This is a genomic window from Shewanella sp. S1-49-MNA-CIBAN-0167 (genome assembly GCF_040310145.1).
In the GTDB taxonomy this organism is placed as follows: Bacteria; Pseudomonadota; Gammaproteobacteria; order Enterobacterales; family Shewanellaceae; genus Shewanella; species Shewanella psychromarinicola.
Genome location: NZ_JBEOPO010000022.1, coordinates 1 through 57,671, shown reverse-complemented (window position 1 = coordinate 57,671; position 57,671 = coordinate 1). Strand labels below are relative to the sequence as shown.

Annotated in this window: 51 protein-coding genes and 1 pseudogene; 10 read left to right on the top strand and 42 right to left on the bottom strand. The window is 42.3% G+C overall.

The window, feature by feature from the left end; translation table 11 throughout:
• Positions 1-14: 14 nt before the first annotated feature.
• The 4 genes from glmM to rlmE form a co-directional block, all read right to left on the bottom strand.
• On the bottom strand, positions 15-1,352 hold the full coding sequence (gene glmM / locus AAEZ00_RS11925) for a phosphoglucosamine mutase (RefSeq protein ID WP_124012078.1): 1,338 nt from the start codon (positions 1,350-1,352) through the stop codon (positions 15-17).
• 249 nt (positions 1,353-1,601) lie between these two features.
• The gene (gene folP / locus AAEZ00_RS11920) at positions 1,602-2,381 is read right to left on the bottom strand and encodes a dihydropteroate synthase (protein ID WP_283107413.1); all 780 of its coding nucleotides are present in this window, start codon (positions 2,379-2,381) and stop codon (positions 1,602-1,604) included.
• A gap of 123 nt (positions 2,382-2,504) precedes the next feature.
• On the bottom strand, positions 2,505-4,475 hold the full coding sequence (ftsH, locus tag AAEZ00_RS11915; RefSeq protein ID WP_101032522.1) for an ATP-dependent zinc metalloprotease FtsH: 1,971 nt from the start codon (positions 4,473-4,475) through the stop codon (positions 2,505-2,507).
• A gap of 45 nt (positions 4,476-4,520) precedes the next feature.
• The gene (gene rlmE / locus AAEZ00_RS11910; RefSeq protein ID WP_101032523.1) at positions 4,521-5,150 is read right to left on the bottom strand and encodes a 23S rRNA (uridine(2552)-2'-O)-methyltransferase RlmE; all 630 of its coding nucleotides are present in this window, start codon (positions 5,148-5,150) and stop codon (positions 4,521-4,523) included.
• A 90-nt stretch (positions 5,151-5,240) separates the two neighbouring features.
• Between rlmE and yhbY the strand changes: the two genes are divergently transcribed.
• Positions 5,241-5,540, top strand: coding sequence for a ribosome assembly RNA-binding protein YhbY (gene yhbY / locus AAEZ00_RS11905; protein WP_101032524.1), 300 nt, complete (start codon positions 5,241-5,243; stop codon positions 5,538-5,540).
• A 94-nt stretch (positions 5,541-5,634) separates the two neighbouring features.
• Here the strand turns inward: yhbY and AAEZ00_RS11900 are convergent.
• The 16 genes and pseudogenes from AAEZ00_RS11900 to AAEZ00_RS11825 all read right to left on the bottom strand — a co-directional run.
• A pseudogene (locus AAEZ00_RS11900) lies at positions 5,635-6,138 on the bottom strand (protein translocase subunit SecF); the annotation flags it as partial.
• A gap of 223 nt (positions 6,139-6,361) precedes the next feature.
• The gene (locus tag AAEZ00_RS11895; RefSeq protein WP_351077038.1) at positions 6,362-6,433 is read right to left on the bottom strand and encodes a hypothetical protein; all 72 of its coding nucleotides are present in this window, start codon (positions 6,431-6,433) and stop codon (positions 6,362-6,364) included.
• 253 nt (positions 6,434-6,686) lie between these two features.
• The gene (locus AAEZ00_RS11890; RefSeq protein ID WP_351077015.1) at positions 6,687-6,953 is read right to left on the bottom strand and encodes a hypothetical protein; all 267 of its coding nucleotides are present in this window, start codon (positions 6,951-6,953) and stop codon (positions 6,687-6,689) included.
• A 441-nt stretch (positions 6,954-7,394) separates the two neighbouring features.
• Positions 7,395-7,871: a transcription elongation factor GreA gene (gene greA / locus AAEZ00_RS11885; protein WP_101032525.1), complete on the bottom strand. Its 477-nt coding sequence runs from the start codon at positions 7,869-7,871 to the stop codon at positions 7,395-7,397.
• 228 nt (positions 7,872-8,099) lie between these two features.
• Positions 8,100-11,321: a carbamoyl-phosphate synthase large subunit gene (gene carB, locus AAEZ00_RS11880; RefSeq protein WP_124012081.1), complete on the bottom strand. Its 3,222-nt coding sequence runs from the start codon at positions 11,319-11,321 to the stop codon at positions 8,100-8,102.
• Between the two features lie 22 nt (positions 11,322-11,343).
• Positions 11,344-12,501, bottom strand: a complete 1,158-nt coding sequence (carA, locus tag AAEZ00_RS11875; protein WP_124012082.1) for a glutamine-hydrolyzing carbamoyl-phosphate synthase small subunit — start codon at positions 12,499-12,501, stop codon at positions 11,344-11,346.
• A gap of 189 nt (positions 12,502-12,690) precedes the next feature.
• Positions 12,691-13,503 (bottom strand): 4-hydroxy-tetrahydrodipicolinate reductase, encoded by an 813-nt coding sequence (dapB, locus tag AAEZ00_RS11870; RefSeq protein WP_124012083.1) that lies wholly within the window; start codon positions 13,501-13,503, stop codon positions 12,691-12,693.
• Positions 13,504-13,586: 83 nt separating this feature from the next.
• The gene (gene bamJ / locus AAEZ00_RS11865; protein WP_101032529.1) at positions 13,587-14,204 is read right to left on the bottom strand and encodes a BamJ family beta-barrel-assembly machinery protein; all 618 of its coding nucleotides are present in this window, start codon (positions 14,202-14,204) and stop codon (positions 13,587-13,589) included.
• 79 nt (positions 14,205-14,283) lie between these two features.
• On the bottom strand, positions 14,284-15,090 hold the full coding sequence (locus tag AAEZ00_RS11860) for a M48 family metallopeptidase (RefSeq protein ID WP_351088673.1): 807 nt from the start codon (positions 15,088-15,090) through the stop codon (positions 14,284-14,286).
• A 169-nt stretch (positions 15,091-15,259) separates the two neighbouring features.
• Positions 15,260-16,498: a DEAD/DEAH box helicase gene (locus tag AAEZ00_RS11855; RefSeq protein ID WP_124012085.1), complete on the bottom strand. Its 1,239-nt coding sequence runs from the start codon at positions 16,496-16,498 to the stop codon at positions 15,260-15,262.
• 136 nt (positions 16,499-16,634) lie between these two features.
• Positions 16,635-17,762, bottom strand: coding sequence for a molecular chaperone DnaJ (gene dnaJ / locus AAEZ00_RS11850; protein ID WP_101032532.1), 1,128 nt, complete (start codon positions 17,760-17,762; stop codon positions 16,635-16,637).
• A 111-nt stretch (positions 17,763-17,873) separates the two neighbouring features.
• Complete coding sequence (dnaK, locus tag AAEZ00_RS11845) at positions 17,874-19,790, bottom strand: molecular chaperone DnaK (RefSeq protein ID WP_124012086.1); 1,917 nt, start codon at positions 19,788-19,790, stop codon at positions 17,874-17,876.
• A gap of 815 nt (positions 19,791-20,605) precedes the next feature.
• Positions 20,606-21,880: a glutamate-5-semialdehyde dehydrogenase gene (locus AAEZ00_RS11840; protein WP_124012087.1), complete on the bottom strand. Its 1,275-nt coding sequence runs from the start codon at positions 21,878-21,880 to the stop codon at positions 20,606-20,608.
• Positions 21,881-21,890: 10 nt separating this feature from the next.
• Positions 21,891-23,000 (bottom strand): glutamate 5-kinase, encoded by a 1,110-nt coding sequence (proB, locus tag AAEZ00_RS11835; RefSeq protein ID WP_101032535.1) that lies wholly within the window; start codon positions 22,998-23,000, stop codon positions 21,891-21,893.
• 293 nt (positions 23,001-23,293) lie between these two features.
• A complete protein-coding gene (locus AAEZ00_RS11830) occupies positions 23,294-24,583 on the bottom strand; it encodes an NCS2 family permease (protein WP_101032536.1) in 1,290 nt (429 codons plus the stop codon).
• A 948-nt stretch (positions 24,584-25,531) separates the two neighbouring features.
• Positions 25,532-27,076 (bottom strand): M17 family metallopeptidase, encoded by a 1,545-nt coding sequence (locus AAEZ00_RS11825; RefSeq protein ID WP_351077000.1) that lies wholly within the window; start codon positions 27,074-27,076, stop codon positions 25,532-25,534.
• Positions 27,077-27,258: 182 nt separating this feature from the next.
• On the opposite strand from AAEZ00_RS11825, the gene AAEZ00_RS11820 reads away from it, so the two are divergent.
• Complete coding sequence (locus AAEZ00_RS11820; RefSeq protein ID WP_124012089.1) at positions 27,259-28,722, top strand: aminoacyl-histidine dipeptidase; 1,464 nt, start codon at positions 27,259-27,261, stop codon at positions 28,720-28,722.
• A gap of 87 nt (positions 28,723-28,809) precedes the next feature.
• Here the strand turns inward: AAEZ00_RS11820 and dinB are convergent, their stop codons facing one another.
• From dinB to AAEZ00_RS11725, 19 genes are all read right to left on the bottom strand, one after another.
• Complete coding sequence (gene dinB / locus AAEZ00_RS11815; protein ID WP_124012090.1) at positions 28,810-29,889, bottom strand: DNA polymerase IV; 1,080 nt, start codon at positions 29,887-29,889, stop codon at positions 28,810-28,812.
• A 137-nt stretch (positions 29,890-30,026) separates the two neighbouring features.
• Entirely contained in the window at positions 30,027-30,494 is a 468-nt protein-coding gene (bfr, locus tag AAEZ00_RS11810) for a bacterioferritin (RefSeq protein ID WP_124012091.1), read from the bottom strand.
• A 12-nt stretch (positions 30,495-30,506) separates the two neighbouring features.
• Positions 30,507-30,977 carry a bacterioferritin gene (bfr, locus tag AAEZ00_RS11805; protein WP_101032541.1) on the bottom strand — a complete coding sequence of 157 codons (471 nt, stop codon included), beginning with the start codon at positions 30,975-30,977 and terminating at the stop codon, positions 30,507-30,509.
• A gap of 232 nt (positions 30,978-31,209) precedes the next feature.
• Positions 31,210-31,434: a (Na+)-NQR maturation NqrM gene (gene nqrM / locus AAEZ00_RS11800; protein ID WP_101032542.1), complete on the bottom strand. Its 225-nt coding sequence runs from the start codon at positions 31,432-31,434 to the stop codon at positions 31,210-31,212.
• 86 nt (positions 31,435-31,520) lie between these two features.
• On the bottom strand, positions 31,521-32,543 hold the full coding sequence (locus AAEZ00_RS11795) for an FAD:protein FMN transferase (protein WP_124012092.1): 1,023 nt from the start codon (positions 32,541-32,543) through the stop codon (positions 31,521-31,523).
• Positions 32,544-32,665: 122 nt separating this feature from the next.
• Positions 32,666-33,913 (bottom strand): NADH:ubiquinone reductase (Na(+)-transporting) subunit F, encoded by a 1,248-nt coding sequence (nqrF, locus tag AAEZ00_RS11790; protein ID WP_124012093.1) that lies wholly within the window; start codon positions 33,911-33,913, stop codon positions 32,666-32,668.
• Positions 33,914-33,959: 46 nt separating this feature from the next.
• Positions 33,960-34,568, bottom strand: a complete 609-nt coding sequence (gene nqrE, locus AAEZ00_RS11785) for an NADH:ubiquinone reductase (Na(+)-transporting) subunit E (protein WP_101032545.1) — start codon at positions 34,566-34,568, stop codon at positions 33,960-33,962.
• A gap of 5 nt (positions 34,569-34,573) precedes the next feature.
• Positions 34,574-35,206 carry an NADH:ubiquinone reductase (Na(+)-transporting) subunit D gene (locus AAEZ00_RS11780; RefSeq protein WP_101032546.1) on the bottom strand — a complete coding sequence of 211 codons (633 nt, stop codon included), beginning with the start codon at positions 35,204-35,206 and terminating at the stop codon, positions 34,574-34,576.
• Complete coding sequence (locus tag AAEZ00_RS11775; RefSeq protein WP_124012094.1) at positions 35,206-35,991, bottom strand: Na(+)-translocating NADH-quinone reductase subunit C; 786 nt, start codon at positions 35,989-35,991, stop codon at positions 35,206-35,208. The genes AAEZ00_RS11780 and AAEZ00_RS11775 overlap by 1 nt, the downstream gene beginning before the upstream one ends.
• The gene (locus tag AAEZ00_RS11770; RefSeq protein ID WP_101032548.1) at positions 35,984-37,183 is read right to left on the bottom strand and encodes an NADH:ubiquinone reductase (Na(+)-transporting) subunit B; all 1,200 of its coding nucleotides are present in this window, start codon (positions 37,181-37,183) and stop codon (positions 35,984-35,986) included. Before AAEZ00_RS11770 ends, AAEZ00_RS11775 begins: the two co-directional genes overlap by 8 nt.
• Positions 37,183-38,517 carry a Na(+)-translocating NADH-quinone reductase subunit A gene (locus AAEZ00_RS11765; RefSeq protein WP_124012152.1) on the bottom strand — a complete coding sequence of 445 codons (1,335 nt, stop codon included), beginning with the start codon at positions 38,515-38,517 and terminating at the stop codon, positions 37,183-37,185. The genes AAEZ00_RS11770 and AAEZ00_RS11765 overlap by 1 nt, the downstream gene beginning before the upstream one ends.
• A gap of 456 nt (positions 38,518-38,973) precedes the next feature.
• Complete coding sequence (locus AAEZ00_RS11760) at positions 38,974-41,049, bottom strand: TonB-dependent receptor domain-containing protein (RefSeq protein ID WP_351076988.1); 2,076 nt, start codon at positions 41,047-41,049, stop codon at positions 38,974-38,976.
• Between the two features lie 201 nt (positions 41,050-41,250).
• Positions 41,251-41,760, bottom strand: a complete 510-nt coding sequence (gene luxS / locus AAEZ00_RS11755; RefSeq protein WP_101032551.1) for an S-ribosylhomocysteine lyase — start codon at positions 41,758-41,760, stop codon at positions 41,251-41,253.
• A gap of 90 nt (positions 41,761-41,850) precedes the next feature.
• On the bottom strand, positions 41,851-42,975 hold the full coding sequence (locus AAEZ00_RS11750) for a TRAP transporter substrate-binding protein (RefSeq protein WP_351088672.1): 1,125 nt from the start codon (positions 42,973-42,975) through the stop codon (positions 41,851-41,853).
• Positions 42,976-43,125: 150 nt separating this feature from the next.
• The gene (locus tag AAEZ00_RS11745; protein WP_124012098.1) at positions 43,126-43,425 is read right to left on the bottom strand and encodes a BolA family protein; all 300 of its coding nucleotides are present in this window, start codon (positions 43,423-43,425) and stop codon (positions 43,126-43,128) included.
• A 142-nt stretch (positions 43,426-43,567) separates the two neighbouring features.
• Entirely contained in the window at positions 43,568-44,950 is a 1,383-nt protein-coding gene (locus AAEZ00_RS11740) for a DASH family cryptochrome (protein ID WP_502959326.1), read from the bottom strand.
• Positions 44,951-45,374: 424 nt separating this feature from the next.
• Entirely contained in the window at positions 45,375-46,034 is a 660-nt protein-coding gene (locus tag AAEZ00_RS11735; protein ID WP_351088671.1) for an alpha-ketoglutarate-dependent dioxygenase AlkB family protein, read from the bottom strand.
• A gap of 31 nt (positions 46,035-46,065) precedes the next feature.
• A complete protein-coding gene (locus AAEZ00_RS11730; RefSeq protein ID WP_351088670.1) occupies positions 46,066-47,034 on the bottom strand; it encodes a magnesium transporter CorA family protein in 969 nt (322 codons plus the stop codon).
• A 41-nt stretch (positions 47,035-47,075) separates the two neighbouring features.
• Complete coding sequence (locus tag AAEZ00_RS11725) at positions 47,076-47,402, bottom strand: winged helix-turn-helix domain-containing protein (RefSeq protein WP_124012102.1); 327 nt, start codon at positions 47,400-47,402, stop codon at positions 47,076-47,078.
• Between the two features lie 228 nt (positions 47,403-47,630).
• Here AAEZ00_RS11725 and AAEZ00_RS11720 point away from each other — a divergent pair, with 228 nt between their 5' ends.
• Genes AAEZ00_RS11720 through AAEZ00_RS11710 form a run of 3 tightly spaced genes read left to right on the top strand, consistent with a single transcriptional unit; the run spans position 47,631 to position 50,530 of the window.
• Positions 47,631-48,356, top strand: coding sequence for a PH domain-containing protein (locus tag AAEZ00_RS11720; protein ID WP_351088669.1), 726 nt, complete (start codon positions 47,631-47,633; stop codon positions 48,354-48,356).
• Positions 48,349-49,965 (top strand): PH domain-containing protein, encoded by a 1,617-nt coding sequence (locus AAEZ00_RS11715; protein ID WP_351088668.1) that lies wholly within the window; start codon positions 48,349-48,351, stop codon positions 49,963-49,965. The genes AAEZ00_RS11720 and AAEZ00_RS11715 overlap by 8 nt, the downstream gene beginning before the upstream one ends.
• Before the next feature lie 4 nt (positions 49,966-49,969).
• A complete protein-coding gene (locus AAEZ00_RS11710) occupies positions 49,970-50,530 on the top strand; it encodes a DUF924 family protein (RefSeq protein WP_351088667.1) in 561 nt (186 codons plus the stop codon).
• Between the two features lie 37 nt (positions 50,531-50,567).
• On the opposite strand, the gene AAEZ00_RS11705 is transcribed toward AAEZ00_RS11710, so the two are convergent.
• The gene (locus AAEZ00_RS11705) at positions 50,568-50,999 is read right to left on the bottom strand and encodes a universal stress protein (protein ID WP_101032560.1); all 432 of its coding nucleotides are present in this window, start codon (positions 50,997-50,999) and stop codon (positions 50,568-50,570) included.
• A 328-nt stretch (positions 51,000-51,327) separates the two neighbouring features.
• Between AAEZ00_RS11705 and AAEZ00_RS11700 the strand changes: the two genes are divergently transcribed.
• Both AAEZ00_RS11700 and AAEZ00_RS11695 read left to right on the top strand, forming a co-directional pair.
• The gene (locus AAEZ00_RS11700; protein WP_101032561.1) at positions 51,328-52,749 is read left to right on the top strand and encodes a coniferyl aldehyde dehydrogenase; all 1,422 of its coding nucleotides are present in this window, start codon (positions 51,328-51,330) and stop codon (positions 52,747-52,749) included.
• A gap of 141 nt (positions 52,750-52,890) precedes the next feature.
• Positions 52,891-53,493, top strand: coding sequence for a TetR/AcrR family transcriptional regulator (locus AAEZ00_RS11695; RefSeq protein WP_101032562.1), 603 nt, complete (start codon positions 52,891-52,893; stop codon positions 53,491-53,493).
• Between the two features lie 309 nt (positions 53,494-53,802).
• On the opposite strand, the gene AAEZ00_RS11690 is transcribed toward AAEZ00_RS11695, so the two are convergent.
• On the bottom strand, positions 53,803-54,120 hold the full coding sequence (locus AAEZ00_RS11690) for a DUF1289 domain-containing protein (protein WP_101034727.1): 318 nt from the start codon (positions 54,118-54,120) through the stop codon (positions 53,803-53,805).
• Between the two features lie 234 nt (positions 54,121-54,354).
• Between AAEZ00_RS11690 and AAEZ00_RS11685 the strand changes: the two genes are divergently transcribed.
• The 3 genes from AAEZ00_RS11685 to AAEZ00_RS11675 all read left to right on the top strand — a co-directional run bounded on the left by AAEZ00_RS11685 (position 54,355) and on the right by AAEZ00_RS11675 (position 56,488).
• Positions 54,355-54,891 carry a DUF4136 domain-containing protein gene (locus AAEZ00_RS11685; protein ID WP_124014047.1) on the top strand — a complete coding sequence of 179 codons (537 nt, stop codon included), beginning with the start codon at positions 54,355-54,357 and terminating at the stop codon, positions 54,889-54,891.
• Between the two features lie 157 nt (positions 54,892-55,048).
• Positions 55,049-55,693: a DUF2913 family protein gene (locus AAEZ00_RS11680; RefSeq protein WP_124014044.1), complete on the top strand. Its 645-nt coding sequence runs from the start codon at positions 55,049-55,051 to the stop codon at positions 55,691-55,693.
• Positions 55,694-55,744: 51 nt separating this feature from the next.
• Complete coding sequence (locus AAEZ00_RS11675) at positions 55,745-56,488, top strand: substrate-binding periplasmic protein (RefSeq protein WP_351088666.1); 744 nt, start codon at positions 55,745-55,747, stop codon at positions 56,486-56,488.
• 7 nt (positions 56,489-56,495) lie between these two features.
• Here AAEZ00_RS11675 and AAEZ00_RS11670 read toward each other — a convergent pair whose 3' ends face one another.
• Positions 56,496-57,068 carry a DsrE family protein gene (locus tag AAEZ00_RS11670; RefSeq protein WP_351076961.1) on the bottom strand — a complete coding sequence of 191 codons (573 nt, stop codon included), beginning with the start codon at positions 57,066-57,068 and terminating at the stop codon, positions 56,496-56,498.
• Positions 57,069-57,671 lie beyond the last annotated feature (603 nt).

The window sequence follows — 57,671 nt, the reverse complement described above, 5'->3', positions numbered from 1 at the left end:
GAATATTCAAATAATTAACATGCTGCCTTTACCGCGTCAGCAATACGGTTTGCATGTGCAAGCACTTGCGGATGGTCATCCCCCTCAACCATAACCCTGATTAACGGTTCTGTTCCCGACTTTCGCAATAATACTCGCCCACGAATACCTAATTGTTGCTCAACATCAGCTTGCGCTGATCTCACAGCATCAGTATCCAGCGGGTTTGAGTTTCCTTCAAAACGGACATTTACCAATACCTGCGGCAACATCTTTATTGATTCAGTCAATTGTTCAAGTGATGCTTTTTGACGTCGCATTGCAGCTAACACTAGAATACCTGCAACAATGCCATCACCGGTGGTGCCATGATCGAGATTAAGAATATGGCCAGAGTTTTCACCTCCGATACGCCACTGTTTCTCTTTGAGTATTTCCATGACATAGCGGTCACCGACCTTTGAGCGAACAAAAGGAATATCAAGCGCTTGTAATGCTAAATCTAACCCTAGGTTAGACATTAACGTGCCCACTACACCGCCTTTTAAAATACCACGTTTTTGAGCATCTACCGCTAAAATATATAAGATTTGATCACCATCAATCACGTCACCGCGGCTATTTACCATCATAATGCGATCGCCATCACCATCTAATGCGATACCTAAATCCGCTTTTTCGGCTAATACCGTTTCACAAATTTTAGCCATAGAGGTTGCGCCGACTTTGTCATTGATGTTTATGCCGTTTGGCTTATCGCCAATAGTAATCACATCAGCACCCAATTCACGAAATACATTAGGAGCTATGTGGTAGGTTGCACCATGTGCACAATCAACAACAATTTTCAAACCTTCAAGTGTTTGATCCGCTGGAAAATTCCCTTTGCAATATTCAATATAACGCCCTGCAGCATCTTCAACTCTTCGAGCCTTGCCTAATAAATGAGATTCAACACACACTAACGGCTTTTCAAGTTCAGCCTCTATTTCTAGCTCAATGGCATCATCTAGTTTACTGCCATTGTTTGAGAAAAACTTGATACCGTTATCATAATATGGATTATGTGACGCACTGATCACCACGCCAGCTTCCGCGCGAAATGTGCGAGTTAAATAAGCAACCGCGGGGGTAGGCATTGGACCAAGTAACAAAACGTTGAGTCCCGCAGCTGACAATCCAGCCTCTAAAGCCGATTCAAACAAGTAGCCGGAAATGCGGGTGTCTTTACCAATAATCACTTTTTGGGTGCCATTGCGAGACAATACCCGCCCTGCAGCCCAACCGAGCTTCAATGCCAGCTCAGGGGTCATTTTACCCGCCCCTACTCTGCCGCGAATACCATCGGTTCCAAAAAACTTTCTTTGCTTCACAGGTCCCCACTTAAGTGATTTGACTCTACTTAACCTTATCTCACGTTAAGAGATAGGGTAAGTAAGTTTCAATAAGACTATTCACCAATTTAATATCAAACTTGCCATTTTTTGCTCACAAGACACATTGACTTGCAATAGCTAGCCTATTGCCAGTCAATGCAACACAGATAGCAGAACAAACAGCGGTTTGATAACCATTGATTATCCCATTCTGTGGTTACTTATAACGTTATCATGCCGATGTCGCTATATATTGGCCATTGTTTCTGACATCACCTTAAGTACATCGGCAGTTTCTGGAACATCATGGACTCGTATAATATGCGCACCTTGTTGAGCAGCAATTAATGCCCCAGCAAGACTACCAGCAAGGCGTTGATCGATATCGCGCGCTAACAGGTCACCAATCATGCTTTTTCGCGACAGACCAACCAATAAAGGTAAGTGAAACTCATGTAATCTTGGTAATGTCGCTAATAGGCGGTAATTATGCGCTAAAGTTTTGCCAAAGCCAAAACCTGGATCGAGAATTAAGCGTTCTCGCTCAATTCCGGCGGCTTCGCAGTAAGCAATACGCAATTCGAAAAAAGCAACCACCTCATCAATCACATCCTGATACTCAGGTTCATCTTGCATGGTTTGCGGCTCGCCTTGCATGTGCATCAAGCAAATAGGCACATCTAACGTAGCGGCCATGGCTAATGCACCAGGCATTTGTAATGCGCGCACATCATTGATCATATTGGCACCGGCATCCACAGCCTGCTCCATCACTTCAGGTTTGCTAGTATCGATTGAAATCCATACATTGTGTGTTTTAGCCGTGTATTCGATGATAGGAATAACACGAGCGATCTCTTGCTCAAGAGTGACTTCAGCAGCACCAGGTCGAGTTGACTCTCCACCCACGTCAATAATTAATGCACCTTGTTCCACCATATCGTCGACATGGCGACAGGCTTGTTCAAATCCGATATATTCGCCGCCATCAGAAAAAGAATCAGGGGTCACGTTTACAATGCCCATCACTACAGGTGCTGATAAGTCGAGGGTTTTATTGGCATGAGTTAATTGAAACACAGGTATTGTCCTACATAAGGTTAAAAAAAAGAAAACCCCTTGCGGGGTTTTCTTTATTCACTAAATTATTTATTTAGCTGGTGATTCATCCGTTTCACTCGTGTCGGTTTTAGCGTCACTAGTATCGGCTTTAACCTCATCGACAGGTGTTTCAACTTCAGATTTAGGCGTGCTATTGCCATTATCTTTATCGTCAGATGATTCATCTTTTTGCCATTCAGCAGGCATACGCACTTCACGTCGCTTCATCAAATCATCAATTTGCAACGAATCAATCGTTTCATATTTCATCAGCGCATCTTTCATCGCATGTAAAATATCCAAATTGTCGTTTAGTAACGTTTGTGCCCGTTGATAGTTTTTATCAATAAACACTTTAGTTTCTGAATCAATTAGTGTCGCAGTCTCACCCGACATAGCCTTAGATTTACCCATACTGCGGCCTAAGAAAACTTCGTTTTCTTCTTCTGCATAGAGTAAAGGACCCAGTTTATCGGAGAAGCCCCATTGGGTAACCATGTTACGGGCAATCGACGTCGCGTATTTGATATCTTGCGACGCTCCAGTAGACACTTTTTCAGTGCCGTAAATAATCTCTTCAGCTAAACGTCCACCATAGGCAACTGAAATCTGTGATTCAAGTTTGCGACGGCTTTGGCTGACAGCATCGGCTTCCGGTAGGAAGAAAGTTACCCCTAATGCACGTCCACGCGGAATAATAGTCACTTTATGCACAGGATCATGCTCTGGTACTAAGCAGCCTACAATCGCATGTCCAGCTTCATGATAAGCAGTCATCTCTTTGTCCGCTTCAGACATCACCATAGAACGGCGCTCAGCACCCATCATGATTTTATCTTTAGCACGCTCGAACTCTTCCATACCAACAACACGACGATTACCACGAGCAGCAAACAACGCAGCTTCGTTAACAAGGTTGGCTAAGTCTGCACCAGAGAATCCTGGCGTACCACGAGCAATAACACTTGCTTTAACATCGTCTGACAAAGGCACTTTACGCATATGCACTTTAAGGATTTGTTCACGACCACGCACATCAGGCAAGCCGACAACCACTTGACGGTCAAATCGACCTGGGCGAAGCAATGCAGCATCAAGAACATCAGGGCGGTTAGTTGCCGCGATAACGATAACACCTTCATTACCTTCGAAACCATCCATCTCAACCAGCAGTTGGTTTAACGTCTGCTCACGCTCATCGTGACCACCACCAACACCAGCACCACGTTGGCGACCTACAGCATCGATTTCATCGATAAAAATGATACAAGGCGAAGATTTTTTAGCTTGTTCGAACATGTCACGCACACGGGATGCGCCAACACCAACAAACATTTCCACAAAATCAGAACCTGATATGGTAAAGAATGGCACCTTAGATTCACCGGCAATCGCCTTAGCTAGCAAGGTTTTACCCGTACCTGGTTGCCCTACCATCAACACGCCAGTAGGAATCCGACCGCCTAGCTTTTGGAACTTGGTTGGGTCACGTAAATAATCAACCAGTTCTTTTACTTCTTCTTTTGCTTCATCACAGCCAGCAACATCAGCAAAGGTGGTTTTAATTTGGTCTTCGCTCATCAGTTTGGCTTTACTTTTGCCAAACGACATTGCGCCTTTTCCACCACCGCCTTGCATTTGACGCATGAAGAATATCCAAACCCCAATCAACAGTAACATCGGGAACCATGAAATAAAGATTTGGGTTAAAAAACCTGACTCTTCAGCCTCTTGGCCTTTCATGGTGATACCTTTGCGATCAAGATCATTAATTAAATCTTGGTCAACAATAGGCATAATAGTGGTGAACTTTTCGCCGGTACGTTTAGTCCCTTCAATTGTTCGTTGGTCGCTTTTTATTTCGACCGTGTTAATTTGACCATTTCGAACATTGTCCAAAAAGGCGGAATAATCCATCTTCTGCGTATTCGAAGAAGAGGGGGAATAACCCTGAAACACTGACATCAGTACAACAGCGATGACAACCCAGAGAATTAAATTTTTTGCCATGTCACTCAATTTACTAGACCTCTTAACAGTCCTGCGATTATTAACGTTAGACTACTACAACTTGTAACCAGTCGCCACTAAGTAGACTTCTCGAGAGCGTGCTCTAGAGGAGTCTGGTTTACGGGTTTTTACTACTTTGAATGCCTGTTTAACTGTTTTTATGTAGTCGTCAAAGCCCTCCCCCTGAAAGACTTTAACAGCAAAACAGCCGTTGGGCGTCAACACTTGATGACACATATCTAACGCTAATTCAACTAAATACATACCTTTAGGTTGATCAACAGCATCCGAACCACTCATGTTCGGGGCCATATCTGATAGTACCACATCCACTTTATCTTGACCTACACGCTCAAGCAATGCTTCGAGTACTTTGTTTTCTCTAAAATCACCTTGAAGGAAATCAACACCAACAATCGGATCCATTGGTAAAATATCACAAGCAATGACTTTACCTTTGTCGCCAGCAAGTTTAACGGCCACTTGCGACCAGCCACCCGGTGCTGCACCTAAATCAACAACTGTCATCCCCTGTTTTATCAAGTGATCTTTTTGTTGGATCTCTTCTAACTTAAATGCTGCTCGTGAACGTAAACCGCGTTTCTGGGCTAATTTCACATAGTGATCATCAAAGTGTTCTTGCATCCAGCGACTTGAGCTCGCCGTACGTTTTTTTGTTGTCATTAAAATTCCGCAACGATTCAGAGTTACATAAGGTGTATATAAGGGTAGAATACCCGTTTTTCAACAGTAACTCAGCAAAAGTTGGTACAAATGAACTTAACAACCAAACAAAAACAGCATTTAAAAGGTCTGGCGCACAGTTTAAAACCAGTGGTGCTGCTTGGTGGCAATGGACTAACTGAAGGTGTTCTGGCTGAAATTGATAGCGCGCTTACACATCATGAATTGATTAAAGTAAAAGTAGCCTCTGCCGACAGAGAGCTCAAAAATGCCATCGTTGACGCCATTGTACGTGAAACCCAGTCTGCGAAAGTGCAACTTATCGGTCATGTCTTAGTCATTTTCCGTCAGTCTGCCGAAATGAAGATTGCTTTGCCTAAAGCCAAATAATCTCGCATTCTTTTATAAAAAGCCGCTGAATTCAGCGGCTTTTTTATTAGAGATGAATTATCATTAATCAAGGATGGTTGGGTAAAGGAACGACTTAATAATGTTGTGCCTTTAATCCTAAAAATTCAGGCAAGGTAGCATCAATTGAAAAAAATGACCAAGTACCTGTAACGATCCCAATAAATAATGCGATTAAATTCCCTCCAATAGTGCTCCACCCATTATCCGTAATCCATAATCCATAATCAATAATGCGTATACAGTTTATAATGTAGTCTCTGATGTCACCATTGAGCTCAAAAAAGTCGACTTAATAGCGCCATTATTAATGTCCGGCACATCCCACAAAGGCTTTGTAATAAGTTGTTTACCCATCTTATTTTCGATAATAGAGTCATTAAACGAGTAAGCTAAAATAGCCGCCAGTACGGTTAAATTTGATTCCATTTGGCTTACCGCAAAAAACCAACACAAACACCACATCATATACCAGAGCCAATAACGCACCAGAAGCTGTACGCCACTCAAAGCGAAAACTTGAATATTCCATAATACACGGCATAGCCATTAGACAACACAAGCCACCTTTGACGACCAATTATTGATCGACTTAAGACCCCCCCGTTGCTGCATAATACGTTAATACATTATTTAATACGGCTAATACCATTTTGAGATCAAAACGTTTATTTTTAATAAGAATATCGGCACCATTTATTGCCACAAACAAATTATCTTGTTGCTGTTCGATGCGTAACCTGTTGATCCCCGCTTAATATAGCAGATGATGGAATTGCTCTACTGTCAGTGATTGGGCCGGGTTAATTGTGAGTGTACCGCGACTCTTCACCATACCAAGACGCTAATGCACTCATAAACAAGATGATTAATATGCTAATTAATAACCAGTATTTCCACTGAGAATAATGATTTAATTAATGCGTTTTCGATTTGGATTTCATAATATTTGATCTCACTAAATCGAGGTGAGTTAAGCCTGGATAAAAAATGTATAGCCAGTAATGAGCGGTTTTAACCAACTCATCTATCTACAGTAAAGCTCATTAGTAAAGCTAATGACGTTTTCAATCAATGCAGAAAATCGTTAGCTGATGTGAGCGTGTCACTTAAGGCTGTTGGTTTATGTCAACGCACATCACTATCAATTGAACTATCAATTGAACCATCGACTAACTGAACTGAAGACAGCATTATATCAAGAGAGGTTAAACTTATTGGCTGTTGACAAATACGATCATCTGTCACCGTATCCACATCATATGGGTAAGAGTATCCAGGAGACGTAGCAAATGGCACCGACGCTAACACCAACACGTGGCTATTGATGAGAAAGATTGAACACAACCCCACAATTACCAGCATGAGTAGTATACGAGCCCATGGAAACGTCATAATGACCTTATTTTATCAAACGACATAGTTGCTAGTATTTGAAATCAAAATGTCGAAATATAATTTAAATAGAAGATAGAAGATAGAACATAATTTCAAAGCAATGTTTCAACGGGATCTGTCAACGGAATGTTTCAAAAAATGTTGTATTTTGCCCGATAAAATGTAACAGCAATGTAAATCCAGGCGATAATATCTGTTGCACCTTTAATGTGCAAATGAATTTTTTTACATTTATTTTGGTCTATATGGAATGCACTCTGTTTGTAATAGATATAAAAAAGCACTAAATAGTATTCTATTTAGTGCTAGGTCAGGCTAGTGATCATTTATATCGATAATGGATTTAGCATAAAATAAAATAAATACTTAACCGGCTTTTTTAATTTAACAATTAAAACATATTGTTAGAAAATATTTACCCTAGCTGACTCACATCGCTTAAATATATTTAACCGCAACGATCTCATAATCAGTCAAGCCACCGGGTGTGGTAATCGATACTTCATCGCCTTCACTTTTACCAATTAATCCACGTGCAATCGGTGAATTAACAGAAATTAAATTTTGTTTAATTTCTGCCTCGTCATCACCCACAATACGATAGGTCACTTCGGCATCCGTATCCAAGTTCAAAATAGTCACTGTAGTACCAAAAATGATCCGGCCGGTATTGTCTAATGTGGTGACATCAATAATTTGAGCATTAGATAATTTACCTTCAATGTCACGAATACGCGCTTCACAAATCCCCTGATCTTCACGGGCAGCATGGTATTCTGCATTTTCTTTTAAATCACCTAATTCACGCGCAGAAGCAATCGCTTCGGTAATTTTTGGACGGCGATCGAACTTTAATATTACCAGTTCTTTACGTAGTTGATCTGCGCCAATTACAGTCATTGGGACCTTACTCATAATGTCTTTGTCTCCTTTAAAAACAAAAGCATCCCGTGCTGACAAAATCAACACAGTCAAAATTCAGTTGGAAGTACGCATTCTAGTTAGCATGCGTCTCTTGGATGCATCTTTTAGATGATGGCAGACAGCTTACCTAAGCTTTTACCGACTTGCTAGTCATGCTTCACCAAAATGTCATAAAAAAGGTCGCCTAATGGCGACCTTAATCATTAGCACACAATAAAGTTAACCTTTAATGCGTTTGTGTAACTCTTGCACTGAGGTCACTTTGATACGATCATCTGCAGCATGCGCTAAACACGTCGCAAAAGCGGCATTTAATGTCGTAGTGTAATTTACCTTATAGCGCAATGCTCCACGGCGGATCTGGCGAGAGTCTTCAATGGCTTGACGACCTTCTGTGGTGTTAACAATGTAGGTATATTCACCATTCTTAATACGATCAAGAATGTGTGGACGACCTTCATGTACCTTGTTAACTAAACGAGGATTAATCCCAGCTTCACCCAAGATAATGGCGGTACCATGAGTGGCATCAATTTGATAACCTAGCTCAATTAACTTAGAGGCTAAATCAGCAACACGTTTTTTATCACTATTACGCACAGATAATAACGCACGACCAGACTTAGGTACTTCAGATGTGGCACCCAGTTGTGCTTTTGCATACGCTTCAGCAAAAGTATCGCCAACGCCCATCACTTCACCAGTTGATCGCATTTCAGGACCTAACAGTGGATCAACACCTGGGAACTTGTTAAATGGCAATACCACTTCTTTGACAGAGAAATAAGGTGGGATCACTTCTTTGGTAAAGTTTTGTGAAATCAGGCTTTGGCCAACCATGACACGCGCGGCAATTTTAGCTAAAGGAACACCTGTCGCTTTAGACACAAACGGGACGGTACGGGCTGCACGTGGATTAACTTCAATCATATAGATTTCGTTATCTTTTACCGCAAACTGCACGTTCATTAAGCCGATTACGCCTAACTCAAAAGCCAATTTAGAGACTTGGTCACGCATTCTCGCCTGAACATCAGCACTTAAGGTATAAGGTGGTAATGAACAACCTGAGTCACCAGAGTGAACCCCTGCTTGTTCAATGTGCTCCATAATGGCGCCAACCACCACAGTTTCACCGTCACATACAGCATCTATATCCACTTCAATGGCATCATCTAAGAAGTGATCAAGTAATACTGGTGATGCATTAGAGACTTTAACCGCTTCATTAAAGTAGCGCAGTAAATCTTGCTTGTCGTAGACGATTTCCATCGCACGGCCGCCCAACACATAAGATGGACGAACTACCAGTGGATAACCGATAATTTCAGCTTCAATCACCGCACTTTCAACCGTCGTCACGGTAGCATTTTCAGGCTGCTTCATGTTTAAACGTTGAATCGCTTGTTGGAAGCGTTCACGGTCTTCTGCACGGTCAATCGCATCAGGACTGGTACCGATAATCGGTACGCCTGCGGCTTCTAATTCTCGCGCGAGTTTAAGCGGGGTTTGACCACCGTATTGTACGATTACGCCTTTTGGCTTTTCGATACGCACGATTTCGAGCACATCTTCTAACGTTACAGGCTCAAAGTACAAGCGATCAGATGTGTCGTAGTCGGTTGATACCGTTTCAGGGTTACAGTTAACCATGATGGTTTCATAACCGTCTTCGCGTAATGCTAATGCCGCATGGACACAACAGTAATCGAACTCAATACCTTGTCCGATACGATTCGGTCCACCACCCAGAATCATGATTTTTTCACGGTTCGATGGGTTAGCTTCACACTCTTCTTCATAGGTTGAATACATGTAAGCTGTATCAGTTGAAAATTCAGCAGCACAAGTATCTACACGCTTATAAACTGGGTGAATTTCATGGCGATGACGTAGTTTACGAATTTCACTTTCATTGACACCTAACACATCGGCTAAACGCGCATCAGAGAAACCTTTACGCTTTAATTGGCGTAAGTAGTTTTTCTCTAAACCTGACATACCCAGTTCAGCGACTTTCGCTTCTTGGTTAATCAAATCTTCGATTTGAACCAAGAACCAATGGTCAATATTAGTCAATGTGAAAATATCGTCACGACTTAACCCTGCACGGAATGCATCAGCGATGTACCAAATACGATCACAACCCGGCTCTTTTAATTCATGACGAATACGTTGCATAGCTTCGGGTGATTGTAAATCAACAACCGAATCAAAACCGTTACGACCCACTTCAAGGCCGCGTAAGGCTTTTTGCAATGACTCTTGGAAAGTACGGCCAATAGCCATTACTTCACCCACAGACTTCATTTGCGTCGTTAAGCGGTCATTTGCACCAGCAAACTTTTCAAAATTAAAACGCGGTATTTTGGTGACAACGTAGTCGATAGCAGGCTCGAACGATGCGGGTGTTTTACCACCAGTAATGTCGTTACTTAGCTCGTCTAATGTGTAACCGACAGCCAGTTTTGCGGCGATTTTAGCAATCGGAAAACCAGTCGCTTTAGAGGCTAATGCAGATGAACGAGATACGCGTGGATTCATCTCAATAATGACCATACGGCCCGTATCAGGACAAATACCAAACTGTACGTTTGAACCACCGGTTTCAACACCAATTTCACGCAATACGGCTAAAGAAGCGTTTCGCATTAATTGATATTCTTTGTCGGTAAGGGTTTGTGCTGGCGCAACGGTAATTGAGTCACCGGTGTGAACACCCATTGGGTCAAAGTTTTCGATAGCACAGACGATAATACAGTTATCGTTGCGGTCACGAACCACTTCCATCTCATATTCTTTCCAACCAATTAATGATTCATCAATCAATAATTCGTTAGTTGGCGACAAGTCTAAGCCTTGAGAACAAATCTCTTCAAACTCTTCTTTGTTGTAAGCAATCCCCCCGCCGCTACCACCCATGGTGAAAGACGGACGAATGATACAGGGAAAGCCCACCATATCTAATACGCCATAAGCTTCATCCATGTTATGCGCAATTCCAGCACGAGGACAATCTAACCCAATAGATTTCATCGCTTTGTCGAAACGACTGCGGTCTTCAGCTTTATCAATCGCATCCGCTGTCGCACCAATCATTTCAACATTAAACTCTTTTAGCACTCCTTTTGCTTCAAGCTGAAGGGCGCAGTTCAGTGCAGTTTGTCCACCCATAGTCGGTAGAATTGCATCAGGACGCTCCTTGGCAATGATGTTGCGTACCACTTCCCAATGTATTGGTTCGATATACGTTGCATCGGCCATTTCAGGGTCGGTCATAATGGTCGCAGGATTAGAGTTGACCAAAATGACACGATAGCCTTCTTCACGAAGCGCTTTACAGGCTTGCGCACCTGAATAATCAAACTCACACGCCTGACCAATAACAATTGGACCGGCACCTAGGATAAGAATACTTTTTATATCTGTACGTTTTGGCATTGCGTCGTCTTCTCCCAGATAACTACTTAGCGTGCTGACGGTATTGTTCAATGAGCTCGATAAAATGATCGAACAGTGGCGCGGCATCGGTTGGGCCTGGACTCGCTTCAGGGTGACCCTGAAAACTAAATGCAGGCTTGTCAGATAGATGAATACCTTGTAATGAACCATCAAATAATGACTTGTGAGTCACCTTAATGTTAGCCGGTAACGTGGTTTCATCGGCAGCAAAACCGTGGTTTTGACTGGTGATCATCACGCTGCCATTTTTAAGATTGCTCACTGGATGGTTTGCACCATGGTGACCAAATTTCATTTTTAAGGTTTTAGCACCAGAGGCAAGCGCTAATAATTGGTGACCTAGACAAATGCCAAATACAGGGATCTCTGTTGTTAATATTTGTTGAATCGCTGTAATGGCGTAGTCGCATGGCTCAGGATCGCCAGGTCCGTTTGATAGGAACACCCCATCTGGGTTCATCGCAAGTACATCGGCAGCAGAGGTTTGCGCGGGTACTACAGTCACATCACAACCACGATCAACCAACATACGCAAAATATTACGTTTTACACCGTAATCGTACGCGACAATTTTATATTTGAGTTCCGCTTCTGGTGTTTCAGACGGTAAACCACCGACTAATTTCCAGCTACCCATGCGCCATGTATACGCTTTATCGGTGGTCACTTCTTTGGCTAAATCCATGCCTTTTAGCCCTGGGAACGCTTTCGCGGCTGCCAGAGCTTTCGCTTCATCTAGGTCGCCGACCATAATACAACCGGCTTGAGCGCCTTTTTCACGCAAAATTCGAGTGAGTTTGCGAGTATCAATATCAGCAATACCAACCACATTATTCGCTTTTAAATAATCGCTTAATGATTGTTGGTTGCGGAAATTACTCGCCATAAGCGGTAAGTCACGAATAATTAAGCCACATGCATGAACCGAATCCGATTCTGTGTCTTCATCATTAGTACCTGTGTTACCGATGTGAGGATAGGTTAATGTTACTATTTGGCGTGAATATGAAGGATCCGTAAGGATCTCTTGGTAACCTGTCATTGAAGTATTAAATACCACTTCACCAACAGATATACCTGTAGCACCAATTGCGGTGCCAGAGAATACGGTTCCATCTTCGAGTACGAGTAAGGCAGACTGTGTCAACGCGACCTCCAGAAAAGAGCCAAGCCACTTAAATTAGGTGTTTTTATTTTGCACTATTTTTATTTTGCATTAAGATATCAATTTTCGTTACATTACGAAATTTTGACAAATTCTAGCGAGTCTATAAGAAATTAACTTTTACGTCTATATTTTGTCGGATTGTTTTCAAAAAAAAACACCAACGAGTGGTGTTTTTATTATCTAGTTCAATCCTAATACTTGCTGCATGTCATACAGACCTGCATTTTGATCTGAGAGCCAAAAAGCCGCCCTCATCGCCCCATTAGCAAAGGTCATCCTGCTCGTTGCTTTATGGGTTATTTCCAACCGTTCGCCCATATCAGCGAACATAGCGGTGTGTTCACCCACAATGTCACCAGCACGAACCGTTGCAAAACCAATGGTATTACGTTCGCGTTCACCGGTAATACCTTCACGTCCAAATACCGCACATTGCTCTAAATCACGACCCAATGTTTGGGCTATAATTTCACCCATTTTAAGCGCGGTACCTGACGGGGCATCTTTTTTATGCCGATGATGGGCTTCGATTATTTCGATATCGGTATAATCACCCATGACTTCTGTCGTCAGTGCGAGCAATTTCCACATCACATTCACACCAACAGACATATTAGGCGCTAACACCACGGGTACTTGTTCTGAATAGGCACCAATTAGCGTTTTTTGAGCATGATTAAAGCCTGTGGTACCGATCACGATTGCTTTGTGATTTTTCGCACACCAATCAAGATAAATAATTGAAGATTCTGGTGAGGTAAAATCGATCAGTACGTCAAAGTCATTAACAACACTATCAAGTGAATCGGTAATAGCAACATTCATTGCGCCGACACCAGCGAGTTCACCAGCATCAACACCAATTAGACTTGACCCGGTACGATCAATAGCAGCGCCAAGTACTATGACTTCTTGCTGTTTAGCAGATTCAATCAGTGTACGGCCCATACGGCCACTGGCACCAACTACAGCAATTCTCACTTTTGCAGTCATTTATTTCTCCCAGTTTTAACTAAAGGTAAACACAAAAACAGCATATACAAAAACGCCTAAGTTAACTTAGGCGTTTTTAATAACTAGATAATTTCTAACAACTCAATTTCGAATACCAAAGCTGAGTAAGGCGGGATTGATGCACCCGCGCCGCGCTCACCGTAAGCTAAGTGATGCGGGACATATAATTTAAGCTTAGTGCCAATAGGCATTAACTGTAATGCTTCAGTCCAACCGGCAATCACGCCAGATACTGGAAACTCAGCAGGCTGGTCACGAGCAACAGAGCTGTCGAATACATCACCACTGATAAAAGTACCATGGTAGTGAGTACGTACAGTTGAATCGTAAGTTGGTTTTTCGCCGTCACCTTGTACAAGCACTTCGTATTGAAGGCCAGACTCAGTTACCGTAATATCATCACGATTTGCGTTTTCTGTTAAGAATGCCTCACCTTCAGCAGCAGCTTCTTCTGCAGCAGCTTCTTGCTCTTCTTGTAAACGACGACTAATTTCAGTAAATGCAACTTGAAGCTCTTCCATTGATACTGCGCTTTCTTTACCGGCAAATGCATCAGCAAGACCAGCCTGAACGGCAGGGATATCAATACCTTCAAAAGAGTTTGCTGCTAGTTGCTCGCCCATTTGACGACCTACACCGTAGCTAGCATGCTGTTCCATTGTGCTGAACAAATCTGACATAATAATTTTCTCTCAATAAACATAAAAAATTCGCACCAGAGTTTATCACAATTAACTGCGTCAATGTTGGCAAAAAACGCTATTTAACGTGAGCCATTTTACACTCAGTCAAAGACTGTTTCCTTGCCTGTGTATAAAGCGGCATCACTTGATTTTGTGCCGCTTGCAAGTCTTCAATGCGATGACTGTGTGACGGATGCGTCGACAACAGCTCTGGCCCTTGCGCACCACCCGCTTTGGCCATGTTTTGCCACAAGGTAATACTTTGGTTAGGATTAAAGCCCGCTTTAGCCATTAACTCAAGACCGACGATATCAGCTTCTGATTCTTGGCTGCGACCAAAGGGTAAAATAATCCCCACTTTAGCCCCTAACCCAAGTCCGGCCATATACAGATCTTTATTGGCAACTCCCGATGCCCCAATAGCAGCATCCGCAGCCTGCATACCCAGCCCTGTTAGCTGGGCACGAGACACTTGCTCGTTACTATGTTGGGCTAATACATGGGCCACTTCATGTCCCATTACAGTAGCAAGCTGATCTTGGTTAACCGCGACGTTTAATAATCCACTATATACGCCAATGTGACCGCCGGGCAATGCAAATGCATTCACTTGATCTGATTCAAATAATACTACGTCCCATTGTTGCGACTGAACGGGTAATACTGCCGTAATACGCTTGGCAACACAGTTTACATAGTAGGTTTGCGCTTGGTTTTGACTTATTTTTTCAGTTTTCTTCATGGTCTCAAACGACTGAGCGCCCATCTGCTGCATCTGCGTATCAGAAAAAAGCAAGGTTTGCCCTCGACCTGTCGGCGATTGATTATTCACACAGCCAACTAATAAAGAAGTCAACAACATACTGAGTACTAACGGTTTCATCTGGTAAATCCTTATACTATTCACTTGCCATAGCGGTCAGTAAAATAATTATAGTCATTGATTATGGATAAGCGATGACTCATTTTACTGGGCAAACGTGTTATTGCCAAATGACAATGTCATTATGAGTGGCAGTCGAGACTAGATTACTGAGTATCAATTAAATCAATTAGGTCTTTTTATGGGGTGTAAAGTCACGAATACTGCGTTTGTTGGTTGTGCGTCGATTAGCTTGTTTGTCGCGAGGCGGACGTTTACTGCTTGAGTCGCTCGGTTTATCTGTCACCGGAAAACCCACTAATGCTTGCAAAGGTAATGCCTTTTGTGTCAACGCACGAATGGCATTTAAGCTTTCCATTTCACTATGACTCACCAAAGATATTGCAACACCTTGCAACCCAGCTCGGGCAGTACGGCCTATTCGATGGACATATACAGGAGCACTATTGGGTAAGTTAGCGTTTATCACCACAGGTAACGCTTCAATATCGATCCCACGAGCGAGTAAATCCGTTGCCACTAATACACTCACTTTTTGGGCTTTAAAATCAGCCAATGTCTGTCGGCGTAATGTTTGATCTTTATCGCCGTGAAGCGCGGCAGATGAAATTCCGGCTTTGAGTAGCTTTTTGGTTAATGAATCAGCATCATCTTTAGCATTAATAAACACTAAAACTTGCGACCATTGATGTTGATTAATCAAATTAATCAAGGCTTGTGCCTTGCTGCCTTTATTGACTAAATACAATTGTTGCTCAATTTCATCCACGGCGCTATTCAGGACGTTTGCTTCAATTCTTTGGCAGTTTTTGGACAAGACTTGCTGGGTTAATTGCACTAATGGCTCTGGAAATGTTGCTGAAAATAATAATGTCTGTCTGTTTGGCATTAGCGCTAATAGCTTGGTGATATCGGCTATAAATCCCATATCGAGTAAACGATCGGCTTCATCAAGCACTAATCGTTTTACTGAGCTCAAATCCACTATTTTCTGCTGGGTCAATTCCAATAACCGCCCCGGTGTAGCCACTATAATGTCTGCAGGCTTGTGTAAACGATCAACTTGTAACGATTGTAATTCTCCTCCGCAAAGCAAATCCATTGTGATATCAAGCGCCATTGCTATAGGGTTAAGAGTATCATGCACCTGTGAAGCCAGCTCTCTGGTTGGCACAATGACTAAAGCCTGTATTGCCGTTATATCGGCATTAACCTGGGCATTAACAGTCTGCAGTAAAGGGAGACCATAAGCATAGGTTTTGCCACTGCCAGTCTGCGCCAAGGCTAGTACATCTTTTCCGGCCAAAATAGCTGGAATAGCCAGAGTTTGAATACGAGTCGGCTCGTGGAGCCTTGCCGGTAATGCAGACAGTAAAGCAGGAGATAACGCTAAGGTTGAAAAAGGCATGGGATTATCACTAAGTGAACAATGGACGAAGTCTACTGAGGACGGTTGCAGAAGTAAAATAACTCACTATAAATAAAAAGGTTGCTTACCCTTGAGGTAAACAACCTTAATCGTCGTACGAGATAAAATAGGGCTATTAGCTATTTAAGTCTTGAAAAAAACTTTTAACCCCATCAAAAAAACCTTCTGCTTTTGGGCTATGTTTTTTTGATTCACCGGTTAATGTCGCTTCAAACTCCCGCAGTAACTCTTTTTGCGTGTCATTCAGATTAACAGGTGTTTCCATTACGACTTTGCACAACAAGTCGCCTACTGCATGGCTGCGAACTGACTTGACCCCTTTACCGCGTAAACGGAACATACGCCCAGTTTGAGTTTCTGTTGGGATCTTAAGGCTAACTTTGCCATCTAAGGTTGGTACTTCAATCTCGCCGCCTAATGCCGCTTTACTAAATGAAATAGGCACTTCACAGTATAGATTGTTGGCATCACGGGTAAAGATAGCGTGTTCACGCACACTGACCTGAACATATAAATCACCAGGAGGAGCGCCAAACTCGCCCGCTTCACCTTCACTGGTCAAACGAATGCGGTCACCCGTATCAACACCGGCTGGAATTTTAACTGACAGTGTTTTACTTTGTTCAACACGGCCTTCACCATGACATTTGCCACAAGGATCTTTAATGATTTTACCGCGACCATGACAAGTAGGACAGGCTTGCTGAACAGCAAAAAAGCCTTGGCGCATTTGTACTTGGCCTTGGCCATGACAAGTACCACAGGTGCTTGCCGAGGTACCTTTTTTAGCACCACTACCGTCACATAAATCACACGCGGCTAATGTCGGAATTCGCAGCTCTTTGGTCAATCCTCGTACGGCTTCTTCCAAAGACAATTCAAGGTTGTAACGTAAATCACTGCCTCGTGCAGCTTGACGTTGACCACCTCGGCGGCCACCACCAAAAATATCGCCGAAAACATCACCGAAGATGTCGCCAAAATCACCTTGGCCACCGCCGTGTCCACCACGATTAGGATCGACACCTGCATGACCAAATTGATCATAAGCCGCTTTCTTGTCGCTGTCGGTTAAAATTTCGTACGCTTCTTTAATTTCTTTAAAGCTGGCTTCTGCGGCTTTGTCACCCGGATTACGGTCAGGGTGAAATTTCATCGCTAAGCGTTTGTACGCTTTTTTAATTTCGCGTTCACTGGTGTCTCGTCCAACACCTAGAACTTCGTAATAATCACGCTTTGACATAGTGTTCAGTTTCTCGAAGGTGTGAGTAATTTGATAAACTTAATTTATACAAACGGGCGTTTGAGGATAACCCCAACGCCCGCTTTAATAGTAACTAACTGAAATTGCTAATTACTTTTTGTCTTCTTTAACTTCTTCGAACTCAGCATCAACAACATCATCAGCAGGCTTATCTTGGCCAGCATCTTGCGCTTGACCTTCTGCATCACCTTGAGCTTTAGCTTGAGCAATTTCCATTAGCTTAGCAGACGCTTCGATCAGACCTTGAGTCGCGGTATCAATGGCTTCTTTATCTTTGCCTTTAATGGCCGTTTCTAAAGTGGCGATTGCCGCTTCAATCTTTTCTTTTTCGTCGCTAGCTAACGCATCACCGGCTTCTTCAACTTGTTTTTTAGTTGAATGAGCTAAGCCATCGGCTTGGTTACGTGCATGAACTAACTCTTCAAATTTCGCATCTTCATCAGCATGAGCTTCTGCGTCACGTACCATTTGTTCAACTTCTTCATCAGACAAACCTGAAGAGGCTTTAATGGTGATGTTTTGTTTCTTACCTGTTTTCTTGTCTGTTGCAGACACATGTAAGATACCATCAGCATCGATGTCGAACATCACTTCTACTTGTGGTTGGCCACGTGGTGCTGGCTCAATACCTTCAAGGTTGAATTGACCTAATGACTTGTTCGCACTTGCTTGCTTACGCTCACCTTGAAGTACATGGATAGTCACGGCACTTTGGTTGTCGTCAGCGGTTGAGAATACTTGCTGAGCTTTAGTCGGGATAGTGGTGTTCTTCTCGATAAGCTTAGTCATCACACTGCCCATGGTTTCAATACCAAGAGATAGTGGTGTAACGTCAAGTAGAAGTACGTCTTTCACTTCACCAGAAAGTACGCCAGCTTGAATGGCTGCGCCAACGGCAACCGCTTCATCTGGGTTAACGTCTTTACGTGGCTCTTTGCCGAAGAAGTTAGTGACCGCTTCTTGTACTTTAGGCATACGAGTCTGACCACCAACAAGAATCACTTCATTGATGTCTGAAATTGATAAATCAGCATCAGCTAAGGCAACTTTTAACGGCTCTAGAGTACGTTGAATTAAGTCTTCAACCAATGACTCTAACTTGGCACGGGTAATTTTAACCACTAAGTGCTTAGGACCTGTTGCATCGGCTGTGATGTAAGGTAAGTTGACTTCAGTGTGGTTAGTGCTTGAAAGTTCGATTTTTGCTTTTTCAGCGGCTTCTTTCAAACGTTGCATAGCCAATGGATCGCGACGTAGATCTAAACCTTGGTCTTTTTTGAACTCATCGGCTAAATAGTTGATCAAACGGTTATCAAAGTCTTCACCACCTAAGTGAGTGTCACCATTGGTTGCTAACACTTCAAATGTTTGATCGCCATCATTGCTGTCGATTTCGATGATAGAGATATCGAATGTACCACCACCTAAGTCGTATACTGCAACAACGTTATCGCCTTGCTTCTTATCGATACCGTATGCAAGAGCAGCAGCAGTAGGCTCGTTGATGATACGCTTAACATCAAGACCTGCGATACGACCGGCATCTTTCGTTGCTTGACGTTGTGAATCGTTAAAGTAAGCAGGAACAGTAATAACCGCTTCGGTTACTTCTTCACCTAAAAAGTCTTCTGCTGTTTTCTTCATCTTTTTCAAGATTTCAGCAGAAACTTGTGGTGGTGCCATTTTATTTCCACGTGACTCAACCCATGCATCACCATTATCAGCTCCGATAATTTTGAATGGCATGATGTTCACATCACGTTGAACTTCGTCATCTTTAAAACGACGTCCAATTAAACGCTTAATGGCGAAAAAGGTGTTTGTTGGGTTGGTTACCGCTTGACGCTTGGCAGGTTGGCCAACAATAATTTCATCTTCGGTATAAGCGATGATTGATGGGGTTGTACGCTCACCCTCTGCGTTTTCGATTACGCGTGCTTTGCCGCCATCAAGGACTGCAACACACGAGTTTGTTGTGCCTAAATCGATACCAATAATTTTGCCCATGGGGTCCTCCGGAATTGACGTTATTCGTCGCTAATATGTTATTTGATGTTGATATGGGGATGATCAGCAAGTATTTCAAGCATTTTGTTACTTAACTTGAGATTCATAATTGACCACTCATATCAGCCTTGATACCTATATTGGGACAACAAAGTGAATTACAAGGGGATAAGTAAAATTTATCATCTAAAATTTATCATCAATTGCAGATATCGTTATAGCGCCAAGCTAAGTAAGTAAAGGGATATTATTTATCAATGCCATTGGCGGCTTAAGTGACCATAATAGTGAAAGCAACAACCGTGAGGTCAGCCCAATCGGGTACTGATATGATTTAGGCGCGGTATTATTATGGGCGACAGTGGCGACCGCCTTTTAAGTGCATTCGTTTTTTTAGCTCGTTACAACGGAGGTTGGTCGCAGTATTAACCTTAATAATGGCGTTGTTAATTATTCTGCCGTTTTAGCAATTTAATCCTCAACCGACAATATTAGCGCTAGGGTACTTTTAACACCGGTATTATTGATTGGTATTATTAATTGGAGGTTGAATTAGATACTAGGTTCTAGTGTCGCTGCTATAGCGGACTACGTCCTGCTAGTTCGCTACGCGGATAGAGCGCTGCGCTTCTAGAGCGGACTGCGTCCTGCTAGGGACAGCTTCGCTGCTAAGATCCTAGGCCGCTATGCGGATAGGCTGTTGATTTTATAGAATCTAGCAGCGAAGCGCTCTAGCCTCTAGGCCTATTACTTTTAGCTTATATAAAATCTAGCTGCTAGGCCTTTATTGTCATAAGCAACGCAAACAACACCGGTTATTGTCTACTGGTATAATCCCCCCAAGCTAGCCACTTATACGTGGTCAGTGCATCTAACCCCATCGGACCTCGGGCATGCAGCTTCTGCGTACTCACGGCCACTTCGGCGCCAAGGCCAAACTGTGAACCATCAGTAAAACGAGTACTGGCATTAACATACACAGCCGCTGAATCAACTCGGTTCAAAAAGTCACTCGCCGTATGAATGTTATCCGTTAAAATGGCCTCAGAATGCCCAGTAGAATATTGACGAATATGCGCCACAGCTTCGTCAATATGATTGACGATTTTGATCCCTAATGTGAGCGATAACCACTCGGTTGAGAATGACTCATCATGTGCCGGTGTCACCTCAAAACCTAACCCCTCAAGATAAGGTAAGGAGCTTGCACAAGCATGGAAGCGAACGCCCAACGAGTGCAAATGTGATGCTATATTGGGAATAAACTCGGCAGCAACGTGTTGATGTACTAACAAAGTATCCAGTGCATTACACACAGTAGGGCGCTGAACCTTAGCGTTGGCAATCACCTCGATTGCGCGCACTAAATCGGCTTGCTTATCGACAAATAAATGACAAATACCAATGCCACCTAAAATCACCGGAATACTCGACTGCTCAGCACACAATCGCTGCAGATTATGGCCACCGCGAGGAATAATCATATCCACATATTTGTCGAGTCTAAGTAAGCCGCTAACAAGACTACGCTCTGGTGAATCGATTAGCTGTACAGCATCTTTAGGCAAGTCTTCGCTAACAAGCGCATCACGGATCACGTCACTTAATACTTTATTTGTGGTTAAGGTTTCTTTACCGCCACGCAAAATCACTGCATTACCGGTTTTTAATGCTAACACGGCTATATCCACAGTGACATTTGGGCGAGCCTCATAAATAACCCCCACCACACCTACTGGCACACTGCGACGAGTTAATCGTAAGCCGTTATCTAATACCCGACTTTCAGCTTCTTTGCCGATAGGATCAGCCAGTGCGATAACATTATCAATGTCGGTAATAATAGCGCCCAAGCGCCCCTCATCAAGCATCAATCTGTCTATCATAGCTTCAGTTAAACCATTTTGTTTCGCCGCGGCAACATCTTGCGCATTCGCTTGTAAAATATCATTTTTACGCAGTGCTAAGCGATCGGCAATTGTCATTAATAATACCGATTTTTGTTTAGCGGTTAAACTCGCTAAGATAAAACTTGCTGCCTTAGCGCGTTGCCCTAATTGGGTTAAATATTCTGTTTCTGAGGCTGACATCTGCTTATCCTTAATTATCAAGTATGACCATATCATTGCGATGAACCACTGCATCACCGTAGTTATAGCCTAGTAAACTTTCTATCTCATCAGAGTGTTTACCGCTAATTTTGGTTAGATCATTGGCACAATATCGACTAATTCCTTTAGCCAAAATCTTGCCTGTTTGATTAACAATGAGTAAGGTCGCACCACGCTCAAAATGACCTTCAATATCAACAATACCTTTTGATAATAAGCTGCGACCATTAGCAACCACCGCGACAGAGGCGCCGGCATCAACAATTAATTTCCCTTGTGATGCGGGGCCAGCAAGGATCCATTGTTTACGACTCTCTAATGGGTTTTCTATCGCACTAAAATGAGTGCCAACCGACTCCCTAGCAGCCACTTTGGCAATCACATCAGGGTGATGTCCAGACGCTATCACGACTTCGATGCCTGCACGGCGCGCCACATCGGCCGCTTCTAGTTTAGTTGCCATCCCGCCGGTGCCAAGTCCGGAAACAGAGCCGCCAGCCAGTAAACGTAAACTGTCATCAATATTGACGACTTGTTTAATCAATTGCGCATTAGGATGAGTGCGAGGATCGGCATCAAATAAGCCTTTTTGATCAGTGAGTAAGATGAGTAAGTCAGCATCACAGAGCAGTGCGGCCCGCGCAGACAAATTATCATTATCACCGACTTTAATCTCATTGGTTGCGACGGCATCATTTTCGTTAATAATAGGGATAATATTATGCGCTAATAATGCATTTAAGGTGTCGCGGGCATTAAGGTAACGTTCGCGATCTTGTAAATCTGCACGCGTTAATAATAGTTGGCCAACTTGTAAACCATAAATACTGAATAATTGTGACCACGCCAAAATTAACTGACCTTGACCCACAGCAGCAAGTAACTGTTTGTTCGCCATAGTATCGGGCAACACCGGATAATGTAAATGCTCTCGCCCAGCAGCAATAGCACCCGATGTACACAAAACCACCTCAATGCCTGAACGCATAAGCGAAGCCATTTGCCTGGCTAATTCAACCATATGTGCTCTATCAAGCTTCTTACTGCCAGATGTCAGCACACTGGTACCCAACTTAACTACTACGCGGCGATAACCCATTTGTTTTACTCAATTTACCAAAACATTCAGTCCATTTTTATACCTAATTCACTCGATAATTCATAGTAAAAGCCGCTAATAGTAGATTATTTATCTAGATTAACCTCGGCTCGGGATAATAAACGGTTATCAAACAGTTCTTTGCCCCGCTAACTGCATTGCATTGACTTGCAATAGGCCGGCTATTGATGCGTCAATACGCCTTATTAGAAAAACAAAAAAAGGGCTATTAGCCCTTTTTTTATTGGCCTTCGCCAATTTATTACCGTTTGCCCATATTCATGGGATGCCCGTTAACCATAAATAAACTTGGCAATAAACAATGCCGCCACCACTAGAATACCTGAATTTAAATCTTTAAAACGCCCTGTCAGCAATTTGATCACCGCATAAGAAATAAACCCAAGACCAATAGCATTGGCAATAGAAAAAGTTAACGGCATTAATAAGCAAGTGACTACTACAGGAGCCGCTTCAGTTATATCGTCCCAATCAACATTCACTAACCCCGACATCATTAAGATAGCAACATAAAACAATGTCCCTGTTGTCGCATAAGCTGGCACCATAGCGGCTAAGGGCGAGAAAAATAATGACGCTATAAATAACAATCCAACGACTACTGCGGTTAAACCAGTACGACCGCCGGCACTCACCCCAGCAATACTTTCAATGTAGCTCGTGGTGGTTGATGTACCCAATGCTGCACCGGTAATGGTGGCAACGCTATCGGCGGTTAAAGCACGTTTTACACGAGGTAAACGCCCTTTTTCATCAAGTAATCCACCGCGTTGTGCAACAGCAATTAGGGTGCCTGATGTGTCAAATAGATCGACAAACAAAAAGGCAAACACCACAGATAGCATGCTCACTTCTAATACACTCGACAGGTCCATTTTCATAAATGTCGGTGCGATAGACGGTGGCATAGCCATTAACCCTTGATACTGCACATCACCAAAAAAGATGCCTAAAATCGTCACGATCAGAATACTGAAAATAACCGCGGCCTTTAGACCGCGATGAACCATGGCAATAATCAAGAAAAAACTTAACGCAGCCATCACAGCAGGAAACGAAGTAATATCCCCCATGGTCACTAACGTAGCCGGACTTGCTATCACAATCCCAGCATTTTTTAAGCCTATTAACGCTAAAAACAACCCAATACCGGCCGCAATACCAAAACGCAACGACATAGGAATACTATTGACAATCCATTCACGAATTCTGACTAAGGATAAAATCAAGAAGCACACCCCAGACATAAACACAGCGCCAAGTGCGGTTTCCCAGCTATAACCCATTTCCCCTACAACCGTGTAAGTAAAAAAGGCATTCAGTCCCATACCGGGGGCTAATGCAATAGGATAATTTGCCAATAACCCCATGACTAAACAACCAATCGCTGCGGCTAAACATGTTGCAACAAATACCGCACCATGGTCCATCCCGGCATCAGCAAGCATCATAGGGTTGACAAAAATGATGTAGGCCATTGTTAAAAAGGTAGTAAGTCCGGCCACAGCCTCTTGCTTAAGACTTGTGTTGTTCTGTTTAAGTTTAAATAATTTTTCTAACATGGAACGCGGTTCCTTGGGCAAAGGTTAAAATTGAATTAATAGCGTTAATAGTTTTGACAGTGTTATTAGCTACAGATGAGGATGCGGTAAGCCATATACCGCTTAACATTGTCACTACGTCGACATCTTTACAGAGGGCTTACTTTAATGCGGGGGAATTATAAGTACTTACGACCTTGATAGCTATAAATAGCCTTTTTCCTGAAAGATTTCAGTTTTTTATATAGCGCACGAAACTGCGACAATTCAGCTAATAACATCCTAAATCAATGCCGCTAACACTAAAACGATCCCAAATCACTACAACTAAATTATCACACCAAAATTGGGACAAAAAAAAGCCTACTCAATAGAGTAGGCAGACATGTTACAAGCATCCCATATGGGGAGAGGAAAACTAGCATCACTTAACATGATGAGGCGATAAATTAATTTACCACCCTGTCTAAAAACGTCAAACAAGACGAACAAAAGGTTGATGAATATTAAAACGACGTAAAGAGGGTCAATTCTTAACGTTTCATGGCGAATATACCGCCACGTAAAACGGTTACATCAGCAAACCAAGTGTTTTGCCAATAAAATTTGCTGTTACCTGTATAAGACATGGTCTTCTCCTGAATAATGTAAAGTTGCATAAACCTAGTAAAGCTTGGCTCGATTCCCTGGAACGTACATTTCTCAAATCCATTGAGACAACTTGTCACTCAGATCCTTGGAGGCTATATCCATCCTGGATTAACTAGAGCCGACAACCACAATGCTTGTCGACCCGATGAATTATACCGAACTGTAATTAAATTACAAGTATTATCGGCTTTAATTCACAAAAAACGCATTAAAAGTGACTTTATTACATTAAACCCGGATTATAATTATGTAATTATATTGTAAATAGCATGTTTTATTTATATTAAAATCTATAATATCATGCACTTAATAAGGTATTTACCACAACTTAGACAAGTGTAATAAAGCAACCAAAGGGCTTGCCGTTGGCTTACCATAGAGAGGATCGCCCTCAACAGCACTGCCAGCAATATCAATATGAGTGAATGCCAGTGTTGTTTGCATTAGTCCAGAGGCTTTTATTAAGAATGCTGCAGGATATTGATGTCCGCGAGCCGTAATTGAAGACGGTCCATTATTAGAAGACACCACATCGGCAACGCCATTTTTATCGGCAACCTTGTCAAAATCCTCAGTGCGTAAGCGAGAGACCTCGAACGGCTCACCCCATAATTCACCCACGTCTGCTAATAATGCGGCGACGCCTTGCTGTTTAGCGGCGCTATTTTCAACTAATGCTGGATAACCACCGTACGCGCGCACGACGTGACCGGTTAATGTTGCCAACGAAAATAATTGTGGATTCACAGCTGTTTGTGCCTGTATACGCAAATGTGATAACAAGTCAGCTAACACTAAACGACCTTCGGCATCAGTATTACCTATGCGAACTCGTACACCCGCATGGCTAGTAATAATTTCATCGGTGACAAACGCATCACTGCCGATACTATTTCTAACCAACCCAAGCTCTGCAACCACTTTGATACCTTTAGGTTTAAGTATCGACAATGCTTTCATTAATCCGGCGACAGCAGCTGCACCGCCTTTATCACGACTCATACCTGCCATAGAACCGGCCACTTTAATGTCAGCCCCGCCAGTATCGTAAATCACCCCTTTGCCCGCAAAGAATAACGTTTTTGTTATTGTTCCTTCGCCAACATATTCAAGCTTTACCACTCGAGGATGATGACGTTCAACCCCAAATGAGCTTCTGCCAACCGCACTCAATAGGGGATATTGCGCCTTCAACTGCTCCACTTGATCAATCACAGACACAGCTAAACCGCTATCAGCAAAAGCATCAATACAATATTGTGCAAACCCAATAGCGGACATCCGCTCAGGCTCTGTACCGCAGAGATCGCGTGCCAACACTCGCCCGGACTCCGCAGCATTAAGTAACATACTGTGTGCCGATGTATTCAATAATCCGATAGCCTCTAAACTTGGTAGTAATGACTTTGCTTCTCGCGCCTCTAAGGGTTGCCATAGCTCTTGCCCACACGCCAATGCTGCAACTTGTTCTGCATAGACAAAACGTTTATCGCTCACGGCGGGGACCACTAACAAAGGTTTAATGGCTCCCGCTGCTTTGGCAATGGCAATACCTTCTCGGGCGGCTTTAGCAAAAATTCTGACATCGCTGTACTCGTTAACGCTATCGGTCACGGGCGAGATAATCAAGCGACCGCCGGCTAAGCCAGGTGCAAATAATAGTGTTGCACTTTTACCGACACGCATATCGATTTGACTGGCGTGCGCCGCCAGTAAACTGATTTCATCTTGCTTAATCTCAGCCAAACTTGTCGCGACGACGACTACCGCATCCCAACCTTCACCTTCAAAAATGGCTTCATCACTGGCGACATCAATAATGGGCACTTGAAATGCAGTAACAGCTTTGTTTGCTTGGTTCATAAAAAATCCTTAATCAATGGGTATACCGGTAGATTGATGGGTTCATAATTATTTACAGGTTTTGTGGACTAAACCTTGGCAAATTGATGTCGCAATATCAAGTAACCGCGCAGAATATGTTAAAATAAATGACATTATATTTTGTGTCGTATATCGACTAAATTCATCTTAGAGGGCGTTTCGTGACTGCATTAACTCAATTATATCCTCAGCCTCTTTGGCAATGGTTCGAACAAATTTGCGCTATTCCACATCCATCAAAACATGAACATGCGTTGTCGCAACACATTCAACAGTGGGCAAAAGCCCAAGGCCTTGAGGTTGTTGAAGACAAAGTAGGTAATTTAATCATCCGTAAGCCTGCCACTGCTGGAATGGAAAACTGTAAAATAGTGGTATTGCAAGCACACATTGATATGGTGCCACAAAAAAATACTGACAAAGTACATAACTTTGAAACGGACCCAATTGAAGCCTATGTTGATGGTGATTGGGTTAAAGCCAGAGGGACAACGTTAGGATCAGATAACGGCATTGGTATGTCTTCAGCGCTTGCGGTATTAGGCAGTAAAGACATCAAGCATGGGCCACTGGAAGTACTGCTCACCATTGATGAAGAAGCCGGTATGACAGGTGCTTTTGGTTTAGAAGCAGGTTACCTTGATGCAGACATCTTGATCAACACCGATTCTGAACAAGAAGGTGAAATTTACATGGGTTGTGCAGGCGGAGTTGATGCACATATCAGCGTACCTATGTCATGGCAAGCCCCTGAACACACAAATAGCAGTTTTCAGCTGACATTAGCTGGACTTAAAGGCGGTCATTCAGGGGTGAACATTCACCTTGGTCGCGCCAATGCAAACAAACTACTTGCCCGCTTTTTGTTTAAACACAGTGATGAACTGGCATTAGAACTTGTCAGCTTTAGCGGTGGCTCATTACGTAATGCCATTCCGCGTGAAGCCCATATCAGCTTTATGCTTCCTGCTGAAAATGTTGATAAATTACATCAAGCGATGGAGGCTTTCCAAGCATTAGTAAGACAAGAGCTCGCGCTCGTCGATCCAGCAATGGTGCTCAGCCTAGAGTCCATTGACGCCCCCACCAAAGTGATGGATGAAGAGGCACAAAATACCTTAATCGACTTATTGCATGCGAGCCCTAACGGCGTGATCCGCATGAGTGATGAAGTTCAAGGTGTGACTGAAACCTCGCTTAATATCGGCGTGATCAGTACCGAAGATGAAAGCGTTGAAGTCTTGTGTCTTATTCGCTCGCTAATCGATTCTGGTCGTGAAGAAGTCACAGGAATGCTCACCGCTCTGACTAATTTGTCGGGTGCAAGCATTGACCTAAGTGGTGCTTATCCCGGTTGGAAGCCAGATACAAGCTCACCCATTATGGCGATTGTGCGTGAAACTTATAACGACATTTATAAAAAAGACCCAACCATCATGGTGATCCATGCTGGTCTTGAATGTGGCTTATTTAAACAACCTTATCCACTTATGGACATGGTCTCAATTGGGCCAACCATTCGCTATCCCCATAGCCCTGATGAAATGGTCAACATCACCACCGTTGGTCAGTACTGGCAATTGCTACTTGCGGTACTAGAGCGTATTCCAGCTAAAGATGCTTAATCCGTTTTAGTGATGACGTTATCAACACAATAAACAAATTAAAAGGCGACAATAATGTCGCCTTTTAATTTTTGTATTGTTCCAGTGTTAAAACTGTAAATCGAGCTGGGTGATTTTATCCGCACCATTATCTGTCGCTGCCAACGTCACGTCGGCTAAACCAACACTCACGCCAATCAAACGAATACCCCGCCCTTGGCTACGCTGCAAAGCTTGTTGCAGCAAGTCATGAAACAAGTTAATCGAAATCTCATCACTGCGATGCTCGATTGTGGTCTGTTTAAAATCATTAAATTTAAGCTTAACAACCTGTTTGTGGATCTGTCGGTCTTTAGCACTGCGATGTACCCGAGCACTGAGTTCTTGAATAAGCTGTGGTAACACTTGATGACATTGTTCTAAGGTAAAAATATCCTTGGCTAAGGTGGTTTCAACCCCAACAGACTTACGCACTCGGTGTGGACTAATTTGCCTTGAGTCGATCCCTTGTGCACGCTCAGCCAACACATGGCCAAATTTACCGAAAGCCTTAATTAATTGAGCCTTAGGATATTGTTGCACGTCATAACAAGTGGTTAAGCCAATATCGGCTAACTTTTTTGAAGTAACCTTGCCAACGCCAGGAATTTTACTCAGTGGCAAGTCTTTTACAAAATCACTAATTTGATTAGGGGTGATCACATATTGACCATTGGGCTTATTTAAATCGGAAGCGATTTTGGCTAAAAACTTAATCGGTGCAATACCCGCTGAAGCCGTTAATCCTGTGGCCTCAAAAATATCGTTGCGAATGGCTTTAGCAATTAATGTGGCACTGCCTTGGTGAACGTTGCAATCGCTGACATCAAGGTAAGCCTCATCTAAAGATAATGGCTCAACGAGATCTGTGTATCGATGAAAAATCTCACGAATTTGCAATGAAACCGATTTATACACTTCCATGCGTCCAGGCACTAAAATTAACAGCGGACACAACTGCAGTGCATGATAACTGGACATCGCGCTACGCACCCCAAATTGACGGGCCTCATAACTGCATGTGCTTATTACACCTCGGCGATCACTTCTGCCACCGACAGCAATAGCTTTGCCTCGTAGTTCAGGAAAATCTCGCATTTCAACGGCAGCGAAGTAGCAATCCATATCGATGTGAATGATTTTACGCATTCTATGACCATCATCATTAACTCAATTACCATGATGATACTGTATATATAAACAGTATTCAATCATTGTCTCACTGACACAAAAAAGCCCAAACTCAGTTGGGCTTTAGTAAATGGTAACCTGTATCAATGGATACGTTACATTTTGGTCTGTAAATAATTCTGTAAACCAACCATCTCAATCAGACCTAATTGCTTTTCTAACCAGTACATGTGATCAGACTCAGTGTCATCCAACAACACCTCTAAAATTTCGCGAGTTTGATAATCACTTTTGTCTTCGCATAGCGCGATCACCTTACGTAAATGATCAGCAACATGATATTCATAGGCTAAATCACTTTTAAACATTTCTTGCACATCTTTACCAATGTTCAACGCTTCACGACTGGCAACATCGGGAGTGCCTTCAAGAAATAAAATCCGTTGGACTAATTTAGCAGCATGCAACTTTTCGTCGTCTGACTCGTGCAAAATTCGGGTATACAGTTCGTTGAATCCCCAGTCTTCGTACATATGAGCATGGACGAAATATTGATCCATGGCAGACAACTCGCCGGTTAATAAACTATTTAGTGCATCGATGACTTCTGGATGGCCTTTCATGATAATTTCCTATTAGTCGTTAATTTGTGATTGAAGATAATTTTGAATACCCGTTTGATTGATAAGCTCTTGTTGCGACTCAATCCAATCTAAATGTTCTTCTTCATCTTCGAGTAAATCTTCAAATAAATCGCGGCTAACATAATCTTGCTGAGTTTCGCATACCTTAATGGCTTCACGCAAAAGCGCAATTTGTGCTGTTATAGCCGCCAGATCGCAGTTGAGCATTTCTTCAGCATGCTCACCGATACGCAATTTATCTAATTGTTGCAGATTAGGTAAACCTTCAAGAAACAATACACGTTCAATCAGCTTATCAGCATGCTTCATGTCTTCAATCGATTTTTTATATTCTTTCTCATTAAGCTTTTCCAATCCCCAATGTTTAAACATGCGTGCATGTAAAAAGTATTGGTTAATGGCAGTCAGCTCACAGGTAAGTACTCGATTGAGTTGGCTAATGACTTTAGGATGACCTTTCATAGTAATGCCCTCGATAAATAACGTGATCTAGATCAATTACAAATAGAATAAAACACTATAGGGGAAAAGGCAAATTTTCCTTTCTTTTCACACACTTACTATTGATAACCATTATCATTATAACTAAGATTTGTAACTCACTAGTAATACACAAACATAAAAAAAGCCTTCAAAATGAAGGCTCTTTACAAAGCATTAGTTTGGTAACCTAGGCTTTAAATGACAAACGTCGTTAAATAATTCGATTTTGATTAAGCAACTCATTTCGAGCTTGCTCTTTTTCCATACGGCGTTTGCGGCTATCACATGGGTCGTCACAGTCACACGCCTTCTCAATACCTAAAACGCCTAAGCCACCACAACTGCCTGCTACGGCTTTCTTCTTTACAATATAACCCACAGACATAAATAAAAAGAACAATAATAATACTACAAACGCTGCAATAAATGTGCTCATCACAAACTCCAATTAACTCATTTAGATTAGGGTACTACTAGTTGAATCAATCAGTCGTTTAATCAACTAGTTTAAAAATAAGGAACCTACTCAAGATACGATTTAAACGCATCGCTGTAATAGACCTGATATCCCTGCTCTTGCTTCTCAATTAACATTACGGCTAAATTTTTCTCTCTAGCAAGTGTCAATGAAGCTTGTGTACCTAACACCATCATGGCCGTTGCATATCCATCCGCTGTCATACAACTAGAGTGTAACACGGTTGCAGAAGCAAGTTGATGCTTTATCGGGTAACCGTTACGAGGATCAATTAGATGTGAAAAGCGTTCGCCATTGTCTTGATAAAAGTTACGATAATCACCCGATGTTGCTAATGACATAGTCCCGGGCTCAATCACTTGCTGCACCGCTTGTCCTTCGCTTGTTGGCTGTTCTACTGCAACTCGCCAGGCGACATTATGGGCTTTAGTGCCTTTAACATTCAGTTCACCACCAATTTCGACTAAATAACCAGACACGTGATATTTGTCTAATATTGATGCAATTTTATCGACACCAAACCCTTTTGCTATTGAGGATAAATCAACATACAAGTCTGCATTGTGCTTAATTAATGTTAAGCCTTTTATCGACAGTTCCTTGATCCCCATCTTAGCTTTAGCGGCGTCAATTTGAGCTTGAGTCGGGATCGTTGTAGGCCGCTTATCGGGGCCAAACCCCCACAGGTTAATCACTGGCCCTAAGGTGATATCTAACGCACCATCAGTCTCTTGATAAAGACGCATGCCCTCTTTTATGACTTTAATAGTATCGGCCGATACTTTAACGCTTTGCTGTACTTGCAATTGATTAAACTTAGACAGTTCTGAGTCATGTCGGTAAGTCGACATTTGATTGTTAACCACGTCCAATGCCATATCAATTTCGGCTTGTAATAATTGTGGTCCTGGCAAGCTGCCATTGGGGACCACTTTAATATGATAAGTGGTCCCCATGGTACTACCAGATAATGAAATAATCGGATCTGGTGAGCTGCAGCTACTGGTCAATAATATTGGCAGTAACAATATTGGCAGTAACACTTGCTTGATTGATTTTACAGTCATCTCAAATTTACACTTGTATTAAATGAACAAAAAAAATTGCAGCGTGCAAGACTCGTGTTTGACCACCCTGTCTGCACTGCTGCAATTTAATGACTTACATGTCAATGTTATAAGTTAACGCATTAACCACCAAAATCATCTAATAAGATGTTTTCGTCTTCGACACCTAAATCTTTTAGCATACCAATAACCGCTGCGTTCATCATTGGAGGTCCACACATGTAAAACTCACAATCTTCTGGCGCATCATGGTCACGTAAGTAGTTTTCATACAATACGTTATGAATGAAGCCTGTATAACCAGTCCAGTTATCTTCAGCTTGCGGATCCGATAACGCTACATGCCATTTGAAATTTTCATTTTCAGCCGCTAAGCCGTCAAAATCTTCAACGTAGAACATTTCACGTTGCGAACGCGCACCGTACCAGAAGCTAATCTTACGTTTAGATTTAAGACGCTTTAACTGATCGAAAATGTGTGAACGCATTGGGGCCATACCGGCACCACCACCAATGAATACCATTTCCGCATCGGAGTCTTTAGCAAAGAACTCACCAAATGGACCAGAAATAGTCACTTTATCGCCAGCTTTTAAGCTCCAAATATACGAAGACATTTTACCACAAGGCAAGGTTAAATTACGTGGCGGTGGCGTAGCAATACGCACGTTTAACATAATTATGCCAAACTCTTCTGGGTAGTTAGCCATAGAGTAAGCACGAATAGTTTCTTCGTCTACTTTTGATTCTAACTTAAAGAAACCAAAGTGTTCCCAATCGCCACGGTACTTATCAGGCACTTCAAACTCAGCATATTTAATATGATGAGCAGGCGCTTCAATCTGAATATAACCACCGGCACGGAAAGGCACGGTTTCGCCATCAGGGATTTGCAGCTTAAGTTCTTTAATGAACGTCGCTTTGTTATCGTTAGAGACAACGTCACATTCCCATTTTTTGATGCCGAATATTTCTTCATCAAGCTCAATTTCCATGTCAGTTTTCACGTTTACCTGACAAGATAAACGACACCCCTGACGGGCTTCGCCTTTACTAATGTGGTCAAGTTCAGTGGGTAGAATATCACCACCACCAGACATAATGTTGACACGACACTGGCCACAAGAGCCACCGCCACCACAAGCACTTGAAATGAAGATACCGTTGTCGGCTAAAACGCCAAGTAACTTGCCGCCAGCACCTGTTGTAATTGTTTTATCTGCGTTGCCGTTAATACCAATCATGATATCACCGCTTGCCACCAGTTTTGATTTAGCGAATAAAATCACTAATACCAACACTAAGACAATCACAGTAAACATACTCACACCTAGATAGACATCTAGTGGAGTAGATTCAAGAATACCCATTCACTTATCCTTAAAGGTTCAAATTAATGTGTCGACTCAGTGACTCTTACAGAGAAACACCTGAGAATGACATGAAACCTAGAGCCATAAGGCCTGCTGAAACGAAGGTTATACCTAGGCCACGTAAGCCATTTGGCACGTCAGAATATTTCATCTTTTCACGAATACCGGCTAACAATACAATTGCTAATGCCCAACCAATACCAGAGCCGATACCAAATACTACGCTCTCGCCAAGGTTATAATCACGCTCTACCATGAAAGAGACTGCACCAAAAATTGCACAGTTCACGGTAATTAAAGGTAAGAAAATACCTAACGCGTTGTACAAAGGTGGGAAATATTTGTCTAACGCCATTTCCAAAATTTGTACCAATGCTGCAATCACACCGATAAAGGTGATGAACTTCAAGAAGCTCAAATCAGCTTCAGGCAAACCAGCCCAAGCTAATGCGCCTGGAGCCAGTAAACTTTGATAAATAATTTGGTTAGCTGGAACCGAAATAGCCAGTACCACAATAACGGCAACACCAAGTCCCATCGCAGTAGTCACTTTCTTTGATACCGCTAAGAAAGTACACATACCTAAGAAGAACGCTAGCGCCATGTTTTCAATGAAAATTGAACGAATTAATAAACTAATATAATGTTCCATTGCGTTTACCCTTTTGCTTCAACTTGCTCTGGCTTATAAGTACGGATCAACCAGATCAACCCACCGATCAAGAAGAATGCACTGGGTGGCAACAGTAATAAACCGTTAGGCTGATACCAACCACCATCAGAGATTTTGCTGAGGATTTCTACGCCAAATAATGAACCATTACCAAATAGTTCTCGCACAAAACCAACAGACAATAGAATAGCTCCATAACCTAAACCGTTACCGATCCCGTCCATAAAGCTCATCATAGGAGGCGTTTTCATTGCGTAAGCTTCAGCACGACCCATTACGATACAGTTAGTAATAATCAAACCAACAAATACTGACAACTGTTTAGAAATGGCATAAGCATAAGCTTGCAGTAGTTCGTCTACTACAATCACTAATGAAGCGATAATGGTCATCTGTACAATAATACGCACACTGCTTGGAATATGATTACGAATAAGCGAAATAAACAGGTTAGAAAACGCTGTTACCGCTGTTAATGCAATCGTCATTACCAATGCTGTTTCTAATTTACTGGTCACAGCAAGTGCACTACACACACCCAAAATTTGCAATGCAATTGGGTTGTTATTGATAATTGGTCCGGTCAGAATCTGTTTAAGTTCTTTAGCGTCAGCCATTAGCTTAACCCTCCGTTGCGTGCTTTAGCGATAAAGTCAGCAAAACCTTCTTTACCTAACCAAAAATCCAATGAGTGTTGAACACCGTTACTGGTCAATGTTGCACCGGAAAGTGCATCAACACCATGAACAGAGCTCGCCACTACAGGGTTTTTAGTTACACTAATTGCCAAGTTACCTTGAGCATCAAATAACTCTTTACCTTTCCACAATGCTTTCCATTTTGGATTTTCAACTTCGCCACCTAAACCAGGGGTTTCACCTTGGTCATAATAAACGAGTCCTTGCACCGTATTTAGGTCTGTGTCTAATGCCAAAAATGCATACATAGTTGACCACAAACCATAACCGTGGATAGGTAAAATCACGCTAGTCAGTTTACCTTCGTCATTACGAACAAGGTACACAACCGCTTTATCTGCAACACGTTTGATTGAGGCAACATCATTTTCAGGGATAGATGACCGGGCAGTATCACGAGAGGCTTTACGTTGATCATAAACGTTAGCATCACCCTCAACAAATTCACCGGTTTTAAGGTCAACTAACCGAGCTTCAACATATTGCTCGTACTTGCTTAGAATTTCTTTTTTGGTGACGTTACCTTCTTTGGTATTGATAAGGCTCGCCGCATCAAGAATATACTTTTGCTTATCGAGTAACTTATTTTCTTGCTGAATAGGTTTTAATAACACCGCCGCAGTTGAAACAAGCACTGAACAAATAAGACATAAGCCGACAACAACAAATAGCGTTCTACCGAACGAATCTTTATTACTAGCCACGAGCAATCCTCCGCTTAATATTTGCCTGTACTACAAAGTGGTCAAATAATGGCGCAAATAAGTTAGCAAACAGAATAGCTAACATAATGCCTTCAGGGAATGCAGGGTTAACCACACGGATAAACACCACCATTGCACCAATAAGGAAACCGTATGCCCACTTAGCCGTACTCGTAAACGACGCTGAAACAGGATCTGTCGCCATAAACATCATACCAAAGGCAAAGCCACCTAACACTAAGTGCCAATACCATGGCATTGCAAACATCGGGTTTGTGTCGCTACCAATCATATTAAGTAGAGTAGAAATTGCCACCATACCTAAGAAGACACCACCGACAATACGCCAAGATGCAATACGGGCATAAATAATAACTAGACCACCTAGTAAAATAGCAAAGGTAGACCCTTCACCTACAGAACCGGGGATAAAGCCCATGAAAGCATCAATCCAGTTGGTGGTTGAGGCATAGTCGAAAGTACCTTGTGCCGCTTGACTTAACGCCGTTGCACCAGAGTAACCGTCAGCGACAACCCATGTAGTATCACCAGACATGCTTAAAGGGTAAGCAAAGTATAAGAAAGCACGGCCAGCTAATGCAGGGTTTAAGAAGTTACGCCCTGTGCCGCCGAAGATTTCTTTTGCAACTACCACACCAAAGGTAATACCTAGTGCGACCATCCACAATGGGATAGTTGCTGGTAAGGTCAGTGCAAAGAGAACCGAAGTAACGAAGAAACCTTCGTTAATTTCATGGCCACGCACTGACGCAAACAGCACTTCCCAAAAACCACCGACAATAAAAGTCACTGCATAGATAGGTAGGAAGAAGCACGCACCATAGAACATCAAGGACGCAATGCCAGAGTCTGCAGAAAGTTGAGCTCCAAATAATTCAAATAAGCCTACTTGCCAAATATCGGGGGAACCGAAATCGGCGCCCATCGCGATTTGAGCTTGTAAACCTACGTTGTACATACCAAAAAACATTGCTGGGAATGTACATGCCCAAACCGTAATCATAATACGTTTTAAGTCAACATTATCGCGAACATGGGTTGCCCCGTGATTCACTTTACCTGGAGTATAAAATACTGTGGCAGCCGCTTCATAAAGGGCATACCACTTTTCGTACTTGCCGCCTTTTTCAAATTGCGGCTCAATACGTTCGATAAAATCTTTCAAACTCATTAGCCTTCCCTCTCGATCGTATCTAGACAGTCACGCAAATATGAACCGTAGTCATACTTACCTGGACATACGAACGTACACAATGCCAAGTCTTCTTCATCTAACTCTAATGCGCCTAAACGGGCTGCGCCGTCAAAATCACCAGAGAGTAAATCACGAAGTAGCATAGTAGGTAGGATGTCTAGAGGCATCACGCGTTCATAGTTACCAATAGGCACCATTGCACGGTCTGAACCGCAAGTGCTAGTGGTCATATTAAATAGACGCGATGGGCTTAAGTGACCTAAGAATGCACGAGTGATAGAGAACTTATCGGCACCAGGCATAGCCCAACCAAATAATTCTTTCTCATTACCTTCTTCCAGTACACTTACCTGTTGATGATATCGACCCAAATAAGCTTGAGGTCCTACCGCAGTAAGGCCGCTTAACACTGACCCCGAAATCACACGAACACCATCACCAACCGTTTCATCAGCAGTCAGTTCAGTGATGCTAGCACCTAAAACGCTACGAACAAGACGAGGGTTTTTCGCTTTAGGACCGCCAATCGCAACCACACGCTCAGTGTTTAACACACCTTGAGTAAACAGTTGGCCAAAAGCAATCACATCCTGATAGCCAACATGCCAAACAGTTCGTGCTGCAGAAGCGGGAAGAACGTGATGAATATGCGTACCCACCAAACCTGCTGGGTGTTTACCCGCAAATTCTTGAACGTGAGCATTGGCTGCTGGAATATCGGCACCTTGTGCTTTACATAGGTAAACTTTACCTTCAGTTAATCGTGCTAGGACATTAAGGCCGTTAGCAAAATCTTCTTTATGTTGAGCTATGACTACCACAGGATCGGCAGCAAGAGGTTGGGTATCAATGGCAGTCACAAAAATACCTGCTGCAGTAGAATCTACGGCGGGCACTTTACTGAAAGGGCGTGTACGCAAAGCCGTCCATAAACCTGAGTTAATCAGATTATCACGAACAACTTGTGCGTCTAACGTGTCTAACTTATCAGCATCATATTGAGCAAAAGCAACGCTATCGTCACCTTCCACAGCAATAACTACTGACTGAAGTACACGTCTTGCACCTCGGTTTATTTCTAAAATAGTACCACTGGCTAAAGCCGTATATTTAACGCCTAGATTCTTTTTATCTTCAAAAAGAACTTGGCCTTTTTGTACTTTGTCGCCCACTTTGATCTTCATCGTAGGACGTAAGCCAATATACTCTTCACCCAAAGTAGCTACGTGTCTAATGGCTGGGCCATTATGGATAACTTGCTCTGGACCGCCTGCTATAGGCAGTTCCAATCCTTTCTTAATTGTAATCATATCCACAAGCACTACGTTTGAAGGAAAGACAATGCGCCACGTTCCGCTAAAAAAACAAAGTATTAACATATACTTGCTATTTGAGCTAGCGCAGATTTAACTCGAAAATGCGATCATAATCACGCTGGTCGCGCGCATTTTACCGCAAATATGAGACTATCGCCACGAAAATTATAGGTGTTTTCATAACAATACATTACTTTGATAAATGGATTTTAGATCAGACTAAACGGATAAGAACCTGAGGGGGTTATGCCGTATGCTAGATTCTAACAAAGAGACTATAGCATTAATTTTAAAGAAATAATTTTAGTTGTTCACTCACAAAAACAGTTGTAGCAAAAATAATACCACCCAAATGAGTAGTCACTTGGGTGGTATTGGTGTTTTGACATAAAAACAACATAAGCTGTAACCAAATATGACTCAAGCTTGCCAGCGTCTAGAAACGACTCTCTAGAAATGACCTTTATAACCAAAATACGTGGTCATTTCCGACTGTCCTTGAAATCCCATTGCAGTGACATTTGCGACTAATTCTTCCTCTAACAGATTTTCAACTCGAGCATATAATTCATGTTGTGCGGTCAAACGATAAGTTGCGGCTAAATCAACCTTCCACTGACTGTCAATAGTACGCTCATTAGTAAGTGTTGCTTGATAACCTAACTCAGATTGATACAAGGCTTGCGCTATAATAGACATGTCGCCATAAATAACACCCGAGCTTAACGTCAGTTGTTGTTCTGGTACCCATGGTAATTGGCTATTAGTAGCAAAGCATCCCATCAACTCATTGCAATCGGCGTTATCGGTTTCAGCTTGGGTATATTGGTACTTTACGTTCAATGGAATAGAAAAGTGATCAAATGTCAGCCCATACGCTATGCTCAAGACTGCGCCCACAACAGAAACGTCATTAATATTCTCTTGTAATGATATTTGTTCGTAGTCACATATCATGCCCTGCATACAGCTTACGTGTTGGCTATCGTAATCATGCATATAACCCGTCATTGCAATCGATAAAGCATCTTGCTGGTAGCTTAATGCTAATTGATATTGCAGTGCTTCTTGAGCAGTTTGCTCAATATTCCCCGCTGAAGCGACTGTCCAAGCTTGTTTGACTTGCAGCGCGGTTAACCATGATCCACTCTGATAAGCCACTTCAACAGAAGGCGACCAGCCATCATCAGAAAAGTCCGCCGCATTAAGGCTCGTATTTACATCACCAAGCTCACGAGAAACGCTGACATGTTCATAACCTAAACCGAGATTGATAGACCACTGATCATAATTTAATTTAGTGTCTACCGCTGATGAAAAAGCAGAAGCATCATCAGTATAGGTAAGCGCATACTCATCATCTGTTGTCGGCGTCAGTGATAAATCATTGTTCCACGACCACTCACGTTGACCTAAACGCATTTCAGCTTTATCTGTATGGTAGCGCGCACTATAAGTCACCTGATGCTGACCATACATGCTGACACCTTTGGTTTGCATACCAAAGCCTGCAAAATCGTTATTTTGTGTTAACGATCCTAAGTTCATCCCATCCGCGGTGGGAACGGCTTCAAACATGGCGATACTAGACAACAAAGCGCTGTCAATTTGCTGACCATCAACAAAACGCATTTCTCGAGATTGTTGTGAATAGGTTTGGTAATAAAAGTCTGTCGCCATCGTCGAAGTAGCAGACAATATGACCTTATGGGCTAATACGTAGCGTTGACGTTCGCCTTCAATATTGTCGGTGCTGGCTGCGGAGTATAATTGAGTCGGGTCTAACGAAAAATCAGCAGCTGTTAACCCCAATGTTCCTCGATCATCATCTTGCGATGAATATTGATAACTGAACTCGGTCGTTTGTTGATTGCTTGCACCAGCTAAACTATCGGCCGCAATTTTGAATAGAATATCTTTATGAGTAGCATCTGCATCTTGCGGGGCACGATAACCCACATCGTCAGATGCCGATTGATAATCGAGTGCCAGTAACATGCCATTTTGCTTTGTAGTACCGCTCACTACTACGCCACCATTTATTGCATTACTGTCACTGCCTTCGAGGTTGAGATCAGTTGCATATTTTTGGGGACTAATTTTTATAGACTGATAGTCAAGCTTACCAAAAGCCGCTTGCGAACTCTCCGTCACACTGGTCATGCTCGAAAAAGACACTTTTTGCTGGTGCAATAAATTGGGCTGCAACACTAAATGTTGTCCAGAATACGGCGCAGGAGAAAAGAAAATACCATCCTGTAAAATGGCTACACCGTCAATGGCACCTGCATGTGTGATGGTCACATCCTGATGTGATCCGGTAGGTAACACTGTCGCGCCCGTCAACCCTAGCGCAATATCACTTTGGCGATAATGAAATTGGCTTATCGATGACTGCTGCAAATCGAGTTGATTATTAAGGTTATCAATAGACTCTGTTACCGTTTCTGCAACGGCATTGGTAGAATGACAAACATAAAGCACTGCGGCTGCTAGCACTGACAGGCTAAATGGGTGGTTAGACATATTAATCTCCGTATATGTGTCTGTTCACGCAAAAGATCGTTTAAAATGACGAATAAATCACTAAGTTACGCTTATTACAATAACGGTTTCAATTACATAAAAATAGCGTGCTATTAACGTTTACTCGACATTGGGTGTTTTATTAGCAAAAAAAAGCGGCCAAAGCCGCTTTTCTCGTGGGTATGAACTCAATCAATTAAATTAAAGATTGCCTAAAATTTCGTCACTCAGTTTTAAGTCATCATTTTGGTTAACGCTCACGCCCGCGGCAATGATCATCCGAGCAATGTCTTGCGCTTGTGTTAACGAATGCATTTCGTAAGTACCACATTGATATTCATTTAACTCAGGAATATCTTTCTGGTCAATGACATTGGTTACGTCAATCATTGCCGCTAGCCAGGCATCTGCAACTTTACTTTCTGTCGGTTGACCAATTAAGCTCATGTAAAAACCGGTACGGCATCCCATCGGTGAAATATCAATAATCTCTATACCATCACCGTTTAAATGTTCGCGCATAAAGCCTGCAAACAAATGCTCAAGGGTATGGATACCTCGTTCACTGAGGATATCTTTATTGGGTGCACAAAAACGCAAATCAAATACAGTAATAGCATCGCCACTAGGGGTGCTCATGTGCTTGGCAACGCGAACCGCTGGAGCATTCATACGAGTATGATCTACGGTAAAACTGTCTAGTAAAGGCATTGATTTCTCCCTAAATAAATAAAATAATTCGACAATATATTGCCTAATTCCAAGATAATACCACTATTCAAACATTGTCACAGTCTGAGTTTACTCTTGCTGTTGCGCGTCTAATTCAAACCGACTTAACGCATCTTCAGTATAACTAAAATAGCGTTTTACTGATTTTTCATTGGCTATGTAAGACTCAAGAACTTTATTAAACAGCACATCTTTAGCGGCTTCATGGTCAAGAACTTCATTTCTTGCTTGTTTTAACGCACGGATCACAGCATTAGGGAAGGGTTTAACCTGCACATGGTGTTCATTAAGCAAAATGTCCATCGCAGCGATATGGCCTTGAGTATAATCATCTAGCATATCTTGATTTATCGCTCTGGCAGCTACTTTCACAATCGCTTGTAAATCATCGGGCAAGGTCGAAAAAGCCTGCTTATTGATCAGAAATTCCATCGTTGACCCCGGTTCATGCCAACCAGGGTAATAGTAATATTTGGCCACCTGATCTAGTCCAAGAGGCAAGTCATTATAAGGTCCAACCCATTCGGCAGCATCAATCGCGCCAGTCTGCAGCGCACCGTATAATTCTCTACCCGCTAGCGCCGTTACCGGAATGCCCCCCAGTTTCTTAAATACTTCGCCACCAATGCCCGGTAAACGCATCTTAAGACCCTTAAAGTCTTCAGGTGTTGCAATGATTTTATTAAACCAGCCCCCCATTTGCATACCGGTGTTTCCACCTGCAAGCGGTAAAATACCAAAAGGTTGATAAACTTCCTCCCACAGCTCCATCCCGCCGCCATAGTGAAGCCATGCATTCATTTGTTGTGCCGTTAAACCAAAAGGGATCGATGAGAAAAACTGGGCTGCGGGCGCTTTTTCTTTCCAGTAATATGCCGCGCTATGCGCCATTTCAATCGTGCCATTGCTAACAGCATCGAACACGGATAAGGCTGGCATTAACTCGCCCGCACCGTAAACATTGATCACTAAACGGCCGTTAGACATCTTATTGACTAGTTGAGCAAACCGTTCTGGTGCCATGCCCAAACCGGCTAGGTTTTTTGGCCATGACGTTGCTAAGCGCCATTCAATCACTTGAAGAGGGGTTGAATCTATTTGAGAAAGAGAATTTGTCTTTGAAGGAATCTCTTGTTGGCAGCCCAACAACAAGGTTAGGCCCATTAACCAGCAGGTTTGAATCACCTTGCTCATGTAAATATCCTTTTCAATCGCACTCTTCTATTTCATAACTGTAACATAATCATAACCAGTGACAAATACCGCCACGTTACAATACAAAATAAAAAAGCCTCACATAATCCGTGAGGCTTTTTTATAAATAGACCAGTAAGTTAATAACAATTAGCCTTTACAATTAGGGGTTTTAGGTACTTTATCCAATGCTTGCCATTCTGGCTGAGTATAAGCATTGATGGATAATGCATGCACACCGTTAGCTAACTCATCTGCAAGCGCTTGGTTAATCAAACGGTGACGGGCAAGCAAACGCTGGTCACTAAATTTATCGCTAACCACAACCACTTTAAAATGGGTTTCAGAATTAGGCGGAACATGATGACGATTACTTTCGTTAATCACCTCAAGATGCAATGGCTCGAAGGCATGATTCAATTTATCAGTAATGATTTGTTGGACAGACATAGTAATACTCTTGTTAATCCATATCGATGAAATCGAAGGGTACTGCTTTGCCGAATAAAGGTCAAACAAGCAGACTAAAACTTAAAGTTTGTGCACACCTTCTGTCGAGTCGATATCGACGCATATTAATGACCATTATCGATCAGCTTCTTGGCCAATCTGCTATATCGACACTATCCATGCAATACGCAGCATTGACCTCGTCTTGTTGTTGTAACACCTCACGCCCTAGCCATGCATTGATAAATAGCCCGTGTGGGTCATATGTCTGCTGCTGTTTTTCAAGATTAAAGTGCCTAGCGCCGCGGGGATCGGCGCCAACACCCGCCAGATACTGCCAATTGCCCCAATTCACGGCAACATCATAATCAATTAACTGCTGTTGAAAATAAGCGGCACCATAACGCCAATCACATTGTAGTTCATTCACAAAGCAACTTGCCACAATTTGCCTACCGCGATTTGACATATAACCAGTGTCATTTAATTGCTTCATCAACGCATTCACTAAAGGGAAAGGTGTACTGGCAGTTTTCCACGCTTGAATACGTTGCACATAAAAACTGGTTAACGGCTTACGCCCACTAATGCCAGAGAATCGAAATAGCTGTTTATTGAATTTAAAGCCATACCAATGAAAATACTCACGCCAAAGTAGCTCATACAAAATCCACTGGCTTGATTGGCTCGCACCATGTTGTGATTCAAATTGCTGCAAGGCAGACACCACTTGCCTTGCAGATAAACAACCATTAGCTAACCAAGGTGAAAACTTTGTCGAGCATTCCCAACCATCAAGCTCATTACGCATCTCCTTGTAGTGATGCGCTAAGTTTGAAGAAAAATAGCATTCTAATTGTAATAGCCCTTGTGCTTCGCCACCGCAAAATACATTGCTCATCATTTGAGTTTGTGGCACCCAGTCGGGGTAAGACAGCCAAGCCTGAAGCTGTTTATCTTGCTGCTTAAGCGCGACCATAGGTGGCAACCAAGATATTGCGTCAGCTGCTGCGGTAATATTGATGTTCTCGACTTGCTTGCGAAATTGACTGAATGTTGGCGCAAGTTCGGCTAGCTCAAAAGGAAGTTGCTGTGAGTGAAACAGAGTTTGAGTGGTCATGGTCGAATATTGAATATCGGGGCATTGCTGCTGAATCGATTGCCAAGCGGTCTGCTCATCTGCACCACAATGATCACTACGATAGACCCGGGAAATATCATGGGCTTGGATAATATAAGCCAAGGATTTTTGCGCTGAAGCGTAAACAATATGCAGCTGTTGACCATATTGATTGAGCGCTTCGTCTAATGCCCGTAATGACTCAAGCAAAAATCGTAACCTGTGCTTACCAAGATACTGAGCTTGATATTGGGCTGTTCGAAACCAATTGGGGTCGATGCAATACACTATCATCAACTGCTGAGCATGCTGAGCAATATCAGAAAATATCGCATTGTCTGCCATTCGCAGGTCATCACCTAACCAATAAAGCGCCCGGACTGTTGATTGCGATGTCGTTTTTATGTTTGAGTCTACGCAACCTTTGCCACCCGCATTGTTCATCTATTTATTACCACATCTTGAAACCATACCTAATAGGTACGTAAACACAGTGGTTAACGGTTCAGTAATAATCTATTTTCGCTATATACCCAAACTAGCTCGACCTTCGGTCTGCGAGGTTCTAGAGTCGCTTCGCTGCTAGTTCGCTACGCGGATAGAGCGCTTCGCTTCTAGGGACAGCTTCGCTGCTAAGATTTTATAGCATCTAACCGCGCAGCGTCCTAGGCGCTTAGCTTTTTCACTCGTTATCGCTTGTCATCTATAGTTATCGCCTGTCATCTCTGGGATAGGATCAGCTTGGCTGCTAAGATTTTATAGCATCTAGCCGCGCAGCGTCCTAGCCGCTAGGCCTTTCGCTTTTAGCTATGGCCATTAACGATATCTATTAACGATAATAATTGGGGATGATTTGTCGAAAGGTAAAGTTAATACGCGGCTCAACAACCTTAAGGCGTTTAGGCAAAGCATGCTGCCAGTGCTGCTGCATACCGGGATGCATAATAAGTAAGTCGCCCGATGCGAGCGCAAAATTAACTTTGGTCTTAGTTTGCTTATGGCGCACAACAAAGTCTCGACAGGCCCCCAAGGTAACCGACGCAATCGCCGAACCACTGACAATCTCAGGTTCATCATCACTGTGCCATCCCATACAGTCGTGGCCATCGGCATAGCGATTAACTAATACTGAATTAGTGTCGATTTGATGATCATTAAGCAATTTTGCACGTAATCGGCTTAATACTTTTGGCCAAGCCAGTGCAGTGATGTGTAATTTGGAGTAATGATAATCGCAACCGGGGTCGCCAAACCAAGCCTGGGCTCGAGGAGTCAGATGTTGCTTACCATACACTTGTATAGAAACCCGCTCTAACGGATAGTGATTAACTTCATTTATCAATAACTGTTGCTGCTTAGGCGACAAAAAGCCTTTAATCCAAGTGACAGGTGGACTGATTTGATTTTTAGTCCTTGCCTCGACAATATCATCTTGAGTTAAGCCGTCGTGAGGATCGCCAAAATCTAACCCATGTTGAAACTTTGTCACCTCAATAGCCTCCTTTAATCACTCACTTCGATTAATACCAACGCTTTATTTTAGCTATCCACAAGCCTGATAACACAATCACTGCCATTAGGCTCAATACTGCAAAATAGCCAAAGTGCCATTTTAACTCAGGCATATTATCAAAGTTCATTCCGTAAATGCCCGCGACTAAGGTTAATGGTAGAAAAATGGCCGTGACCATGGTTAACGTCATCATCACTCGATTGGTTTTATGGGCACTGACTGAAATATAGCCATTGATTAAGCTGTCCACTAAACCTTGATAAAGACTGGCTCGACTCGATAACCGTTCAAACTGGTTATATAAATAACTCAGTTGTTCATAGTCCATCTTAATATGCTGATGGCTGTCATCGCGAAGCCATTGTTGCAATATCTCTTCATGGTAACTAAACGAACGTTTTGCTTTTTGTAATTTACTGCTATAAGCGATTAACTCTGCTAGTAAATCATCGGTTGAAACATCAAAAATCTCATCTTCTATTTCACTTAAACGTTCTTCTAACGCCAACATCACTGCCAGATAATCAATCACAATTTGACGCATTAGTTCAAAACACACTTGGCTCATGTCCGTGCTATCTAGGTGACCTTGCTCGCGGATCCGTTGGAAAACTTTGCTGACACTGATTGACGATTTAAGGTGTTGTGTCACTAAAAAGTGGTCATTCACATGTAGCAGTAACTGGCTACGCTCAAGCAGAAGATACTCTTCCCTGTCTTTAAGCTCGTGGGTTAACAAATACGAATGGGTGCCATATTCTTCAAACTGTGGTGGATGACGTTCACGCTGTGCTTCTTCAAAATCGAGATGATCAATACCAAAGTCAGGATGTTGCTTAAAAAACGCTTGGCTATGCTGACCCGTAATATCGACCCATATTAACTGCTGTTGCGGATCATATTGACTCATGAGAGTCTCATCACCTTCAGCTAACAACAGACCTTGCCCATTGAATAATAGTATCTGTATCGCCATGAATAGCCCTTTCAACAACAAATTATTGCAGAATAAACCGCTTAACGGGTCATGTCTGACTCGCTCACCATTTCAATGTGTTGTTTGATCTGCTCGAAATGGCTATTCACCCAAGCACTGCTGATTGGGCCCCAAGTTGAAATGCGATAATAGCCTTCATTATGACGCTGGCCTTGCTGAACAAAATCCACTTCAATACCAATATCGACAAATGCCGCTAACGCATCTTGCAATGTCCTTCGTGGCATAAGCGTCAGTTTTTGCAAGCTTAATAAGTTATGTTGTTCTTCATCTAGCAGATGCGCTAAATACAATTTTCGTAAAAATGCTTTTTGCGATTTATTGATCACGTAATTATTCGAAAACATCCTTCACACGCCCTATTATCTCTACATCACTGGATAGAAATTACTGTATGTCTAGCCAGTCACGCAAGCACTATTGCCAATGTGGGCAAATTGCGGCGTAATTAATCACTGATTTTGACGCTAATAGATTGATTTATCGATAACCAATATGATTAACACTACCTAAGTTGCGACAATCTCGTTATAGTTTTTAACAATATAAATAGCCGACATGGAAAGCGAACAAACATGGATACTCCGCCGCACTCAAAGAGCCCATTAGCGCCATCGCCAATAACAGATCCGTCAACGCTAAACGATACATCTTCATTGTTGGCAGTAAAAGCAACCTCAGCAGACACTTATGACCATGGCCCACGTTTATCCGAAGATGATTATATTCAACTTGCCGACTTGCCACTGAGCAATATTGATCCTAATTACCCTAAACTATTATTGATAATGAGCAGTGTCGTTATGATGATTATCATCACGGCCTTAACGGTGTTTCTGCTGATAATTAACCCGCTGCCATTGATAATCACGACCGGGTTTATAGCATTGACAATCTTGGTGGCTGCCCTGGTGATAAAACTCATTCACCTCAAAGCAAACAAAATTGCTTATGGCTTGTTTAAACATGAAATGGTGTTACGTGAAGGGTTATTTTGGGTGTCAACAACGGCACTGCCCTACACTCGACTGCAACATGTTAATTTATCTCAAGGCCCCGCAGAACGAAGGTTCAACTTAGTCACCTTAAAATGCTTCAGTGCAGGCAGTGGCTTAGCTGAAATTGATCTACCAGGCCTCAATGCCGATTTAGCAGAAAATTTACGCCAACATTTATTGAGCCAAGCGGCAGCAAGTCATCAACTACCTGCCACTAAATTAAACACACGCGAGCATTCAACATCAGTTGATGACCCTACACCAGCCATTGAACGATCTCAGCAGGATAACTATAATGGATAAGTCACCAGCATCACAGGGTGATGATCCACATCTTGACTCAAAAGATATTGTTACCAATAAATCGATCAATTCAGAGCAAACCAATACCGATGATTTACAGCAGTGGCAAGCACTTTCAGCTTGGTCCGTCGTCAGTAATATTTTCAGTACCTTAAAATACATCCTCAGCAATGGTTTTGCTATCGTACCCATTGTTTATACTGGATGGCGGCAAGGCTTTGATATGCAATGGGGCATATTGGCTTCTAGCCTACTATTATTGCTGGTGACACTTTCTGCGATAATAGAATGGCGGAAATTTCGCTTTCGTCTTAATAACCATCAACTTGAAGTGAAACGCGGCTTATTGTTTACCAAAAAAGATGAAATACCGCTGAGTCGCATTCAAAATATTCGATATGAACAACCGTTTTATTTTAAGCCATTGTCACTCGGTACCCTCGTGATTGAAACGGCAGGGTCTAAAAGTGACGAAGCTCATTTAGCCGCTTTAGATACGCAACAAGCCCAAACCTTAAAACGTTTACTGCTAAATTTAAGTCACACTGATGCTACTGCACCGACACACGAGCATCCGCATACTGATAATCAACATGGCATCGAGAATACACAGCCGATTGTGCGTAAAAGTTTATGGGATTTAATCTTATTTGGTTTTTATCAAAATAATTTTATTTGGTTTGCCGTAATTGTGGGCCCCATCGCTGGTCAAGTTGATTTGGATAAAATATTCGACTCCCCACTCGCGCAGCAATTTTGGTTATGGGTCCAACAGCAAACTCATCAAAATATTGGCTTGCAGACCATCATGGCAATCGTGGGGTTGTTTGCGCTATACAGTTTGTTTGCGTTAATTTCAATTGTCGCGGCAATGTTAAAATATCACCCATATCAGCTCGATAAACATGATGACACTTTACAACGAAGTGGCGGTGTCATTTCACACCAGCAAGATGCGTTGGCCATAAAACGTATTCAATTAGTCCATCTTCAACAACCCGTTATTGCACGCTTATTTAAACGCTGGACCTTATACTTTAAGCAAGTCAAAGGACATGAAGTTGGACATAAAACCAAACAACACATGTTAGTTCCAAGTGTTAAATCCACTGAAATCGAATTACTCTTGGCCAAAATCCCTCAACTCAGTGGCGGTGCCAGCGCATTACCCAGCAGTTACTCGTCTATTCATATTAATTGGCTGACCAAGAGAATTGCCTTGCCACTGATCCTGGCCAGTATACTCACCATCATGGGTTATTATGGCCATCAAAGCCCTGGTTTTTTTGAGTTCACTTGGTTCATCACCTTCGTGGTGATATTAGCGATTTACATACGATACAAGCAATGGGGATATGTTGTGGCAGATAAAGTCATTTGGCAACATAGCGGCTTTTTCGGTCAACAATGGCAGCGGGTCGCATTTGAAAAAGTTCAACACGTTAACATCATCCAAACTCAAGGCCAAAAACAAGCTCAGTTAGCCTATGTAGAAGTCGGATTAGCCAGTGGCAGTGTGGTGTTCCCCTATATTCCCACTCATGTGGCAGAGCTAATTATTACTCGGTCACTCAATGCTACTAGTCACGATAACCGTAATTGGATTTAGCCTAATGAATGAAATAAAAACGACACAGGTCACCGTCGATGATGTTATTGATTTTTGGTTTGTTAAAATTTCACCTAAACAATGGTGGATAAAAGATACCGAGCTTGATTTACAGATAAAAAAGACTTTTGGCACCGCTTTAAACGCTGCCATAATGGGAGAGTTACAACACTGGCGTAAAGACACTCAAGGGCGATTAGCCGAAATTATCGTACTAGATCAATTTTCGCGAAATATTCATCGCGACACGCCAGCCGCATTTGCCGCTGACAATATCGCGTTAGTGCTGGCGCAAGAAGCCGTTGCATTAGGTTGTTTAGCAGAGTTACCGACTCACCAAGCTGGATTTTTAATCATGCCCTATATGCATAGCGAATCAATGATTATCCACCAGCAAGCATTGCCATTATTTGAGCAATATGCGCCGAATAATCTACACAGCCAACGACAACATCAAGCCATTATTGCTCAATTTAATCGTTATCCTCACCGAAATGCGATCTTAGGGCGCGACTCAACGGCTGCCGAAATCATCTTTTTAACTCAACCCAATTCCAGCTTTTAACCAAGCTATACTCCAACGCCAGCTTCTATAGCCGATGCTATTTGACCACTAGAACAGGGCATGTGGCTTTATTTGCAATAGTTTCGGCGACATTATCATTCAAAAAATGAGACAGTCCGCTTCTACCATGGCTGGCAATAACCACCATACCAATATCACCGCTATTGGCCTCGGCCAAAATTTCGGCAATAGCATCACCACGTCGAATCACCGTTTCAATCTTTAAGTCGGTATTAAGTTGACCCAATAAATCATGCATTTTCTTGGCCGCAGCAGCTTCCATCGTTTTCGCCAACTCTTCAGGGGTAACGGCAAGGATCATATAATTCTCATCACCGAAAGGCTGATCAACTACGTGCACGATACGAATGCCAACTTTATATAAGTTAGCCATTTCAATTGCGTAACTTAAAGCATGTGACGACGTGTCAGAAAAATCGGTAGGCCATAAAATATTACGTGTTCGCATATTATCCTCCTTCGCAGTGTAAAATGTGTCTTTGTAGTGACATTTTATGCCTCACAGAAACACACCCAGTTCCATCTCAACAATATAACTAATCTAAACTCTGGATAATAAATCCGTTGTTAACGATTTATTCCATCTCCCACCCCGAGTTAAGTTTTAGTATAGTCAGTATTAAAGACCTCATTAGTGATTAATATCAAATTAAACCCGAAAACTTGCTTTAGATCAAAAACGAACATAACATAAAACCGACTAATCAGTCGGTTTGCTGAATGGGTTAATCACACTTCATCAAACCAACATCGTTATTTTTTGCTGGAGATCAAATATGAATATGGCCGTTGATAACATTCAAACACAATTACAACAATTACTCACAGATCAACGCGCGCGTTTTCAAGCTAATCCAGCGCCTCATTATCAATCACGGGTAGATAAGTTAACCCAATTAAAACAAGCTTTGCTTGATAATCAACAATCTATCATCGACGCATTAATTAACGATTATGGCCATCGCTCTGCAAATGACACCATAATTTCGGATATTATGCCTTGTGTAAACAACATCAATTACACCATCAAACACCTTAAGTCGTGGATGAAACCCAGTCGTCGTCATGCAGGTTTATTACTATCGCCCTCTAAAGTGTCGGTGCAATATCAGCCCTTGGGCGTGATCGGTATTATTGTGCCGTGGAACTTCCCGGTGATGTTATCAATGGGCCCATTGATCACGGCCATTGCTGCAGGCAACGGGGCCATGCTAAAAATGTCCGAATTCACCCCAGCAACCAATGCGGTATTGCGCAAGATGTTGGCAACGATTTTTGCCCCAACTGAAGTCGAGTTAGTTGAAGGTGAAGCTGATGTGGCCGCAGCATTTTCAGCATTACCGTTTGACCATATTCTGTTTACGGGTTCTTCCGTTGTCGGCCGCCATGTTATGCGTGCCGCAGCCAATAACCTGACGCCGGTAACATTAGAATTAGGCGGTAAGTCCCCAGCGATCATTGCCGCTGATATGCCAATAGACACAGCGGTAGAACGGCTTATTTTTGGAAAATGTTTAAATGCAGGTCAAATTTGTGTCGCCCCTGACTATGTATTGTGCCCAGCGGAAAAAGTCGAGGCGTTTATTGCCGCTTATCAACGTCGATTTAATAAAATGTACCCTAACTTCGACACAAACCAAGACTATGGCAATATCATTAATGATCGTCAACACCAACGCTTACTCGCAGTATTAGAAGATGCCAAAGCCAAAGGTGCAACCGTCACCTCCGCAATTGATGGCCCAATATCAACAACGCAACGAAAAATAGCCACTCAGCTAGTCACACATACCACAGACGACATGCTCATTATGCAGGATGAAATATTTGGACCATTGTTACCGATTATTAGCTATCAGTCGGTTGATGAAGCGATAGGTTATATCAACCATCATGATCGCCCCTTAGCCCTATACATCATGAGCTTTGACGATAAAACGCAGCAAGACATTCTGCAGCAGACTCATTCGGGCGGAGTGTGCATTAATGACACGGTATTTCATGTTGCCGCTGATGACGCACCCTTTGGCGGTATTGGTCCATCGGGCATGGGACACTATCACGGCAAAGAAGGCTTTCTAACCTTTAGCCATGCTAAAACAATCCTCAACAGTGGTAAAATTAATACCGGCATATTTGTTCATCCACCTTATGGCGGCGTGATCCAACGATTATTGATGAAATTTTTCTTACGCTAACACCTCAAAATATCACTACGGCAAGTATTACTTTAATGATACTTGCTGAGCCGAATCCGACATTAACCAGTCCGCAATCAAACTGATTTAATGAATAAACGGTAGATAAACAGACACTAGATAGAATAGGTATGTGACTCAATGAGCAGTAAATCCATTAGCAGTAAATCCATTGTTACCACAGATAAAAAACAAGCTATTCTAGACTCGGCATTACAGCTGTTTGTTAATAATGGTTTTAATGCTACATCGACCGCATCAATTGCCAAAGCGGCTGGCGTGGCAACGGGCACTTTATTTCATCATTTTCCGACAAAAAAAGACATCATGAGCCAGCTTTTTTTATCCATTAAACAAGAGTTTGCTACCAACATGGTTAGCAGCACTCATTTTAGTGGTGATATCGAACAAGATGCCAATACCCTATGGCAAAAAGCCATCGACTGGGCCATTGCACAACCGTTAAAACAGCTTTTTTTTCTACAGTACTCTATGTCCGCAGACATCGATGCCGACGTCAGAAAGCAAGCGATGAACAGCATTCTAGGATTTGTTGTCGAATTGATTAATCAAGGTAAACAGCAGCATATTATCGCTGACTTTCCCAATGCGTTATTGCTCGAAAACTGCCATGGTCAGTACTTAGCTGCCATTCGTTTTTTTACCGACAATCCTCATTTAGGTAACGATGACATTCACCGATGCGCCAGTTTCAGGTTATTTTGGCAAGCGATGAAAGCCTAAGCCTGTTGACCTTTCGTGTTTACAATTTGTTCGAACTAAACGGTTTTCTGCTTACATAAGAATGCTGTGAAAAGACTAGAGACAAAGTCTTTAACTAGGCTAATACCTTGCAACAAACTTATTTTATAATAATAACTAGGACGGTTTAGGCGGACCCTTCGGGCTGCGTTCGTGGCTTCTTTGTACTGGGTTATCGCTTATTTATGGAGAATAACGACATCTCATTAGCTCTGCCTTGAAAAAAATGGCCACTAACAGCAGCAAAATTCATCTTGAAGGTTCAACAGGCTCTAGCATTTATCCCATACATTATTCATCTAAACTAAAATTCGTTAGATCAATCTGTTCATTTTCAGCCTTTGTCTGGGTGTCAAAATCTAATTGAAGAGTATGCGACGTTTGTTCTACTTGTAGCGCCAGTTGCTTCGCTTTATGAATAGCATATTGACGACGTCGTTTGCGCTGTAAACACAAACGGATCACATCTTGTTTTCTTAACTCGCTGTAACTCATCCAGTTAAATCGTTCATCTCGGCTTCGAAGGCAGCCCATACAATAGCCACGACTGTCAGACTGACAAACGCCAACGCATGGACTGGGCACCGCAAAAAAACTTAACTGTTCCATCATTAGAGTGCTTAACCTCAGCTAATATTGAATTTAGTACGTAAATGCTAAATATACGATATAGTCATTGGTAGGTTGATTTAATGATGAGGCTAGTACTTAACCAACCAAAGTCACCATCAAATACCGTTATGTTAAGGTTATACTAATTGAGTTAATTTTGTACATTATTGCACGTTAGTCGGAGGGCTCATGACAACATCAAGGCGTTCGAGTAAAGGGTTAATACACACAATGGCAGCTTGTAAGCCCATTTTACTTTTATGTGGCCTGTTATTGCTGGCCTCTTGTGCGACAAAACCCAAGCAAGATTATGATGTCAATTACGACTTCTCTGTACTCAAAACATTCAGTCAACTCACCGTAAAACAAACTGATGATCCTTTAACCGCTGACCGAATTAATGACGACATTAAGCAAACCTTACTTAACCAAGGTTATCTCTTTAGCGCCAGCAATGCTGATTTTGTAGTCAACTATGCCTTTATCACTGAAAACAAAGAAAAAGATTCAGGGCTTTCTATCGGCTTAGGTTCTGGAACTTGGGGCTCTAGTGGTGGGATAAGTCTTGGCACGAGTATCGGTATCCCGCTAGGCAGTAACACAGCTAAAACGCAAACTATTCAAATTGATATTATCGACCCAGCCGACAAACGCTTAATTTGGCGCGGCAATGGTCAGTACCACTTTGATCAAGGTGGCGAAGTTAAAGCACAAGGCATTAACCAAACTGTTGCCGCTATCTTGGCGCAATTCCCCCCGAAAAAGTAATCTACACTCTATTTTAGTTGCCGTTTATCCTTGTTGAACGGCGACTACTTTACATAGAAACGCCAGCTCTTCGAGCCGACTTAACACAAATATCTATTTAGCAATTTGCGACTACGCGGTAAACTAGCTATCACACTACTTTATTGACCTCGTTAAAATGACTACAGAAACATACAACCAAGCTTTATTAACCCTTGCGCTAGCTGGAATAGATGCCATAAATACCTCGGCATCACAACACAAAGCCGTCAGAACTGCAGCACAAGAAAGCCATTTTTTATGTAACTGGATGGTTGAGTCGTTAAAAACAAAACGCTTTTCGAAACTAATGGCCGACGACTTAACGGCCTGGATAAGTCAAGCTCGAAGTCAAGGTGCTGGGGCTCAACTTAAACAACGATTAACCTGTATTGCCGATCAATACCAACAAGTTAATAACAGTGCTATCGCCACTGGCACTGGGCTTAAAAACCTATTAACCGGACTCGCAGCACAAGAATGGGTGGTGGTAACCGATACCGACATTGATGCCAAATTGAAGATCAACAGTGACGGTAAATCAAGTTTAATAATCTCAGCAAAAGAATTTAATCAACACATTGTTGATGATAAAATTGTCAAACCAATCTCAATGTACATTCGTGGTGATGAAAAGTTGGTTGCACGGTTAGCATTAGAGCAAGGTGTATTACTCAGCCAAGGCAATAAAAAGACCTCATTGATCAAACATCATAAAACTTATGTATTAATACCTGATAACTTACACTCAAGTTTATGTTTACTGTGCCTTGATCTTTATTAAGCAGCGAAAATTGTTGTAGTATTAATAGAATATTAAAGATAAGGAGTCACCATGAAAAAAGGCTTTCTAGCACTCACCTGCTTGGTGATATTTTTTTGTGGTTCCACCGTTCAAGCGAGCACAGCACTTAAGTATAACGTCAATGCCTCCAGCAGTTGGGTGCCTTATTACATTGCTGGATCGGCTGAAAACCCAGGAATACTCGGCGAGCTGGTTCCGTTACTGCTTGCAAAGGCCAACATTGAAGTTGAAAAAAACAATTATCCTCCAAAAAGAACTAATTACGCCTTAGCGAATGGCTTACTAGACTTCGACTTTGTTAGCCCAAGCTGGTTTGAGGATCAAAAAGTAGGCGATAATTTTGTCTCATCGATAGCGATATTAGTCATTCAAGAAAACATTATCACTTTAGACAAAAATGCTCAAAAATGGCAAGACGTTAATCAGATTAAAGGTAAAAAAATAGGCACAATTCGTGGCTACCTTTACCACGACGATACAGAGTTTACTCGAGTTGATTTTACCTCTGAGAGAGAACTCATCAAGGCATTACATAAAGAGCGAGTTGAAGCGGTTATCTCTGGAGATTTACCTGCCTTGTATTGGGCAAAAAAACTCAATAGACCAGTCACCCTTGCCGCGATTCATTCAGAAGGTCACTTAGTCATGCGCCTTCGTAAAAAACATACTGCCTTACTACCACAAATTAATGCCGCTATTGCTGAATTTAAACAAAATGGCACCACTCAAAGCATTATCGAAAAATACACCAAGCAGGATGTGTTTAGTCGTTAATATGGGGTTAAAACGGATTAACGCTGTAACCTTCGCGGGCTAATACTGCATGTGCAGTTAACGCCGATAAAGCCATGTCAACACCCGGCAGCAAGTCATCAGGAGTAATGCCGTAATAGGCGGCTGTTTGACCACACACATAGAACTTAACCCCCTGTCTTACCAACTGCGCAATTAAATCCGAATTAGCATTCTTCTGCCCTGCATTCAACTGCTGATAAAAACTATCCTTGGTCATATCGCTAGCCGCTTTACCATGCACCACCATAGCAAGCGAAATGTCTTTCAGTTTAACCCCGGCTGCCACATGCATATTAATAAAGCGCGCCAAAGTATCAATACTAGAGTTTATTTCAGCGGGTTTAGCGGCTGTACCTAAATCAAAAGCAACGTTAAACTTCATGCCTGTTGGTATGGTTAAGCTGCTATTCACTTCGGCCACTTTTCCGTAGTCTTTAATCACTGGTCCCGGTTTAAAAGCCTCAATACCAGCGGTTGCCGTAAATGATGAACACGCTATTAATGTCAACACGGCCGATGTGATAACGCATCTACTCATTGAAGGTAAACTGATTTCCATTATGTTGATCTTCCTTATCTCTATTTTTATGATTACTCTAGCACAGATTAACGCTTAGGTTTTAGGCTGTTTCTGAGTATAATTATGCCCTCAATAATGCCCTATAAAAATAGGGCCAATTTGCTCTTAAGGCTAGTCCGCTATTAAGGCGGTCAAGCACGATGTTATCTCGGTATAACGCCAAATAACGCTTAGGTTTTAGGCCATTTCTGAGTATAATTATGCCCTCAATTATGCCCTATAAAAATAGGGCCAATTTGCTCTTAAGGCTAGTCCGCTATTAAGGCGGTCAAGCACGATGTTATCTCGGTATAACGCCAAATAACGCTTAGGTTTTAGGCCATTTCTGAGTATAATTATGCCCTCAATTATGCCCTATAAAAATAGGGCCAATTTGCTCTTAAGGCTAGTCCGCTATTAAGGCGATCAAGCACAATGCTATCTCGGAATAACGCCAAATAACGCTTAGGTTTTAGGCCGTTTCTGAGTATAATTATGCCCTCAATTATGCCCTATAAAAATAGGCCCAATTTGCTCTTAAGGCTAGTCCGCTATTAAGGCGATCAAGCACAATGCTATCTCGGAATAACGCCAAATAACGCT

Bases quoted from the DNA above. Each gene is read 5' to 3' on its own strand.
- folP (WP_283107413.1), bottom strand. From the start codon at position 2,381: ATGGGCATTGTAAACGTGACCCCTGATTCTTTTTCTGATGGCGGCGAA.
- rlmE (WP_101032523.1), bottom strand. From the start codon at position 5,150: ATGACAACAAAAAAACGTACGGCGAGCTCAAGTCGCTGGATGCAAGAA.
- yhbY (WP_101032524.1), top strand. From the start codon at position 5,241: ATGAACTTAACAACCAAACAAAAACAGCATTTAAAAGGTCTGGCGCAC.
- AAEZ00_RS11890 (WP_351077015.1), bottom strand. From the start codon at position 6,953: ATGACGTTTCCATGGGCTCGTATACTACTCATGCTGGTAATTGTGGGG.
- greA (WP_101032525.1), bottom strand. From the start codon at position 7,871: ATGAGTAAGGTCCCAATGACTGTAATTGGCGCAGATCAACTACGTAAA.
- carB (WP_124012081.1), bottom strand. From the start codon at position 11,321: ATGCCAAAACGTACAGATATAAAAAGTATTCTTATCCTAGGTGCCGGT.
- dapB (WP_124012083.1), bottom strand. From the start codon at position 13,503: ATGACTGCAAAAGTGAGAATTGCTGTAGTTGGTGCCAGTGGCCGTATG.
- bamJ (WP_101032529.1), bottom strand. From the start codon at position 14,204: ATGTCAGATTTGTTCAGCACAATGGAACAGCATGCTAGCTACGGTGTA.
- AAEZ00_RS11860 (WP_351088673.1), bottom strand. From the start codon at position 15,090: ATGAAACCGTTAGTACTCAGTATGTTGTTGACTTCTTTATTAGTTGGC.
- AAEZ00_RS11855 (WP_124012085.1), bottom strand. From the start codon at position 16,498: ATGCCTTTTTCAACCTTAGCGTTATCTCCTGCTTTACTGTCTGCATTA.
- dnaJ (WP_101032532.1), bottom strand. From the start codon at position 17,762: ATGTCAAAGCGTGATTATTACGAAGTTCTAGGTGTTGGACGAGACACC.
- dnaK (WP_124012086.1), bottom strand. From the start codon at position 19,790: ATGGGCAAAATTATTGGTATCGATTTAGGCACAACAAACTCGTGTGTT.
- AAEZ00_RS11840 (WP_124012087.1), bottom strand. From the start codon at position 21,880: ATGTCAGCCTCAGAAACAGAATATTTAACCCAATTAGGGCAACGCGCT.
- proB (WP_101032535.1), bottom strand. From the start codon at position 23,000: ATGGGTTATCGCCGCGTAGTAGTTAAGTTGGGTACCAGTGTGCTGACA.
- AAEZ00_RS11830 (WP_101032536.1), bottom strand. From the start codon at position 24,583: ATGTTAGAAAAATTATTTAAACTTAAACAGAACAACACAAGTCTTAAG.
- AAEZ00_RS11825 (WP_351077000.1), bottom strand. From the start codon at position 27,076: ATGAACCAAGCAAACAAAGCTGTTACTGCATTTCAAGTGCCCATTATT.
- dinB (WP_124012090.1), bottom strand. From the start codon at position 29,889: ATGCGTAAAATCATTCACATCGATATGGATTGCTACTTCGCTGCCGTT.
- bfr (WP_124012091.1), bottom strand. From the start codon at position 30,494: ATGAAAGGCCATCCAGAAGTCATCGATGCACTAAATAGTTTATTAACC.
- bfr (WP_101032541.1), bottom strand. From the start codon at position 30,977: ATGAAAGGTCATCCTAAAGTCATTAGCCAACTCAATCGAGTACTTACC.
- nqrM (WP_101032542.1), bottom strand. From the start codon at position 31,434: ATGAGCACATTTATTGCAGCGTTTGTAGTATTATTATTGTTCTTTTTA.
- AAEZ00_RS11795 (WP_124012092.1), bottom strand. From the start codon at position 32,543: ATGACTGTAAAATCAATCAAGCAAGTGTTACTGCCAATATTGTTACTG.
- nqrF (WP_124012093.1), bottom strand. From the start codon at position 33,913: ATGGGTATTCTTGAATCTACTCCACTAGATGTCTATCTAGGTGTGAGT.
- nqrE (WP_101032545.1), bottom strand. From the start codon at position 34,568: ATGGAACATTATATTAGTTTATTAATTCGTTCAATTTTCATTGAAAAC.
- AAEZ00_RS11780 (WP_101032546.1), bottom strand. From the start codon at position 35,206: ATGGCTGACGCTAAAGAACTTAAACAGATTCTGACCGGACCAATTATC.
- AAEZ00_RS11770 (WP_101032548.1), bottom strand. From the start codon at position 37,183: ATGAGTTTGAAAGATTTTATCGAACGTATTGAGCCGCAATTTGAAAAA.
- AAEZ00_RS11765 (WP_124012152.1), bottom strand. From the start codon at position 38,517: ATGATTACAATTAAGAAAGGATTGGAACTGCCTATAGCAGGCGGTCCA.
- AAEZ00_RS11760 (WP_351076988.1), bottom strand. From the start codon at position 41,049: ATGTCTAACCACCCATTTAGCCTGTCAGTGCTAGCAGCCGCAGTGCTT.
- luxS (WP_101032551.1), bottom strand. From the start codon at position 41,760: ATGCCTTTACTAGACAGTTTTACCGTAGATCATACTCGTATGAATGCT.
- AAEZ00_RS11750 (WP_351088672.1), bottom strand. From the start codon at position 42,975: ATGAGCAAGGTGATTCAAACCTGCTGGTTAATGGGCCTAACCTTGTTG.
- AAEZ00_RS11745 (WP_124012098.1), bottom strand. From the start codon at position 43,425: ATGTCTGTCCAACAAATCATTACTGATAAATTGAATCATGCCTTCGAG.
- AAEZ00_RS11730 (WP_351088670.1), bottom strand. From the start codon at position 47,034: ATGGCGATACAGATACTATTATTCAATGGGCAAGGTCTGTTGTTAGCT.
- AAEZ00_RS11725 (WP_124012102.1), bottom strand. From the start codon at position 47,402: ATGTTTTCGAATAATTACGTGATCAATAAATCGCAAAAAGCATTTTTA.
- AAEZ00_RS11720 (WP_351088669.1), top strand. From the start codon at position 47,631: ATGGATACTCCGCCGCACTCAAAGAGCCCATTAGCGCCATCGCCAATA.
- AAEZ00_RS11715 (WP_351088668.1), top strand. From the start codon at position 48,349: ATGGATAAGTCACCAGCATCACAGGGTGATGATCCACATCTTGACTCA.
- AAEZ00_RS11710 (WP_351088667.1), top strand. From the start codon at position 49,970: ATGAATGAAATAAAAACGACACAGGTCACCGTCGATGATGTTATTGAT.
- AAEZ00_RS11705 (WP_101032560.1), bottom strand. From the start codon at position 50,999: ATGCGAACACGTAATATTTTATGGCCTACCGATTTTTCTGACACGTCG.
- AAEZ00_RS11700 (WP_101032561.1), top strand. From the start codon at position 51,328: ATGAATATGGCCGTTGATAACATTCAAACACAATTACAACAATTACTC.
- AAEZ00_RS11695 (WP_101032562.1), top strand. From the start codon at position 52,891: ATGAGCAGTAAATCCATTAGCAGTAAATCCATTGTTACCACAGATAAA.
- AAEZ00_RS11690 (WP_101034727.1), bottom strand. From the start codon at position 54,120: ATGGAACAGTTAAGTTTTTTTGCGGTGCCCAGTCCATGCGTTGGCGTT.
- AAEZ00_RS11685 (WP_124014047.1), top strand. From the start codon at position 54,355: ATGGCAGCTTGTAAGCCCATTTTACTTTTATGTGGCCTGTTATTGCTG.
- AAEZ00_RS11680 (WP_124014044.1), top strand. From the start codon at position 55,049: ATGACTACAGAAACATACAACCAAGCTTTATTAACCCTTGCGCTAGCT.
- AAEZ00_RS11675 (WP_351088666.1), top strand. From the start codon at position 55,745: ATGAAAAAAGGCTTTCTAGCACTCACCTGCTTGGTGATATTTTTTTGT.
- AAEZ00_RS11670 (WP_351076961.1), bottom strand. From the start codon at position 57,068: ATGGAAATCAGTTTACCTTCAATGAGTAGATGCGTTATCACATCGGCC.